Origin of the sequence: Micromonospora sp. BL1 (assembly GCF_003667485.1) — a bacterium.
GTDB classification, from domain to species: domain Bacteria; phylum Actinomycetota; class Actinomycetes; order Mycobacteriales; family Micromonosporaceae; genus Micromonospora; species Micromonospora tulbaghiae.
Genome location: NZ_RCVK01000400.1, coordinates 1 through 46,571 on the forward strand (window position 1 = coordinate 1; position 46,571 = coordinate 46,571).

General features: G+C 72.5%; 45 protein-coding genes, 1 tRNA gene and 1 pseudogene. 26 read left to right on the top strand and 21 right to left on the bottom strand.

Annotated elements, in window-relative coordinates; all coding sequences use genetic code 11:
- Positions 1-58 precede the first annotated feature (58 nt).
- On the bottom strand, positions 59-2,119 hold the full coding sequence (locus tag EAD96_RS29360; protein ID WP_013473512.1) for a SpoIIE family protein phosphatase: 2,061 nt from the start codon (positions 2,117-2,119) through the stop codon (positions 59-61).
- A 170-nt stretch (positions 2,120-2,289) separates the two neighbouring features.
- Here EAD96_RS29360 and EAD96_RS29365 point away from each other — a divergent pair, with 170 nt between their 5' ends.
- Both EAD96_RS29365 and EAD96_RS29370 read left to right on the top strand, forming a co-directional pair.
- Positions 2,290-6,654, top strand: coding sequence for a HAMP domain-containing protein (locus EAD96_RS29365; protein ID WP_013473513.1), 4,365 nt, complete (start codon positions 2,290-2,292; stop codon positions 6,652-6,654).
- The gene (locus EAD96_RS29370) at positions 6,651-7,208 is read left to right on the top strand and encodes a two-component system response regulator (protein WP_013473514.1); all 558 of its coding nucleotides are present in this window, start codon (positions 6,651-6,653) and stop codon (positions 7,206-7,208) included. The genes EAD96_RS29365 and EAD96_RS29370 overlap by 4 nt, the downstream gene beginning before the upstream one ends.
- A gap of 4 nt (positions 7,209-7,212) precedes the next feature.
- Here EAD96_RS29370 and EAD96_RS29375 read toward each other — a convergent pair whose 3' ends face one another.
- On the bottom strand, positions 7,213-7,716 hold the full coding sequence (locus EAD96_RS29375; protein ID WP_013473515.1) for a GbsR/MarR family transcriptional regulator: 504 nt from the start codon (positions 7,714-7,716) through the stop codon (positions 7,213-7,215).
- Positions 7,717-7,790: 74 nt separating this feature from the next.
- On the opposite strand from EAD96_RS29375, the gene EAD96_RS29380 reads away from it, so the two are divergent.
- Positions 7,791-8,753, top strand: a complete 963-nt coding sequence (locus tag EAD96_RS29380; protein ID WP_013473516.1) for an ABC transporter ATP-binding protein — start codon at positions 7,791-7,793, stop codon at positions 8,751-8,753.
- Positions 8,750-10,342 carry an ABC transporter permease gene (locus EAD96_RS29385; protein WP_121686523.1) on the top strand — a complete coding sequence of 531 codons (1,593 nt, stop codon included), beginning with the start codon at positions 8,750-8,752 and terminating at the stop codon, positions 10,340-10,342. The genes EAD96_RS29380 and EAD96_RS29385 overlap by 4 nt, the downstream gene beginning before the upstream one ends.
- 93 nt (positions 10,343-10,435) lie before the next feature.
- Here the strand turns inward: EAD96_RS29385 and EAD96_RS29390 are convergent, their stop codons facing one another.
- Positions 10,436-10,768, bottom strand: coding sequence for an STAS domain-containing protein (locus EAD96_RS29390; protein WP_013283540.1), 333 nt, complete (start codon positions 10,766-10,768; stop codon positions 10,436-10,438).
- Between the two features lie 145 nt (positions 10,769-10,913).
- Here EAD96_RS29390 and hemL point away from each other — a divergent pair, with 145 nt between their 5' ends.
- Genes hemL through ccsB form a run of 6 tightly spaced genes read left to right on the top strand, consistent with a single transcriptional unit; the run spans position 10,914 to position 16,904 of the window.
- Positions 10,914-12,251 (top strand): glutamate-1-semialdehyde 2,1-aminomutase, encoded by a 1,338-nt coding sequence (hemL, locus tag EAD96_RS29395; RefSeq protein ID WP_121686524.1) that lies wholly within the window; start codon positions 10,914-10,916, stop codon positions 12,249-12,251.
- Positions 12,252-12,255: 4 nt separating this feature from the next.
- The gene (locus tag EAD96_RS29400; RefSeq protein ID WP_116503393.1) at positions 12,256-12,903 is read left to right on the top strand and encodes a histidine phosphatase family protein; all 648 of its coding nucleotides are present in this window, start codon (positions 12,256-12,258) and stop codon (positions 12,901-12,903) included.
- Positions 12,903-13,478 carry a TlpA disulfide reductase family protein gene (locus EAD96_RS29405; RefSeq protein WP_121686525.1) on the top strand — a complete coding sequence of 192 codons (576 nt, stop codon included), beginning with the start codon at positions 12,903-12,905 and terminating at the stop codon, positions 13,476-13,478. Before EAD96_RS29400 ends, EAD96_RS29405 begins: the two co-directional genes overlap by 1 nt.
- Positions 13,478-14,314 carry a cytochrome c biogenesis CcdA family protein gene (locus EAD96_RS29410; protein WP_121686526.1) on the top strand — a complete coding sequence of 279 codons (837 nt, stop codon included), beginning with the start codon at positions 13,478-13,480 and terminating at the stop codon, positions 14,312-14,314. Before EAD96_RS29405 ends, EAD96_RS29410 begins: the two co-directional genes overlap by 1 nt.
- Positions 14,314-15,930: a cytochrome c biogenesis protein ResB gene (locus tag EAD96_RS29415; protein WP_121686527.1), complete on the top strand. Its 1,617-nt coding sequence runs from the start codon at positions 14,314-14,316 to the stop codon at positions 15,928-15,930. The genes EAD96_RS29410 and EAD96_RS29415 overlap by 1 nt, the downstream gene beginning before the upstream one ends.
- The gene (gene ccsB / locus EAD96_RS29420; RefSeq protein ID WP_121686528.1) at positions 15,930-16,904 is read left to right on the top strand and encodes a c-type cytochrome biogenesis protein CcsB; all 975 of its coding nucleotides are present in this window, start codon (positions 15,930-15,932) and stop codon (positions 16,902-16,904) included. The genes EAD96_RS29415 and ccsB overlap by 1 nt, the downstream gene beginning before the upstream one ends.
- Here ccsB and EAD96_RS29425 read toward each other — a convergent pair.
- Entirely contained in the window at positions 16,873-17,097 is a 225-nt protein-coding gene (locus tag EAD96_RS29425; protein ID WP_047891625.1) for a hypothetical protein, read from the bottom strand. The genes ccsB and EAD96_RS29425 overlap by 32 nt on opposite strands.
- Before the next feature lie 95 nt (positions 17,098-17,192).
- Between EAD96_RS29425 and EAD96_RS29430 the strand changes: the two genes are divergently transcribed.
- Entirely contained in the window at positions 17,193-18,674 is a 1,482-nt protein-coding gene (locus EAD96_RS29430; RefSeq protein ID WP_121686529.1) for an ATP-binding protein, read from the top strand.
- 9 nt (positions 18,675-18,683) lie between these two features.
- Here EAD96_RS29430 and EAD96_RS29435 read toward each other — a convergent pair whose 3' ends face one another.
- Entirely contained in the window at positions 18,684-19,154 is a 471-nt protein-coding gene (locus EAD96_RS29435; protein WP_121686530.1) for a MarR family winged helix-turn-helix transcriptional regulator, read from the bottom strand.
- 63 nt (positions 19,155-19,217) lie between these two features.
- On the opposite strand from EAD96_RS29435, the gene EAD96_RS29440 reads away from it, so the two are divergent.
- The 3 genes from EAD96_RS29440 to mqnP are packed head-to-tail and all read left to right on the top strand — an operon-like array spanning position 19,218 to position 22,185.
- A complete protein-coding gene (locus tag EAD96_RS29440) occupies positions 19,218-19,775 on the top strand; it encodes a carboxymuconolactone decarboxylase family protein (RefSeq protein ID WP_121686531.1) in 558 nt (185 codons plus the stop codon).
- 47 nt (positions 19,776-19,822) lie between these two features.
- Positions 19,823-21,280: a menaquinone biosynthesis decarboxylase gene (locus EAD96_RS29445; RefSeq protein WP_030273542.1), complete on the top strand. Its 1,458-nt coding sequence runs from the start codon at positions 19,823-19,825 to the stop codon at positions 21,278-21,280.
- Positions 21,280-22,185 carry a menaquinone biosynthesis prenyltransferase MqnP gene (gene mqnP, locus EAD96_RS29450; RefSeq protein WP_091414355.1) on the top strand — a complete coding sequence of 302 codons (906 nt, stop codon included), beginning with the start codon at positions 21,280-21,282 and terminating at the stop codon, positions 22,183-22,185. The genes EAD96_RS29445 and mqnP overlap by 1 nt, the downstream gene beginning before the upstream one ends.
- A 27-nt stretch (positions 22,186-22,212) precedes the next feature.
- Here mqnP and EAD96_RS29455 read toward each other — a convergent pair whose 3' ends face one another.
- Complete coding sequence (locus EAD96_RS29455; RefSeq protein ID WP_121686532.1) at positions 22,213-23,178, bottom strand: terpene synthase; 966 nt, start codon at positions 23,176-23,178, stop codon at positions 22,213-22,215.
- Positions 23,179-23,324: 146 nt separating this feature from the next.
- Between EAD96_RS29455 and EAD96_RS29460 the strand changes: the two genes are divergently transcribed.
- Positions 23,325-23,969 carry a UbiX family flavin prenyltransferase gene (locus EAD96_RS29460; RefSeq protein ID WP_047891631.1) on the top strand — a complete coding sequence of 215 codons (645 nt, stop codon included), beginning with the start codon at positions 23,325-23,327 and terminating at the stop codon, positions 23,967-23,969.
- 56 nt (positions 23,970-24,025) lie between these two features.
- Here the strand turns inward: EAD96_RS29460 and EAD96_RS29465 are convergent, their stop codons facing one another.
- A complete protein-coding gene (locus tag EAD96_RS29465; protein WP_013473529.1) occupies positions 24,026-24,292 on the bottom strand; it encodes a BldC family transcriptional regulator in 267 nt (88 codons plus the stop codon).
- 257 nt (positions 24,293-24,549) lie between these two features.
- Between EAD96_RS29465 and EAD96_RS29470 the strand changes: the two genes are divergently transcribed.
- From EAD96_RS29470 to EAD96_RS29480, 3 genes are read left to right on the top strand one after another with little or no spacing between them, the layout of a single operon-like run.
- Positions 24,550-25,008: an Lrp/AsnC family transcriptional regulator gene (locus EAD96_RS29470; RefSeq protein ID WP_120572118.1), complete on the top strand. Its 459-nt coding sequence runs from the start codon at positions 24,550-24,552 to the stop codon at positions 25,006-25,008.
- A gap of 42 nt (positions 25,009-25,050) precedes the next feature.
- Positions 25,051-25,893 (top strand): SDR family oxidoreductase, encoded by an 843-nt coding sequence (locus EAD96_RS29475; RefSeq protein ID WP_121686533.1) that lies wholly within the window; start codon positions 25,051-25,053, stop codon positions 25,891-25,893.
- A gap of 10 nt (positions 25,894-25,903) precedes the next feature.
- Positions 25,904-26,998 carry a PLP-dependent cysteine synthase family protein gene (locus tag EAD96_RS29480; RefSeq protein ID WP_120572116.1) on the top strand — a complete coding sequence of 365 codons (1,095 nt, stop codon included), beginning with the start codon at positions 25,904-25,906 and terminating at the stop codon, positions 26,996-26,998.
- 16 nt (positions 26,999-27,014) lie between these two features.
- Here EAD96_RS29480 and EAD96_RS29485 read toward each other — a convergent pair whose 3' ends face one another.
- On the bottom strand, positions 27,015-27,635 hold the full coding sequence (locus EAD96_RS29485; RefSeq protein WP_121686534.1) for a putative glycolipid-binding domain-containing protein: 621 nt from the start codon (positions 27,633-27,635) through the stop codon (positions 27,015-27,017).
- A 94-nt stretch (positions 27,636-27,729) separates the two neighbouring features.
- On the bottom strand, positions 27,730-27,945 hold the full coding sequence (locus tag EAD96_RS29490) for an AlpA family transcriptional regulator (RefSeq protein WP_036311366.1): 216 nt from the start codon (positions 27,943-27,945) through the stop codon (positions 27,730-27,732).
- Between the two features lie 188 nt (positions 27,946-28,133).
- On the opposite strand from EAD96_RS29490, the gene EAD96_RS29495 reads away from it, so the two are divergent.
- Complete coding sequence (locus EAD96_RS29495) at positions 28,134-28,385, top strand: flavin reductase (protein WP_091414371.1); 252 nt, start codon at positions 28,134-28,136, stop codon at positions 28,383-28,385.
- A 290-nt stretch (positions 28,386-28,675) separates the two neighbouring features.
- On the opposite strand, the gene EAD96_RS29500 is transcribed toward EAD96_RS29495, so the two are convergent.
- The 7 genes from EAD96_RS29500 to EAD96_RS29530 form a co-directional block, all read right to left on the bottom strand.
- Positions 28,676-30,565 (bottom strand): DEAD/DEAH box helicase, encoded by a 1,890-nt coding sequence (locus tag EAD96_RS29500; protein ID WP_121686535.1) that lies wholly within the window; start codon positions 30,563-30,565, stop codon positions 28,676-28,678.
- A gap of 190 nt (positions 30,566-30,755) precedes the next feature.
- Entirely contained in the window at positions 30,756-32,105 is a 1,350-nt protein-coding gene (locus EAD96_RS29505) for a serine/threonine-protein kinase (protein WP_233586224.1), read from the bottom strand.
- Between the two features lies 1 nt (position 32,106).
- Positions 32,107-33,615, bottom strand: coding sequence for a penicillin-binding protein 2 (locus tag EAD96_RS29510; RefSeq protein ID WP_121686536.1), 1,509 nt, complete (start codon positions 33,613-33,615; stop codon positions 32,107-32,109).
- A complete protein-coding gene (locus tag EAD96_RS29515; RefSeq protein ID WP_233586226.1) occupies positions 33,612-34,994 on the bottom strand; it encodes an FtsW/RodA/SpoVE family cell cycle protein in 1,383 nt (460 codons plus the stop codon). The genes EAD96_RS29510 and EAD96_RS29515 overlap by 4 nt, the downstream gene beginning before the upstream one ends.
- A gap of 139 nt (positions 34,995-35,133) precedes the next feature.
- Positions 35,134-36,576, bottom strand: coding sequence for a PP2C family serine/threonine-protein phosphatase (locus tag EAD96_RS29520; protein ID WP_120572428.1), 1,443 nt, complete (start codon positions 36,574-36,576; stop codon positions 35,134-35,136).
- The gene (locus EAD96_RS29525; RefSeq protein ID WP_013283305.1) at positions 36,573-37,058 is read right to left on the bottom strand and encodes an FHA domain-containing protein; all 486 of its coding nucleotides are present in this window, start codon (positions 37,056-37,058) and stop codon (positions 36,573-36,575) included. The genes EAD96_RS29520 and EAD96_RS29525 overlap by 4 nt, the downstream gene beginning before the upstream one ends.
- 6 nt (positions 37,059-37,064) lie before the next feature.
- Entirely contained in the window at positions 37,065-37,853 is a 789-nt protein-coding gene (locus EAD96_RS29530; protein ID WP_026267912.1) for a DUF3662 and FHA domain-containing protein, read from the bottom strand.
- 209 nt (positions 37,854-38,062) lie between these two features.
- On the opposite strand from EAD96_RS29530, the gene EAD96_RS29535 reads away from it, so the two are divergent.
- The 4 genes from EAD96_RS29535 (at position 38,063) to EAD96_RS29550 (ending at position 40,821) form a co-directional block, all read left to right on the top strand.
- A tRNA-Leu gene (locus tag EAD96_RS29535) sits at positions 38,063-38,148 on the top strand.
- A gap of 71 nt (positions 38,149-38,219) precedes the next feature.
- Positions 38,220-39,329 (top strand): NAD-dependent epimerase/dehydratase family protein, encoded by a 1,110-nt coding sequence (locus EAD96_RS29540; RefSeq protein WP_175438584.1) that lies wholly within the window; start codon positions 38,220-38,222, stop codon positions 39,327-39,329.
- A complete protein-coding gene (locus EAD96_RS29545) occupies positions 39,326-40,132 on the top strand; it encodes a WecB/TagA/CpsF family glycosyltransferase (protein WP_120574068.1) in 807 nt (268 codons plus the stop codon). The genes EAD96_RS29540 and EAD96_RS29545 overlap by 4 nt, the downstream gene beginning before the upstream one ends.
- An 86-nt stretch (positions 40,133-40,218) precedes the next feature.
- A complete protein-coding gene (locus EAD96_RS29550) occupies positions 40,219-40,821 on the top strand; it encodes a hypothetical protein (protein ID WP_121686538.1) in 603 nt (200 codons plus the stop codon).
- Here the strand turns inward: EAD96_RS29550 and EAD96_RS29555 are convergent.
- The 3 genes from EAD96_RS29555 to EAD96_RS29565 all read right to left on the bottom strand — a co-directional run bounded on the left by EAD96_RS29555 (position 40,789) and on the right by EAD96_RS29565 (position 42,409).
- Positions 40,789-41,187, bottom strand: a complete 399-nt coding sequence (locus tag EAD96_RS29555) for a hypothetical protein (protein WP_091413673.1) — start codon at positions 41,185-41,187, stop codon at positions 40,789-40,791. The genes EAD96_RS29550 and EAD96_RS29555 overlap by 33 nt on opposite strands.
- A gap of 149 nt (positions 41,188-41,336) precedes the next feature.
- Entirely contained in the window at positions 41,337-41,558 is a 222-nt protein-coding gene (locus EAD96_RS29560; RefSeq protein ID WP_013283299.1) for a DUF397 domain-containing protein, read from the bottom strand.
- Entirely contained in the window at positions 41,528-42,409 is an 882-nt protein-coding gene (locus EAD96_RS29565) for a helix-turn-helix transcriptional regulator (RefSeq protein WP_121686539.1), read from the bottom strand. Before EAD96_RS29565 ends, EAD96_RS29560 begins: the two co-directional genes overlap by 31 nt.
- A 733-nt stretch (positions 42,410-43,142) precedes the next feature.
- Here EAD96_RS29565 and EAD96_RS29570 point away from each other — a divergent pair.
- Together EAD96_RS29570 and EAD96_RS29575 are read left to right on the top strand one after the other, a co-directional pair.
- Positions 43,143-43,430, top strand: a complete 288-nt coding sequence (locus tag EAD96_RS29570) for a hypothetical protein (RefSeq protein WP_121686540.1) — start codon at positions 43,143-43,145, stop codon at positions 43,428-43,430.
- Positions 43,431-43,528: 98 nt separating this feature from the next.
- Complete coding sequence (locus tag EAD96_RS29575; protein WP_199733338.1) at positions 43,529-44,011, top strand: hypothetical protein; 483 nt, start codon at positions 43,529-43,531, stop codon at positions 44,009-44,011.
- A 13-nt stretch (positions 44,012-44,024) separates the two neighbouring features.
- Here the strand turns inward: EAD96_RS29575 and EAD96_RS29580 are convergent, their stop codons facing one another.
- Both EAD96_RS29580 and EAD96_RS29585 read right to left on the bottom strand, forming a co-directional pair.
- Entirely contained in the window at positions 44,025-45,044 is a 1,020-nt protein-coding gene (locus EAD96_RS29580; protein ID WP_121686541.1) for a PASTA domain-containing protein, read from the bottom strand.
- Between the two features lie 97 nt (positions 45,045-45,141).
- The gene (locus tag EAD96_RS29585) at positions 45,142-45,813 is read right to left on the bottom strand and encodes a PASTA domain-containing protein (protein ID WP_233586225.1); all 672 of its coding nucleotides are present in this window, start codon (positions 45,811-45,813) and stop codon (positions 45,142-45,144) included.
- Between the two features lie 103 nt (positions 45,814-45,916).
- Between EAD96_RS29585 and EAD96_RS29590 the strand changes: the two are divergent.
- Positions 45,917-46,571: pseudogene (locus tag EAD96_RS29590) on the top strand (hypothetical protein); the annotation flags it as partial.

Sequence of the window (46,571 nt, forward strand, 5' to 3'; positions counted from 1 at the left end):
GACGGGGTGCCTCGCCCGGGCGCCGCCTTCCCCGCCCGGGCGGGGAAGGCGGCGGGGGTTAGGGGGTGTCGTTCCGGAGGACCAGGATGGCTATGTCGTCGCGTGGGGGCTCGACCGAGAACGCGATGGTGGCGGCGCGCAGCCGGGCGGCCACCACGTCGGCCGAGTACCCGGCCAGCGGCGCCGCCGACTCGCGCAGCCGGTCGGTGCCGAACAGCTCCCGTCCGCGCCGCCGCTCGGTGACCCCGTCCGTGTAGAAGATCAGCGCGTCGCCGGGCTTGAGCGTCAGCTCGGCGGTCGGCGTGGTGATCGTGTCGAGCAGGCCCAGCGCCGTACCGCCGGCCCCGACGAACGTCGCGCCGCCACCGCCGTGCAGCAGCACCGGGCGGTCGTGGCCGGCCAGGTGCAGCGAGACGTCGAGCTGGTCGCCGTCGCCGGGTGCGACAGCCGCCAGCGCCAGCGTGCAGTAGCGCCCGCCGCCGCGCTCGACGAGCGTCTCGTTGAGTCGGCCGAGCACCTCGGGCAGCGGTTTGCCGTCGCCGACGAGCACCCGGATCACGTCCCGGACCAGCCCGGTCACGGCGGCGGCCTGTACGCCCTTGCCGGATACGTCGCCGACCACCACGAGCCAGCGGCCGTCCGGCAGCGGGAGCACGTCGTAGAAGTCGCCGCCGACTTCCGCGTCGTCGCCGGTCGGGACGTACTCGGCGGCGAAGCCGATGCCCTCGACCACCGGGAGGACCGGCGGCAGCAGCGACTGCTGGAGCGTCTGGGCGACCCGGCGGCGCTCGGCGTGGATGCGGGCGTTCTCGATGGCGAGGGCGGCGCGGCGGGCCACGTCCTCCAGCACCGACACCTCGTCCGGGTCGTGCCGCTGCCGCTGGTGCCGGCCCACGGCCAGGGTGCCGAGCCGCTGGCCACGGGCGATCAACGGTACGGCGAAGCCCTCCATCGGCCCGCCGAGCGGCACCTGGGCGGCGTTGCGGGACGCCTCGCGCAGCCGGGACTGGATCGAGTCGGGGCCGGTCTCCTGGAGGATCCGGTGCAGCTGCGGCAGCATCGCCTCGTCGGCGTGGCTGGACGCGGCGAGGCGCAGCCGGCCCCACTCGTCGGTGGTGTGCACGGCGCACCACTGGCCGAGCCGGGGCACCACGAGCTGCGGTACGAGCGCCATGGTCAGTTCGACGTCGAGCGACTGGGCGAGCAGTTCACTGGCCTCGGCCAGGAACGTCAGCCAGGTGGAGCGGCGTACGTCGGCGCGGCGCAGCCGGTCGTTCTCCAGGTGCAGCGACAGCCGTTCGGCGGCCAGTACGGCGAGTGGCCGGGCGTACGCCGAGGGCGCCGCGTCCAGCTCCAGCTCGCCGGAGTACGGGCGGTGCACCGCCAGCGGTACGCGCAGCAGCTCGTTGCCCTCGCGCGGCGGGCGGCCGTACCGGGCGAAGACCTGGGTGCCGAGTCCGTCGCCCCGGTCGAGCCGGACCGTGCCACCGGCGGCGCCGACCATCTCGGCGACCCGGGTCAGCAGTCCGGTGGCGAACTCGGGCAGTGGCTCGTCGGCGTACGAGTCGGGGGTGAGCTGCATCAACTCGCTCATGGCCGCGGCGCTCGGCGTACCGTCGCCGTTCCGGTCCGGTTCGGCGACGCGCAGCGGGCCGGCCGACGGCCGGGCGGACCCGCCGGGGCCGGGCCGGTCGAGGCGGAACCAGACGCCCTTGCCGGTGGGCAGGTACGTGGTGCCCCACCGGCTGGAGAAGTGGTCGACGAGCAGCAGGCCGCGCCCTCGGGCTGCGACCTCGGTGATGTCGGACGTGGTGTTGCGCACACCGACGATCAGCTCGTCGACCGGGCCGGAGGCGAAGTCGGTGACGGTCACGGTGAGGCCGTTGCGGTCGGTGTCGACCTCGATGTCCAGTTCGGTACGCGCGTGTTCGACGGCGTTGGTGGTCAGCTCGGTGGTGAGCAGCAGCGCCTCGTTCAGCAGTTCGGGCAGCCGCGCTTCGAGCAGCATGGTGCGCACCAGCGCGCGGGCCGCGGCGGGGGTGCGGCGGTCGGCGGGGAGGCGGACCCGGCGGACGCGCTCGTCCGCGCCGCCGCTGGCCGGCCCTGCCTCCGCTGACACCTTCGTATCCTCCACCGCGCCCACCCCGGGTGCCAAGCGTCCCGGCGAACCCACCACCCGGGTTGATACCGCACGTGACGCGCGATCACACGCGGTGACCTCGACGGATCGCGCGGCACAATGATGGGATGGCCCGTGTGACCGCACGAGCCCGAGCGGAGCGAGGAACGATGGCCACGGTGAATCAGTCGCTGACCGCGGACCCGTCCGCGTCCGACCACGAGGTGCTCCTCGGTGAACTGGTCGAGGCGTTGCGCCGGGTGGGGCGCGGTGATCTGCGGGTGCGCCTGCCCCGGCGGGCTGGTCTGCCCGGTGAGGTCGCCGACGCCTTCAACGACGTGGTGTCGTTGCAGGAACGGCAGCACCTGGACCTGCGGCGGATCAGCCGGATCGTCGGCCGCGACGGGCGGCTCACCGAACGCCTGGACGACGAGGGCCTGGACGGCTCGTGGGCGGAGGGGCAGCGGGCGGTCAACTCGCTCATCGACGACCTGGGCCGCCCGACGACCGAGATCGCCCGGGTCATCGTGGCGGTGGCCGACGGCGACCTGTCCCAGCACATGGCGCTGGAGATCGACGGTCGTCCGCTGCGCGGCGAGTACCTGCGTATCGGCCGGACCGTGAACACGATGGTGGACCAGCTCTCGTCGTTCGCCGACGAGGTGACCCGGGTGGCCCGCGAGGTGGGCACCGAGGGCAAGCTGGGCGGCCAGGCCGACGTGCGCGGGGTGGCCGGCACCTGGAAGGACCTCACCGACTCGGTGAACACCATGGCGTCGAACCTCACCGGGCAGGTGCGGTCGATCTCCCAGGTGGCGACGGCCGTCGCGAAGGGCGACCTGTCGCAGAAGATCACGGTCGGGGCGCGCGGCGAGGTGGCCGAGCTGGCCGACACGATGAACTCGCTCACCGACACGCTGCGGCTGTTCGCCGAGCAGGTGACCCGGGTGGCCCGCGAGGTGGGCACCGAGGGCAAGCTGGGCGGCCAGGCCGAGGTGCCGGGCGTGGCGGGCACCTGGAAGGACCTGACCGACAACGTCAACTCGATGGCGTCGAACCTGACCGCGCAGGTGCGAAACATCGCCCAGGTGTCGACCGCCGTCGCCAAGGGTGACCTGTCGCAGAAGATCACGGTGGCCGCCCAGGGCGAGATCCTGGAGCTGAAGGACACCGTGAACACGATGGTGGACCAGCTCTCGTCGTTCGCCGACGAGGTCACGCGCGTGGCGCGCGAGGTGGGCATCGAGGGCAAGCTGGGTGGCCAGGCGCAGGTGCGCGGCGTCTCCGGCACCTGGCGCGACCTCACCGAGAACGTCAACCAGCTCGCCGGCAACCTGACCAGCCAGGTCCGCAACATCTCCCAGGTTTCCACGGCCGTCGCCAAGGGCGACCTGGGTCAGAAGATCACAGTGGACGCGCAGGGCGAGATCCTGGAGCTGAAGAACACGGTCAACACGATGGTGGACCAGCTCTCGTCGTTCGCCGACGAGGTCACGCGCGTGGCGCGCGAGGTGGGTACCGAGGGCAAGCTGGGTGGTCAGGCCCAGGTCAAGGGCGTCTCGGGTACGTGGCGTGACCTGACCGACAACGTGAACTCGATGGCGTCGAACCTGACCAGCCAGGTGCGGAACATCGCGTCGGTCACCACCGCTGTGGCGAAGGGTGACCTGTCGCAGAAGATCACTGTGGACGCCCGGGGCGAGATCCTGGAGCTGAAGTCCACTGTCAACACGATGGTGGACCAGCTCTCGTCGTTCGCCGACGAGGTCACGCGCGTGGCGCGCGAGGTGGGTACCGAGGGCAAGCTGGGCGGCCAGGCGCAGGTGCGCGGTGTCGCCGGCACCTGGCGCGACCTGACCGACAACGTGAACTCGATGGCGTCGAACCTGACCGCGCAGGTGCGGAACATCGCGCAGGTGTCGACCGCCGTCGCCAAGGGTGACCTGTCGCAGAAGATCACAGTGGACGCCCGGGGCGAGATCCTGGAGCTGAAGTCCACCGTCAACACGATGGTCGACCAGTTGTCGTCGTTCGCCGACGAGGTCACGCGCGTGGCGCGCGAGGTGGGTACCGAGGGCAAGCTGGGTGGTCAGGCCCAGGTCAAGGGCGTCTCGGGTACGTGGCGCGACCTGACCGACAACGTGAACTCGATGGCGTCGAACCTGACCAGTCAGGTGCGGAACATCGCGTCGGTCACCACCGCCGTGGCGAACGGCGACCTGGGCCAGAAGATCACAGTCGACGCGCAGGGCGAGATCCTGGAGCTGAAGAACACAGTCAACACGATGGTGGACCAGCTCTCGTCGTTCGCCGACGAGGTCACCCGCGTGGCCCGTGAGGTGGGCACCGAGGGCAAGCTGGGTGGTCAGGCCCAGGTCAAGGGCGTCTCCGGTACGTGGCGCGACCTCACCGAGAACGTCAACCAGCTCGCCTCGACCCTGACCACGCAGCTGCGCGCCATCGCGCAGGTCTCCACGTCGGTGACCCGCGGCGACCTGACCCAGCGGATCAACGTGAAGGCGCAGGGCGAGGTCGCCGAGCTGAAGGACAACATCAACCAGATGATCGTCACCCTCCGGGAGACGACCAAGAAGAACGCCGAGCAGGGCTGGCTGGACTCGAACCTGGCCCGGATCGGCGGTCTGCTCCAGGGCCAGCGCGACCTGGGCGAGGTCTGCCGCATGATCATGCAGGAGGTGACCCCGCTGGTGGACGCGCAACTCGGCGCGTTCTTCCTGGCGGACAGCTCCGAGGGCAGCATGCGGCTGCGGCTCACCGCCTCCTACGGGTACGTGGCACGCGGCCACGACGTCACGTTCGGCCCGGGTGAGGGGCTGGTCGGGCAGGCCGCCCTGTCGCGCCGGACGATCCGGGTCAAGGCGCAGCCGGACGGGCGCCTCGTCGTACGGTCCGGGCTGGCCGACACGCCCCCGGCCGACCTGGTGGTGCTGCCGGTCCAGTTCGAGGGCGAGCTGCTCGGCGTGATCGAGTTCGCCGGCGTGGCCACGTTCTCCGAGCTGCACCTGGCGTTCCTGGAGCGGCTGGTGCTCACCATCGGCGTCGCGGTCAACACCATCCAGGCCAACCGGCGTACGGAGGAGCTGCTGGCGCAGTCGCAGCGGCTGGCGCACGAGATGCAGGACCAGTCGGCCGAGTTGCAGCGCACCAACGCGGAGCTGGAGGACAAGGCGAAGCTCCTGTCCGAGCAGAAGGCCAACATCGAGACGCAGAACCGGGAGATCGAGCTGGCCCGCCTCGGCCTGGAGGAGAAGGCGCAGCAGCTCACCCGCGCGTCGGCGTACAAGTCGGAGTTCCTGGCGAACATGAGCCACGAGCTGCGTACGCCGCTGAACTCGCTGCTCCTGCTGGCCCGGCTGCTCGCCGAGAACCCGGAGCGCAACCTCAGCGCGAAGCAGATCGAGTTCGCCCGGACCATCCACGGGGCCGGGTCCGACCTGCTGTCGCTGATCGACGACATCCTCGACCTGTCCAAGATCGAGGCGGGCCGGATGGACGTGGAGCCCACCGAGATCCAGTTCGCCGAGATCCGCGGTTACGTGGAGCAGGCGTTCGCGCCGCAGGCCGAGGAGAAGGGCCTGGACTTCCAGGTACGGGTGAGCCAAGACCTGCCGCCCGCGCTGGTCACCGACGCCCAGCGGTTGCAGCAGATCCTGCGCAACCTGCTGTCCAACGCGGTGAAGTTCACCGACAACGGCGCCGTGACGCTGCGCATCGGCCCGGCGGCGGAGAACGCCGTCTTCGACGTGCCGGCGCTGACCAACGCGCAGCGGGTGATCGCGTTCACCGTGATCGACACCGGCATCGGGATCTCCGACGACAAGCTGTCGCTGATCTTCGAGGCGTTCCAGCAGGCGGACGGCACCACCAGCCGGCGCTACGGCGGCACCGGCCTCGGGCTGTCCATCAGCCGTGACCTGGCCCGCCTGCTCGGTGGCACGATCACCGTCTCGTCCGCGCCCGGTCAGGGTTCGACGTTCACTCTCTTCGTACCCGATGTGCTGGCGCCGGACGCGGTGGTGGCGCCGGCGCCACCGTCGCCGAGCCGCGCGGGCCTGCCGTCTTCGCTGCTCATGCCGATGGAGCTGCCGCAGCCGCAGGAGACGCCCGCGACCCGGCGCCTGGACGGCGTGACAGTGCTGATCATCGACGACGACGTGCGGAACGTGTTCGCGCTGACGTCCGCGTTGGAACTGCACGGGATGACCGTGTTGTACTCGGACAACGGGGCGGACGGCGTCCGCCAGCTCGCCGAGCACCCGGAGGTGGACATCGTCCTGATGGACGCCATGATGCCGGACCAGGACGGGTACGAGACGACCGCGCAGATCCGCCGCAACCACCGGTTCGCGGACCTGCCGATCGTCTTCCTGACCGCCAAGGCGATGCCCGGCGACCGGGAGTCGGCGCTCGGCGCCGGCGGCAGCGACTACATCACCAAGCCGGTGGACCTGGACGAGCTGATCGAACTGATGGCGTCCTGGATCGGCCGGAGCCGAGGCGAGGAGAACGCGTGACGCAGACGGCCAAGGCCCTGCTGGTGGACGACCGGCGGGAGAACCTGATGGCGCTGGAGGCGATCCTCCAGGGTCTCCCGGTGCAGTCGGTCGCGGTGGAGAGCGGCGAGGCGGCGCTCAAACAGCTCCTGGTGGACGACTTCGCGGTGATCCTGCTGGACGCCCAGATGCCGGACATGGACGGCTTCGAGACGGCCACCCACATCAAGCGGCGTGAGCGCACCCGGCACGTACCGATCATCTTCCTGACCGCCGCGGACAAGGACGCGCAGCTCGCGCTGCGCGGCTACGCGGCCGGCGCGGTCGACTACCTGACCAAGCCGTTCGATCCGTGGGTGCTGCGGGCGAAGGTGACCGTCTTCGTCGACCTGTGGGTGAAGACGCGGCAGCTCGCCGCCCAGTCGGACCTGGTGCGGGAGCGGGATCTCCAGTGGCGGCACCTGACCGACGCGGTGGACGAGGCGACAGCGCTGCTGCGCGCCGACGACGACCCGTCGGCCCGGGACCGCGCGGTGGAGCTGCTGGAGCAGGCGCGCTGGGGCAACACCCGCTGACGGTTCAGCCGCCGGCCGGGCCGCCGTGCCCGGTCGCGGCCCGCCGGGCCCGCCAGCGGTCGCCGAGCGATTCCAGTTCCTCCTGTACGAAGAGGAAGAAGTCGCGCATCTCGGTGACCCGCTCGCCGGCCGGGGTGCTCCGGCCGTGCAGTGCGTCGACCCCGCCGGCGGCGATGTCGATGAAGTTCTTGTAGATCGTGGTCTTGGTGATCGTCGCCTCGTACCACGGGTTGTCGGGCATCCGGTAGCGGTCGCGCCGGGAGCCCTTGACCGGCTCGCGGACCAGCATGGCGAACTGGGTCAGGTAGCGCACCGCGCCGCTGACGGCCGCCGCGCTGACGCCGAGCCGCTCGGCGATCTCACCCGCGGTGAGCGGGTCGTCGGCGCTCATGACGGTGAACAGGACCCGGGCGGCCATCCGGGGGAAGCCCACGTCGGCGAAGGCCATCGCCATCCGCTCGACGAAGAGGTGGACCTCTTCCTCGTCGTGGTGGGGCGGCACGTTCATAGTCGGCTCCTCGACGCTCACCCCGTGACCCTACAGTCTTCACAAGTTTGTGAAACGAGCGTAGCTTCTGAAGTATGGAAACGGCAATCGATGTGTCCGGCCTGGTGAAGACCTTCGGCCGCACACGGGCTCTCGACGGGCTCGACCTGACCGTCCGCACCGGAGAGGTGCACGGCTTCCTGGGCCCGAACGGCTCCGGCAAGTCGACCACCATCCGGGTGCTGCTCGGCCTGCTGCGGGCGGACGCGGGGGCCGTCCGGCTGCTGGGCGGCGACCCCTGGCGGGACGCGGTGGCGCTGCACCGCCGCCTCGCTTATGTCCCCGGCGACGTCACGCTCTGGCCCAACCTCAGCGGCGGCGAGGTGATCGACCTGCTCGGCCGGCTGCGCGGCGGGCTCGACCCGAGACGCCGTGCCGAGCTGCTGGAGTCGTTCGAGCTGGACCCGCGCAAGAAGGGCCGCACCTACTCCAAGGGCAACCGGCAGAAGGTCGGCCTGGTCGCCGCGCTCGCCTCCGACGTCGAGCTGCTCATCCTCGACGAGCCGACCTCCGGGCTCGACCCGCTGATGGAGGAGGTCTTCCAGCACTGGGTCCGCCGGGCCCGGCAGGACGGGCGCACGGTGCTGCTCTCCAGCCACATCCTGGCCGAGGTGGAGGCGCTCTGCGACCGGGTGACGATCATCCGGGCCGGCCGGACGGTGGAGTCCGGCACGCTCGGCGACCTGCGCCACCTGCACCGCACCGCGATCGACGCCGAGGTCGCCGCGCCGCTGGACGGCCTGGCCGACCTGCCCGGCGTGCACGACCTGCGGGTGGACGGGCAGCGGGTCCGTTTCGACGTGGACACCGCGTCGCTCGACGCCGCGCTGCGCCGGCTCACCGAGCTGGGGGTACGCAGCCTGGTCAGCACGCCGCCCACGCTGGAGGAACTGTTCCTGCGGCACTACGAGACGGCGCCCGCCTCCGGCGCGGCCCCCGCCTCCGGCGTGGCGCGTTCCTCCGACGTGGCGCGTTCCGAGACGGCGGACCGGTCATGAGTGCGCTCACCGGCACCCGTCACCTGGTCCGGCTGATCCTGCGCCGGGACCGCCTCCTGCTGCCGCTGTGGGTGCTGATCCTCGCGGTGCTGCCGATGACGTACGCGGCCAGCTTCGCCGGGCTGTTCCCGACCGCCGCCGAGCGGGCCGCGTACCTGGAGGGCACCGCCCGCAACCCGTCGATCGTCGCGCTGCTCGGCCCGGCGTACGGCGACAGCGTCGGCGGGCTGACCGCCCAGCGCAGCGGCTTCCTGCTGCTCATCGTCGCGCTGGCGAGCCTGCTCACGGTCATCCGGCACACCCGCACCGAGGAGGAGGCCGGGCGGCGGGAACTGCTCGGCGGGAGCGTGCTCGGGCGGCACGCCGGGCTGACCGCCGCGCTGCTCGTCACGTACGCGGCCGGCCTGGTACTCGGGCTGCTCACCGCCGCCGGCCTGGTCTCGACCGGGCTGCCGGTGGGCGGATCGGTCGCGTACGGGCTGGTCACCGTGCTGACCGGCGTGGTCTTCGCGACGCTCGGCGGGCTGGCCGCCCAGCTCACCGAGACCGCCGGCGGGGCGCGGGGAATCGGCCTCGCCGGTCTCGGCGCCGCGTTCGGGCTGCGCCTGGCCGGGGACACCGCCGGCAACGACTGGCCGAGCTGGCTGTCCCCGCTGGGCTGGGGCGCCCGTGTCCGGCCGTACGAGGGGGAGCGGTGGTGGGTGCTGCTGCTGCCGCTTGCCGCCACGGTGCTGCTCGCCGCGCTCGCGTACCCGATCTCGGTCCGCCGCGACCTGGGCGCGGGCGTGCTGCCGCCCCGGCTCGGCCCGGCCACTGCGGGCGGCGCCCTGTCCGGTCCGTTCGGGCTGGCCTGGCGGCTGCACCGGGGGCAGATCCTCTGGTGGTCGGTCGGGTTCGGCCTGCTCGGGCTGATCCTCGGTGGTGCGGCCGAGGCGGCCGGCCGGTCGGTCGAGGGGAGCCCGCGGATGGAGGAGATCGTGGCCCGGCTCGGCGGGGCGTCCGGGATGGCCGACGCGTACCTGGGGGTCACGCTGAGCCTGGCCGGGCTGGCCGCGGCCGGGTACGGCATCCAGGCCGCGCTGCGGATGCGCGCCGAGGAGTCCGCCGGGCACGCCGAACCGGTGCTCGCCACCGGGACGCGGCGCTCGACCTGGCTGCTGTCGCACGTGGCGTTCGCGCTGCTCGGCCCGGTGGTGGTGCTCGCGGTGACCGGGCTGACGACCGGCCTGACGTACGGGTTGAGCACCGGTGACGTGCCCCGCCAACTGGGCCGGATGTTCGCCGCCGGCCTGGCCCAGGTGCCGGCCGCGTGGGTGCTGGCCGGGCTCGCCGTGCTGCTCTACGGCCTGCTGCCCCGGCTCGCGTCCGCCGCATGGGTGGTGCTGGCGGTCTGCGTGCTGCTCGGGCAGCTCGGCGCCGTGCTGGAGCTGGACCAGTGGCTGCTGGACGTGTCCCCGTTCACGCACACCCCGCAGGTGCTGCGCGACGCCTGGACCCCCACCCCGCTCTACGTGCTGACGGCCCTGGCGGTGACCCTGGCCACAGCCGGCCTGCTGACGTTCCGCCGCCGCGATCTCCCCGTCCTCTAACAGCGTTGATCTTGCACTTGTGGCCGCGACGAAAGGGGTGAATCACCCCGGTCGAGGGCCGCAAGTGCAAGATCGCGGGGGAGGGGGCCGAGGTCAGGGGGTGGCTTCGTTGCGGATCATCAGGGCGCTGCGGAGGCCGGTGATGTCCAGGACGCGGATCAGGAAGTCACCGACGTTGGTGAGCATCAGCAGGCACTGGGTGTGACTGGCCTTGCGGCTGAGCACCACGAGCGTGCCGAGGCCCTGCGAGTCGCAGAACGTGACCCCGGCCAGGTCGAGCACGATGCGCGGGGGCGGATCCGCCAGCACCTCGTTGACCACCGTCGAGAGCTGGGCGGCCGTGAGCATGTCGATCTCACCGGCCAGGCGAAGCACGGCTTCGTCACCCGTCCGGTGTACGGTGATGGACAGTTCGGCACGATCCACCCGGTCAGCCTATCGCGATCTCGACCGACGGGCCTGTCGAGCGGATCGCCGTCGGCCGTCGCGCCGCTCAGGCGGGTGAGCCTGGTTACGCCCGTCGCGGGGTGCCTGCCAGGCAGCACTCCGGCGCTGACACAATGGCCCCATCGTGACCGAGACCTTTTCCGCCGGATCCGGCCGCTACCCGGCCGACGCTCCGGCCTCCGAGGCCCTGTTCGACCGCGCCAAGGCCGTCGTGCCCGGCGGGGTCAACTCTCCCGTGCGCGCGTTCCGTGCCGTCGGCGGCACCCCGCGCTTCATGGTCCGGGGGGAGGGTCCGTGGCTCTTCGACGCCGACGGTCGTCGCTACGTCGACCTGGTCTGCTCCTGGGGCCCGCTGATCCTCGGCCACGCGCACCCGGCGGTGGTGGAGGCGCTGCGCGAGGCGGCGGCGCTCGGCACCAGCTTCGGCACGCCGACGCCGGGTGAGGTCGACCTGGCCGAGGAGATCATCGCGCGGACGCCGGTGGAGCAGGTCCGCCTGGTCAACTCCGGCACCGAGGCGACCATGTCGGCGATCCGGCTGGCCCGCGGCTTCACCGGCCGCTCCAAGATCATCAAGTTCTCCGGCTGCTACCACGGCCACTCGGACGCGCTGCTCGCCGCCGCCGGCTCCGGCGTGGCCACGTTCGGACTGCCCGACTCGCCCGGCGTGACCGGCGCGGCGGCCGGCGACACGATCGTGCTGCCGTACAACGACCTGCGCGCGGTCGAGGAGGCGTTCGCCGCCGAGGGGCAGCACATCGCCGCGATCATCACCGAGGCCGCCGCCGGCAACATGGGCGTGATCGCGCCCCGCGACGGCTTCAACTCCGAGCTGGCCCGGATCGCCCACGCGAACGGCGCGCTGCTCATCGTCGACGAGGTGATGACCGGGTTCCGGGTGTCCCGCGCCGGATGGCACGGCCTCGACCCCTCGGACGCGGACCTGTGGACGTACGGGAAGGTCATGGGCGGCGGCCTGCCCGCCGCGGCGTTCGGCGGACGCGCGGAGATCATGGCGAAGCTCGCCCCGGCCGGCCCGGTCTACCAGGCCGGCACGCTCTCCGGTAACCCGCTGGCCTGCGCGGCCGGGCTGGCCACGCTGCGGCTGGCCGACGACGCGCTCTACCGGCGGCTCGACGAGACCGCCGCCGCGCTGGGCAAGCTCACCACCGAGGCGCTGTCCGCGGCCGGCGTGCCGCACCGCCTCTCCACCGCGGGCAACATGTTCTCGGTCTTCTTCACCGACGCGGACGTGCACGACTACGACAGCGCCCGCACCCAGGTGGTGCCGGCGTTCAAGGCGTTCTTCCACGCGATGCTCGCCGCCGGCGTCTACCTGCCGCCGAGCGCGTTCGAGTCGTGGTTCGTCTCGGCCGCGATCGACGACACCGCGTGGGAGCAGATCGCCGCCGCCCTTCCGGTCGCGGCGCGGGCGGCGGCAGCGGCGGGAAGCGGGGGGTAACCAAATGGCGGAGACCGTGGTGCACGTGCTGCGGCACGGCGAGGTGTACAACCCGGACGGCATCCTCTACGGCCGCCTGCCCGGGTTCCGCCTCTCCGAGCTGGGCGTGCAGATGGCCAAGGCGGCGGCGCAGGCGCTCGCCGACCGGACCGTCGTGCACGTGGTGGCCAGCCCGCTGGAGCGCGCCCAGCAGACCGCCGAGCCGATCGCGGCGCAGTTCGGCCTCTCCGTCGGCGTCGACGAGCGGCTGATCGAGAGCGCGAACTGGTTCGAGGGCAAGAAGGTCTCGCCGGGTGACGGATCGTTCCGCGACCCGCGCAACTGGTGGGTGCTGCGCGACCCGGTGACCCCGTCCTGGGGCGAGGCGTACCGGGCCATCGCCGAGCGCATGTTCGCCGCGCTGCACGCCGCCCGCGTCGCCGCCGAGGGGCGGGAGGCGGTGCTCGTGTCGCACCAGCTCCCGATCTGGACGCTGCGCCGGCACGTCGAGCGCAAGCGCCTCTGGCACGACCCGCGCCGCCGCCAGTGCGGCCTGGCCAGCCTCACCTCGTTCCACTTCGACGGCGCCAAGATCGTCGGCATCGGGTACTCCGAGCCGGCGGCCCACCTCGTGTCGATCTCGCCGACCGCCCGGACGGCCAAGGGGGCCTGATGCTCACCCGGAGGCTCGCCGCCGCCCTGCTCGCCGCCGTGACCGCCGGTACGGCGCTGGTCGGCTGCTCCTCCGGCAGCCAGGAGAGCCGGTGCGCGGCCGACGGCTCCACCGTCACCTGCGCCCCCGACCAGCGGTCCAAGACGCCGAAGGTGAGCGGTGAGCTGCTCACCGGCGGCAGCTACGACGTCTCCCGCGACCGCGGGCAGGTCGTCGTGGTCAACTTCTGGGGTTCCTGGTGCGCGCCCTGCCGGGCCGAGGCGGACGACCTGGAGGCCACCTACCAGGCCACCAAGGGCTCCGGCGTGACGTTCCTCGGCATCAACGTGCAGGACAGCAAGGACAAGGCGATCGCCTTCGAGGAGGGCCGGGTCACGTACCCGAGCATCTTCGACCCGGCCAGCCGGCAGGCGCTCAACTTCGACATCCCGCCGAACACCACCCCGGCCACCGTCGTGCTCGACCGTGAGGGCCGGATCGCCGTGGTGATCCGCCGGGCCGTCACCCGTGACGAACTGCGGCCGATCGTCGAGGACATCGCCGCCGAGTCGCCGCCGCCGAACGGCTCCCGCTGATGGGCGAGACGTTCCGCCAGCTCGCCGAGTCCGGCCCGCTGCTACTCGCAGTCGGCGCGGCCGCCCTGGCCGGACTGGTCAGCTTCCTGTCGCCGTGCGTGCTCCCGCTGATGCCCGGCTACCTGTCGTACGTGACCGGCCTGGCCGGCACCGACCTGGAGGGCCGCCGCCCGGCCCCGCCGCAGTCACCGGACCCACCGCCGACCGGGGGCGGCGTCGCCGTGGCGGAACGGACGCAGGCCCGGACCACCGCCGCCGTCAAGGGCCGGGTACTCGCCGGCACGCTGCTGTTCATCGCGGGCTTCACCGTCGTGTTCGTCGCCACCGCGATCCTCTTCTCCGGCGTCGGCAAGCTCTTCTTCCGGTACGAGCGCACGCTGGAGATCGTCATCGGCGCGCTCGTGGTGGTGCTCGGCCTCGGCTATCTCGGGGTGATCCCCGGCATGCAGCGGGAGTTCCGCATCCGCTGGCTGCCCTCCGCCGGGCTGCTCGGGGCACCGGTGCTCGGCGCGGTCTTCGCGCTGAGCTGGCTGCCCTGCACCGGCCCGACGCTCGGCGCGGTGCTCGGCATGGCGGCCACCGAGGGCGGGACCGACCGGGCCGTGGTGCTCGCCGTGGCGTACTGCCTCGGGTTGGGGATACCGTTCGTCGTCTTCGGGCTGGGCTTCCAGCGCCTGCTCGGGGTGTTCCGCGCCGTCCGGCGCAACAGCCGCTGGGTGACCCGGATCGGCGGCGCGCTGCTGATCGCGATCGGCCTGGCGCTGATCACCGGTGGCTGGGTGAACGTGGTGATCTGGTTGCAGACGAACGTGGGCGTGGGCGAGGTGAGCATCTGATGACGACCGTCGACGACCGGCCGTCGACCCCCGCGCAGGCGCCCCGGCGGCGGGTCAACCCGGTGCTGGCCCTGCTGCGCAACTCGTGGCGGCAGCTCACCAGCATGCGTACCGCGCTGATCCTGCTGTTCCTGCTCGCCATCGCGGCCATCCCCGGCTCGGTGCTGCCCCAGCGCGGCGTCAACCCGGAACGCGTCAACCAGTGGTTCGTCGACCACCCCGACCTCGCGCCCCGGCTGAACCAGATCGGCGCGTTCGAGGTCTTCGGCTCGGTCTGGTTCTCCGCGATCTACCTGCTGCTGTTCACCTCGTTGATCGGCTGCATCCTGCCCCGCGCCCGCGACCACGTCCGCGCGCTGCGGATGAGGCCACCGGCCGCGCCGAGACGGTTCGACCGGCTGCCGCAGCACGCGGTGCTGGAGGTCCCGGCCGCCGCCGACCCCGAGGCGATCGCGGCGGTGCTGCGCCGCCGCCGGTGGCGGGTCACCGTGCGCGGCAACGAGGTCTCCGCCGAGAAGGGCTACCTCAAGGAGACCGGCAACCTGCTCTTCCACGTGTCGCTGGTCGCCGTCCTGCTCGGGGTGGCGCTCGGTTCCTGGTACGGATGGCACGGCAACCGCATCCTGGTGGCCGGCGAGGACAACGCGTTCTGCAACACCCGCCAGCAGTACGCCGAGGCGTCGCTCGGCCCGCGCGTGGACAGCTCCGACCTGCCCCCGTTCTGCCTGACGCTGGAGAAGTTCGAGGCCGACTACCTGCCGTCCGGGCTGGCCTCCCGCTACTGGGCCACGGTGACAGTGGACGAGCCGGGCGGCGCGGAACGGACCGCCGGGTTCTCGGTCAACTCGCCGCTGCGGCTCGGCTCGGCGAACGTCTACCTGCTCGGCAACGGCTACGCGCCGCTGCTGAAGTACACCGACAAGTACGGCCGCAGCCAGACCAGCGAGGCGCCGTTCCTGCGCACCGGCGACTCCAACGCGACCGAGGAGGGCGTGGCGATCTTCCCGGACGCCAACGTCGACCCGAAGACCGGCGCGCGGGCCCCGGACCAGCAGATCGCCTTCGACGGGCTCTATCTGCCGACCGCGCCGGAGAGCGCGCCGTACGTCTCGTCGCAGTACCCGGCCGAGCGGAACCCGGCGGTGAACCTGACCGCGTACCGGGGCAACCTCGGGCTGGACGCCGGCATCCCCGGCTCGGTCTACGCGCTGGACCGGCGGCAGATCGACGACGGCAAGCTCAAGGAGATCGGCACCAAGCTGCTGCGGCCGGGGGAGAAGTGGACCCTGGACGACGGCAGCACGCTGGAGTTCGTCGGCACCAAGCCGTACATCACGCTCGCGGTCCGGCATGCGCCCGGGCAGACGTTGCTGCTGGTGGCGAGCGGCACGCTGCTGCTGGGCCTGATGGGCTCGCTGTTCGCCCGGCGGCGCCGGGTCTGGTTCCGGGTTTCGCCCCCCGAGGGCGGATCTCCGACGAGCGGTAGTAGTTTGGTGGAGGCCGGTGGGCTGCCGCGCACCGAGCACCCTGGGTTCGCCGACGAGTTCGCGCAGCTCGTCGCCGCGGTGAGCGGCGACGCGCCGGACGCGCGGCGGGCGCGAGAAGGAGACGACTGATGTCCGCACTCTCCGACCAGCTGGTCGCGTTCGCGATCCTGGCGTACCTGATCGCGATGATCAGCCACGCGGTGGAGTTCGCGCTGGGCAACGCGCGGAAGGTGTCCGCGGCCGCGCCGGCGCGGGAGCTGGTCGGCGCGGGCGTCGGCGGAGCCGGCGGCACGGTCGACGAGCCGGCCGTCGCGGCGACGCCGCCGCGCCCGGACCGCACCGGCGCGCGGGCCGTGCTGGCCGGCCGGATCGCCGCCTGGCTCACCGTGCTGGCAGCCGCCGTGCACCTGGGCGCCGTGGTCACCCGGGGCCTCGCCGCCGACCGGATGCCCTGGGGCAACATGTACGAGTTCGTGCTGACCGGCACCTGGATCGGTGTGGCGGCCTGGCTCGTGGTGCTCTGGAAGCAGCCGTGGCTGCGCCGGCTCGGGCTGTTCCTGACGCTGGTCATGGTGCTGCTGCTGGCCTTCGCCGAGCTGAAGCTCTACGTGCCGATCGAGCCGCTGATGCCGGCGCTGCAGTCGTGGTGGTTCATCATCCACGTCTCGACGATCATCTTCGCCTCGGGCATCTTCCTGCTGGGCGTGGTGCCCGCCGCCGCGTACCTGATGCGGTCCGGCTGGGAGCAGGGGCGGCGCAGCTTCCCGTACACCCTGGCCCGCCGCCTCCCGGAGGCGGCCGGGCTGGAGCGGCTGACCTTCATGCTGCACGCCTTCTCGTTCCCGATCTTCACCTTCGCGGTGATCGCGGGGGCGATCTGGGCCGAGGCGGCCTGGGGTCGTGCCTGGGGCTGGGACCCGAAGGAGACCTGGGCGTTCATCTCCTGGGTGGTGTACGCGGGCTACCTGCACGCCCGGGCCACGCCGAGCGTGAAGCGCAACGTGGCGACCTGGATCTCCATCGTGGGCTTCCTGACCGTGATGATGAACCTGTTCGGCGTGAACTTTTTCTTCACCGGTCTGCACTCGTACGCCGGGGTGTAGTGGCCGGGCGCGCGGTCAGCACCTCGTCCACCCGGCGCGTGATCTGGTAGGCCACCTCGGGCAGGTCGGCCAGTTCGAGGCGGTCCGCCCGGAGCGCGAACTGGGCGTGCAGCTCGCGGGCCACCGCGTCGCGGATCTCGGCCTGGAGCGGGCTGAGGCCGTCGGGGTCACCCACCACGTATGCGTCATCCATCCGCCGATGATGAACCGCCGTCGGCGAAGCTGTCAGTGACGCAGAATGTAGGACTACACTTCTTAGAACTGTAGTTATAAGAAATGTGGTTCCGTATGCCGCTGCTCGGAAAACCCGCGGAGATCTTCGACCGGGACGTCGAGTGGGCCGAACTGGCCCGGTTCGTGGCCGACGACCGGCCCGGCGCGACGCTCGGCGTGGTCAGCGGCCGCCGGAGGCAGGGCAAGACCCTGCTGCTGTACCAACTGGCGCAGGCGAGCGGCGGCTTCTACTTCGGCGCGACCGAGGCGACGTCGACCGAATCGCTGCGCCGGTTGGGTGAGGCTCTGGGCGCGTACTCCGGGTCACCAGGCCCCGTCCACCTGCCGGACTGGGGTGCGGCTGTCGACGCGCTGCTCGCGCTCGGACGGGAGCGCCCCGTCACCGTCGTCCTCGACGAGTTCCCGTACCTGGTGCGCGCGGCCCGTGACCTGCCGTCGATCATCCAGCATGCGCTGACACCAGGGCGTCCGGAGCGGACCGGGTCCCGGGCGCGGTTGCTGCTGTGCGGCTCGGCGCTGTCCTTCATGGGAGGACTGCTCGCCGGGTCGGCGCCGCTGCGCGGGCGGGCCGGCCTGGAACTGCCGGTGCAGCCACTGGACTTCCGCGCTGCGGCGGCCTTCTGGCAGATCGACGACCCGCTGCTGGCGGTGCGCGTCTTCTCCGTCGTCGGAGGCACCCCCGCGTACCGCCGCGAGTACGTCCAGGACGACACCCCGGCCGGGCCGGACGACTTCGACGCGTGGATCGTGCGGACGGTCCTGAACCCGGCCCGGCCGCTGTTCCGTGAGGCCCGATACCTGCTGGCCGAGGATCCGGACCTGCGGGACACGGCGCTGTACCACTCGGTTCTCGCCGCCGTCGCGGAGGGCAACGCCAGCCGGGGCGGCATCGCCGGCTACATCGGGCGGAAGGCCACCGACCTCCAGCACCCGCTGACCGTGCTGGAGGACGCCGGGCTGCTGCTGCGTGAGCCCGACCCGCTGCGCAGCGGTCGCAGCAACTACCGGATCACCGAGCCGTTGATCACCTTCTACCAGGCCGTGATGCGCCCGGCGTGGACGGCGCTGGAGCAGCGGCGCGGCGCCGACGTCTGGCGTCGCTCACAGCGCCGCTACGCCAGCGCGGTGCTCGGACCCCGGTTCGAGGAGATCGTGCGGCAGTGGGCGCTGCGCTTCGCCGAACCCGAGCTTCTCGGTGGGCACGTCGCCCAGGTGAGCGCGGCGACGCTGACCGACCCGGACACCCGGACGCGTCACGAACTCGACCTGGTCGCGATGGGTGAGCCGCCGCCGGGCGACGGCCCTCACCCGCTCCTGGCGATCGGTGAGGTCAAGTGGGGTCGCCGGCTGGGCCGGACCGAACTCCAGCGGCTGGAGCGGATCCGGGCCCTGTTGGTACGGCGACCCGGCTTCGACGCGACCGGGGCGCGGCTGCTGCTGGCGGGCGGCCACGGCTTCGAGGACGACCTCGTCGAGGCCACGGCCGGGCGGCCGGACGTGGTCCTGGTCGACCCGGCTCTCCTCTACGGGCGCTGAGTGGCCGTCTCACCCACCGAACCAGCCGGGGACGTCGAGGCGGAACACGTCGGCGGGGACCATCCGGCGCAGGTCGTCCTCGATGGCGTCGACCCGGTCCGCGCCGAGCGTGGCCGCCCAGCGGTCGCGTAGTTCGTCGAAGACGACCGCCGAGCGGTGCAGCCCGTCGTGGCCCTTCGCGGTCATCCGGACCAGCTTGCGGCGGGCGTCGGCGGGGTCGTCCACGCGGTCCAGGTAGCCGAGCGCGACCAGCCGGTCCACCGTCTTGCCCGCTGCCTGCTTGGAGACGCCGAGGCGTTGCCCGAGGTCGGAGGCGGTGGTGCCGGCCGGGCCGACGGCCTGGAGGACGAAGCCGTGGGCGGGGCGCAGCTCGGGGTGCCCCTGGCGGGCCAGCTCGGCGTGCAGGTCGTCGATCAGCGCACGGAAGCCGGCGAGCAGGAGCAGCGGCAGCGCGAAGCCGGGGCGGTCAGGCGTTGCCATGTTCGACAACCACGTTTACTATTTCGTCAACCACGTTGACTATCTTACGAGAGGGGCCTTGTGATGTCCCGCTTCACCACGTACGAGCCGGAGACCGCGCCCGCCGCCGCCCGCCCGGTCATGGCCGGGGTACGCCGCTCGCTCGGCCACCTGCCCGCCGCCGTCGGCCTGATGGCCGGCTCGCCCGAACTGCTCAAGGGCTTCCTCGCCGCCAACGCCGCGTTCGAGGCGACCGACCTCGACCCGGTCGCCCGCGAGGTGGTCGTGCTGACGGTCGCCACCCGCAACGGCTGCCACCTCTGCGTGGCCATGCACACCGCGACGCTCGTCCGGCACGCCGCCGCGCCCGAGCTGATCGAGGCGCTGCGTGCCGGTACGGCGCTGCCCGACCCCCGGCTGGAGGCGCTGCGCCGCTTCACCGTCGCCGTCCTCGACCACCGGGGCGCGGTCCCCGACGCCGACCTGGACGCGCTGCTCGCCGCCGGATGGCAGCCCCGGCACGCGCTGGACGTGGTGCTCGGCGTCGGCACGTACACGATCTCCACGTTCGCCAACCGGCTCACCGAGGCGCCGCTCGACGAGCCGCTGGCCGCGTACGCCTGGACGCCCGCCCCCTGTTGACCGGGGGCGAGCCCGGCCCGAGGAAGGCGGTACGGGAGGATGGGGGCATGGCGGCTCGCTTCCCGTACACCGATCTGAAGGACTTCCTCGCGGCGCTGGAGCGTGCGGGCGAGCTGCGGCGGGTGAGCGCGCCGGTCGACCCCACGCTGGAGATCAGCGAGATCGTCACCCGCACCGTCCGGGCCGGCGGGCCCGCGCTGCTGTTCGAGCGCCCCACCCGCGGTGAGATGCCGGTGGCGATCAACCTGTTCGGCACCGAGAAGCGGATGGCGATGGCGCTCGGGGTGGAGCACCTCGACGAGATCGGCGAGCGCATCGGCGACATGCTCAAGCCGGAGCTGCCGCAGGGCTTCTCCGGGATGATGGGCGGCCTGGGCAAGGTCATGCAGCTCAAGTCGATGCCGCCGAAGAAGGTCAAGACCGCCCCCTGCCAGCAGGTGGTCTACCGGGGCGACGACGTCGACCTGAACCGGCTGCCCGGCCTGCAGGTGTGGCCCGGTGACGGCGGGATCTTCCACAACTTCGGGCTGACCCACACCAAGCACCCGGAGACCGGCAAGCGCAACCTCGGGCTCTACCGGCTCCAGCAGCACAGCCACAACACGATCGGCATGCACTGGCAGATCCACAAGAACTCCACCGCGCACCACGCGGTCGCCGAGCGGCTCGGCCAGCGGCTGCCGGTGGCGATCGCGATCGGCGCGGACCCGGTGGTGGCGTACTCGGCCAGCGCGCCGCTGCCGGCCGACATCGACGAGTACCTGTTCGCCGGGTTCCTCGCCGGTGAGCGGGTCGAGATGGTGGACTGCTTGACCGTCCCGCTGCAGGTGCCGGCGCACGCGCAGATCGTGCTGGAGGGCTACATCGAGCCGGGCGAGCGCCTGCCCGAAGGGCCGTTCGGCGACCACACCGGCTTCTACACGCCGGTCGAGCCGTTCCCGGTGATGCACATCGAGTGCATGACCATGCAGCGCGACCCGGTCTACCACTCGATCGTCACGTCCCAGCCGCCGCAGGAGGACCACGGCCTCGGCAAGGCCACCGAGCGGATCTTCGCGCCGCTGCTGCGCTTCCTCATCCCGGACATCGTCGACTACGACCTGCCCGCCGCCGGCGTCTTCCACAACTGCGCGATCGTGTCGATCCGCAAGCGCTACCCCAAGCACGCGCAGAAGGTCATGAACGCGATCTGGGGCGCGCACATGATGTCGCTGACCAAGCTGATCGTGATCGTCGACGAGGACTGCGACGTGCACGACTACAACGAGGTCGCGTTCCGCGCCTTCGGCAACGTCGACTACGCCCGCGACCTGATGGTCACCGAAGGCCCGGTCGACCACCTCGACCACGCGTCGTACCAGCAGTTCTGGGGTGGCAAGGCGGGCATCGACGCGACCCGCAAGCTGCCCGAGGAGGGCTACAGCCGGGGCTGGCCGGAGGAGATGCGCATGTCGCCCGAGGTCGTCTCGCTCGTCGACAAGCGCTGGAAGGAATACGGGATCTGATGACGGCGGCAGTCCAGGAACGGCCCGGCCGGGTCTCGTCCTTCCTCAAGCTCGTCGCCATCGAGCACTCGGTCTTCGCGCTGCCGTTCGCGTACCTGTCGGCGCTGACCGCCATGCAGCTCGACGGCGGCCGGGTGCGCTGGCTCGACCTGCTGCTGATCACCGTGGCGATGGTCGGCGCGCGGACGTTCGCCATGGCCGCGAACCGGATCCTCGACCGGCGGATCGACGCGCGGAACCCGCGTACCGCGAACCGGGAACTGGTCACCGGCGCGGTGAGCGTGCGGACGGCCTGGACCGGCGCGGCCGTCGCGCTCGTGGTGTTCCTGGCCGCCGCCGCCCTGCTCAACCCGCTCTGCCTGGTGCTCGCGCCGCTCGCCGTGGTGCCGCTCGTGGTCTACCCGTACGGCAAGCGGTTCACGAACTGGCCGCACGCCATCCTCGGGGTGGCCCAGGCGGTCGGCCCGGTCGGCGCCTGGCTGGCGGTCACCGGCACGCTCGACGGCTCCGGCCCGGCCTGGCTGCTCGGCGCCGCGGTCGGCCTCTGGATCGGCGGCTTCGACCTGATCTACGCCTGCCAGGACGCCGACGTGGACCGGGAGATCGGCGTGCACAGCGTCCCCGCCCGGTACGGGCTGCGCTTCGCGCTGCACGCCTCCACTGTCGCGCACGTGGTGACGTTCGCGCTGTTCATCTGGTTCGGTGCCTGGGTCGGCTTCGGCTGGCTGTGGTGGATCGGGCTGGCGCTGACCGCTGTCGCCTTCACCTACCAGCACATGGTGGTCAGCCCCACCGACCTGAGCAAGGTCAACCGGGCGTTCTTCACCGCCAACGGGTTCGTCGGCATCGCGTTGTTCGTCCTCGCGCTGCTCGACCTGGTGATCCGGCTCGGCCTGCGGCCGTAACGGCGACGACCGGGCGCCGCACCCCGGTCAGGACGCCGCGGCGACCGGGTAGCGGGCGCTCTCCAGCGTCCAGTCGACAGTGCCGCGCACGGCGGCGGCCAGCCCGTCGAGATGGATGGCGACCGCGTCGTCGAGCGTCGGACCGAACGACGGCGCCGCCGCCAGGAGCGCCGCGAACCGGTCCATCTCGGCCCGCCAGTGCGCGGCCACCAGGTCGACCGCCGCCGGCACCGGCACGCCCCGCTCGGCGGCCGTCGCCAGCACCAGGTTGTGCCCGCCGCCGGTGGCCCGGTCGCGCTCCAGCGAGGCGATGTCGTTGAACCAGGACAGCAGGTCGTTGGCGAGGCCGGCGAGCCGCCGCAGCGCCGGATGGTGGTAGACCGCGTCGGGCAGCGGACGCCCGGACGCGAACTCGATCAGCGGGTACGACACGTACGCCGCCGACGTGGCCCGGCGCAGCCGCAGGTACTCGGCGACGCCCGGTGGGCGGCCGGACGTGGTGGCGGTGGCCTCCCGGTACACCCCGTCGAGGTGGTCGGCGACCGCGTCGGCGAAACGCAGCCGCCACCGGGCCGGCATCCGGCGGCGCGGCTCCCGCCACGCCTGCACCAGCAGACGGCGCAGCGGGCCGGAGAAGCCCGGATGGCGGGCGCGCGGGCCCTCGCGCAGCAACGCGAGCGCGCCGTCACGCAGCGCCCGGATCTGCGGCGGGGTCAGCCCGTCCCGCCCGTCGCAGGCGTCGTCGACGAGGAAGAACCAGGTGAACACCGCGGTCAGCACCCGCAGGTCGGGCTCGGTGGCGTCCGGGTAGAGCCGCCCGGCGTACCGGGCGAAGCCGGCCCGCGCCAGCCGTCGGCGGGTGTCCGGGTCAGCCGGCAGGCCGAGCCGGTCGACGAGTTCCACCAGCCAGCCCTGCACGTCGTCGGCGTACGGGGAGAGGCGGGGCGGGATCGGGCAGTCGGAGCGGAGCGCCCGCAGCACCGCCGCCGTCATCACCGGCCCCTCCCGTGGAAGTGGATCGCCGGTCGAAGAATTTCATGTCGCGGGACGTTCCGTGAACCCTCTGGACATCCCGGGCGGGCCGACCGAAAGGGGGGTCGCCGCCCGGCCGCCTGCGGCGACCAGGCACGCTTGAGGGCATGCGCGAACCATGGGTGGTGGGTGTCTCCGGCGCGTCCGGGACACCGTACGCGGCGGCTGTCGTCCGGGGCCTGCTCGACGCCGGCCAGGCGGTGGACCTGATCGTCTCCCGGGCGGCCCGGCTGACGGTGCTGGACGAGACCGGCCGGCCCTTCCGGGACGCGCACTGGGCCGAGGACCTGGCCGCCTGGCTCGACCGCGACCTCACCGGCGCGGACCTGCGGCACTGGCCCGCCGGTGACCTGGCCGCGGGCCCGAGCAGCGGCTCCTACCCGGTACGCGGCATGGCGGTGGTGCCCGCGAGCACCGCCGCGTGCGCGGGCATCGCGATCGGGCTGTCGAAGGATCTGCTCCAGCGCGCCGCCGAGGTGAACCTCAAGGAGCGCCGCCCGGTCGTCGTGGTGCCCCGGGAGACGCCGGTGACCCGCAGTCACCTGGAACATCTCATCGCGCTGCACGACGCCGGCGCGGTGGTGCTGCCGGCCAGTCCGGGCTTCTACGGTGCCGGCGCGGCGGCGTCCGCCGGGCAGCTCGTGGACTTCGTGGCCGGGAAGGTGCTCGACGCGCTCGGTGTCGAGCACACGCTGTTCCGGCGGTGGTCCGGCGAGCTGGCCGCCGGTCGCCGTGAGGCGGATCCGGACTGACCGGCCCGGCTGCGACGTACGGGGCGCGGCCCTCGGCCGGACCGCGCCCCGCACGTTCAGTACATGCCGGCGTTCGCCGGTCCGGGGCCGGTGGAAGCGGTCGGGCCCATGTTGCGGGCCTTGCCCATGTCCTCCGCCTCGTCCAGCATGCCCTCCCCCTCGAGCAGGGCCCGCACCTCGGATTCCCGAAACCGGCGGTGCCCTCCTGGAGTCCGGATACTGCCGATCCGGCCGGCCGCTGCCCATCTGGTCACGGTCTTCGGGTCCACCCGAAACAGCGCAGCGACCTCACCCGGTGTCAGCAGGCGATCTCCAGTGTCCACAGCCCCCTCCTCGCGTCGACGAAGCCCCCGGCTGAACACACTGCCCCCGGCCGGTGCGAGCCCAGAGCCGTCATGAGGGACGTATGGCAATTACAGCACCGGCTACCGGACGTGTCCGCCAAACGCGAAAAACGCACACACTGGGAAGGATAGGAAATGGTACCGGCGGAGAACCCCCGTCATCGTACGTTTGTGAAGGGTTGATCCACGGGTACCGACAGTGTTCCGTGGTCGCCGAACGGATAGGGTCACTCTCCGTGGACACGATCGACCTGAGCCTCGTGGAGCTGTTGCGGGGCAACGCCCGTCTGTCGTACGCCGAGCTGGCCCGTCAGGTCGGCCTCTCCGCCCCGGCCGTGCACGAGCGGGTCGGCAAGCTGGAGTCCAGCGGCGTGATCCGGGCGTACCGGGCCGAGGTCGAGCCGGAGTCGATCGGGCTCGGCGTGACGGCGCTCATCGGCATCATCGAGGACTCCGACGCGGACACCGACGACGTGCTGGAGTCGTTCCGCCGCATCCCCGAGATCGAGTCCTGCTACTTCATGGCCGGCGTCGAGTCCTTCCTGCTGAAGGCGCGGGTCGGAACGATCGCCGAGCTGGAGCAGTTGATCGTCCGGCTGAACCGGACGGCGGGTGTGGCGTCCACCCGCACCAGCATCGCCCTGTCGACCAAGTGGGAGAACCGCCCGCAGCCGCTGGAAGCGCCCACCGCCTGACGCCTCTGGCCCCGGGCCGCCGGTTGCGGTTAACGTGCGCCGATGACGAGCTCGGGACGCGGTGCCGCAGTGGTGACCGGAGCGGCCGGCGGGCTGGGGCGGGCCATCGCCGCCGCGCTGCACGCCGACGGCTGGAACGTGCTGCTCACCGACACCGACGCCGGGGCCGCGTCGGCCGCCGCCGCGTCGCTGGGCGGCTGGTCCCGCCCGCTCGACGTACGCGACGAGTCCGCCTGCGCGGAGGTCGCCGCCGAGGCGGCGGCCGCGCCCGGTGGCCTGGGGCTCTGGGTGAACAACGCGGGCATCCTGGTGACCGGCCCGTCGTGGGGACACGACGCCCCGACCCGCCGCGCGGTGGTCGAGGTGAACGCGCTCGGCGCGATGAACGGCACGCTCGCCGCCGTCGCGGTGATGCGCGAACAGGGCCGCGGCCACGTGCTCAACGTCGTCTCGCTGGCCGGGCTGATCGCCGCGCCCGGCGAGACGGTGTACGCGGCCAGCAAGCACGCCCTGCTCGCGTTCAGCCTCGGCACCCTGAGCGACCTGCGGATGGCCGGCGTCCGGGGCGTACACGTGTCGTGCCTGTGCCCGGACGGGATCTGGACGCCGATGCTGCACGACAAGCTGGACGACCCGGGAGCGCTGGCGTCCTTCACCGGCGCGCTGCTCACGCCGGAGCGGGTGGCCGCGCGGGCCGTCCGGCTGGCCCGCCGGCCCCGGCCGGTGGTCAGCCTGCCGCGCTGGCGCGGCGCCCAGGTGCGGCTCCTGGACGCCTTCCCCCGGCTCGCCCTGGCCCTCACGCCGGTGATCCGGGCCACCGGACGGGCCGGTCAGCGGCGGCAGGCCCGCCGGGTCCGGGAAAACCCGAGCCCACCTCGCTTGTAACGTTGCCGACGTGACTCACTTCGACCGGTGCGACGAGGCCAGCCGGCGCTGGGTGACCGAGGCGATCGCCACTGTCGAGGCGGACGCCAACCGCTCCGCCGACACCCACCTGCTGCCGTTCCCGCTGCCCCGCGAGTGGGGGATCGACCTCTACCTCAAGGACGAGTCGGTGCACCCCACCGGCTCGCTGAAGCACCGGCTGGCCCGCTCGCTGTTCCTCTACGGGCTCTGCAACGGCTGGATCGGCCCGGACACCACGATCGTCGAGGCGTCGTCCGGCTCGACGGCCGTCTCCGAGGCGTACTTCGCCCGGATGCTCGGGCTGCCGTTCATCGCGGTCATGCCCGCCTCCACGTCGCCGGAGAAGATCGCCCAGATCGAGTTCCAGGGCGGGCGCTGCCACCTGGTGGACGACCCGTCCAAGGTCGTGGTGGAGGCGCGCTGGCTCGCCGAGGACAGCGGCGGCCGGTTCATGGACCAGTTCACCTACGCCGAGCGGGCCACCGACTGGCGGGGCAACAACAACATCGCCGAGTCGATCTACGCCCAGCTCGCGCTGGAACGGCACCCGGTGCCCGCCTGGATCGTGGTCGGCGCCGGCACCGGCGGCACCAGCGCCACCATCGGCCGGTACGCCCGGTACCGGCGGCTGCCCACCAAGCTCTGCGTGGTGGACCCGGAGAACTCCGCCTTCTACCCCGCCTGGCAGGCCGGCGACTGGTCGGTGCGCACCGACCGCGGCTCCCGGATCGAGGGCATCGGGCGGCCCACCGTCGAGGCGTCCTTCCTGCCCAGCGTGGTGGACCGGATGGTGCAGGTGCCGGACGCCGCGTCGCTCGCCGCGATGCGGGCCGGCTCGGCGGTGCTCGGCCGCCTCGTGGGCGGCTCCACCGGCACCAACCTGTGGGGCGCGTTCGGGCTGATCGCGCAGATGCGCGCGGCCGGGCGTACCGGCTCGGTGGTCACGCTGATCTGCGACCCGGGCGACAGGTACGGCGACACCTACTACTCCGACGAGTGGGTGGCCGCGCAGGGCCTCGACCTCGCGCCGCACCTCGCCACCATCGACCGGTTCCTGACCGACGGCACCTGGCCGGCGGCCTGAACCGGACCCCGGACGGTCAGAGCGGGTCGACCCGCTCGGCCAGCCCCGGGTAGCGCACCACGAAACCGTCCGGGTCGACCTCCAGGTCGGCGGCGAACGTGTCACTGGAATACCGGACCCGGCCCGGGCCCAGCGAGGTGTAGACCTGCTCGGCGGGCACCACGGCCAGGCCGGGCAGCAGCACCCAGGCCACCGTCACGGCGGTGGCCAGGTCGGCGGGCAGCCGGCCCAGCCCGATCCGGCGGATCGGCAGCGTGTTCGTCAGCGGGGAACCGCCCAGATCCACGTCGAGCGCCTCGGCGAGCCGGCTCGGGTCGTCGGTGCCCGGCAGGCCCGCCGGTGGGTGGCCCACCACGCTCAGCGCCGCGTCCAGGTCACCCTCCTCGCCGGTACGCACGCGCCACCCGTCCCGGCCCCGCTCCAGGCGTACGCTCCGCGACCAGCCGGCACCCTCGGACTCGACCTCCAGCCGGTTCGTCGACCAGTCCGGGCCGACGGTCAGGCGGTACCGGCACGTGTACGGGATCGGATCCACGGCGAGCGCCACACCCTGCGCGGTCAGCCCCTGACCGTCGTCGAGCACGACGTGCTCGGAGCCGGCGGTGTCGGTCCGGGCCCAGAAGAGCGACTTCGGCATGGTCCGGACGTTACGCGACCCGGCCGTCGGCGGCAGCGGATGCGCGAACGCCGCCGCCGGGAGTCAGGAGACGTACGGGTCATACCTCGTCGGGCTACTCGTCGTCGTCCGCCGGCCGGGGCGGCCGGTGCTCCCGGATGTACCGCTCGACGTCCCGCTTCAACCAGACCGCGCCGACCGACAGCTCTTGATACGGCGCGGGGAATGCGGGGTGCCGCCGGATCTCGCGGAATCTCGATCTGCCCACGCCGAGCATCTTCAAGATCTCACCGGCCGCGACAAGTTCGCCCGGTCCCGTCTCCTTGGTCACGACTTCGAAGGTAGGAGCGGTCCGACCCGACCACCGTTACGCGAACAAATAAACCCACCTACGTAGGCCCGTCAACGTTGACAGGGGGGCAACTGAGCGATCTGATGGATCAGGCCCCCCGCCCGGTGGCGAGTTTCGCGGCGGACGGGGGTGCCACCTGGACGCCGAACCTTGCCAGGAGGCCCCGAGTGACCCAGCGCCACGCTCCGCTGAAACCCCTCTGGGTCTGTACGGCAGACCTGCTCAACTGGCCGTGCGAGAACGCCAAGGCCGAGTTGGTCGCTGACTACGAGCACGACCGACGCCACCTCGCCGTCGATCTGGCCGCCCTGATGCGGCAGGCAACCGATGACCTGACCAGGCTCTACTCCGAGCCGCCGGACCCCGCCGAAATGCACATCCGGTTCCTGGGCTGGCTGCGGTCGGTGCGCAATGTCTGACCCGATCGGCACCGGGCTGCTCCTGGCCGCCGTCATCGCCCAGGCGTTCGGCTGCTGGGTCGCCTGGTCGTGGGGCCGGTCCGCTCGGCGCAGCCTCCGGCAGACCATCGACAAGGCCACCCCGACGCCACCGCCCGACTGGCGGCCTCGTCATCGCCTGTCGCTGTGGAATGAGCCGACCCGGCGATATCCCGTCCTCACACCGCGCAGCTGGAACGGGAGCCGACATCACCCCGGACGCACCGCCGCCGCCGAGCGGATGCTCGGCGGCGGCAGTGGGTGCGCTCAGATCAGTGGGTACGTGCCGGCGGGCGCCCGCCGAAGCCGCGCCTGTCGTCCCGCCCCCGCCCCTCGGCCCGGAAACCGCCGGCCCGGCGCTCGGCCGGACGCGCGTCGCCCCGGTCACCGAAACGCCGCTCGGCGTGCGGGCGGTCGTCCTGGCGCCGGTCGCCGAAGCCGCGCGAGCCGCTCGGCCGGTCGTCGTACCGCCGCTCGTCGCGGTCGTACCCGCGTCCGGCCGCCGGCCGCTGCCGGTCCCCGTACGGCCGCTCGGACCGCTCGCCGAAGCGCCGGTCGTCGTCGCGCGGGCCGCGGTCGTCGGACCGCTGCTCGCCGACGCTCCGGCCGTCGAACCGCCGGTCGCCGAAGCTGCGCTCGTCGCGACGCTCCGGCCGCCCGAAGCGGCGCTCACCGCCGCCGGACCGCTCGCCCGAGTAGCGCTCGCCGGCCGGCCGGTCGCCGAACCGGCGGTCACCGCCCCGGTCCGCGAACCGGTCACTCGACCGCTCGCCCGCGGGCCGGTCGCCGAAGCGGCGCTCGCCCCGGCCGTCGCGGTCGCCGAACCGGCGCTCGCCACGGTCGGAGAAGCCCCGGCCGCCACGGTCGAAGCCCCGGCCGTCCCGGTCGCCGAAGCGGCGCGAGCCGCCGCCGCGCCGCGGCTCCGGCTCTTCCCGGACCGGTACGCCGCTGGGCTCGCGCGCGCCGGTCAACTCGGCCAGCGCCTCGTCGCCCGCCCGGACCCGGGTCTCGGCCGGCTCGACGCCCGCCTTCTCCATCATGGCCAGCGTGGTGCGGCGCTGCTTCGGCAGCACCAGCGTCGCCACCGCGCCCGACTCGCCGGCCCGGGCCGTACGGCCGGCCCGGTGCAGGTAGTCCTTGGGGTCCTTCGGCGGGTCCACGTGCAGCACCAGCGAGACGCCGTCGACGTGGATGCCCCGGGCCGCCACGTCGGTCGCGACCAGCACGGGCGTCCGGCCCTCACGGAACTCGGCGAGCGTCTTGGTGCGCATGCGCTGGGTCTTGCCGCCGTGCAGCCCGCCGGCCCGCACACCGACGGCCGCGAGCTGCTCGACGAGCCGGTCCACGCCGAGCTGCGTACGGGCGAACAGCATGGTGCGGCCCTCACGGGCGGCGATGGACGCCGCGACCGCGAACTTGTCGTGCGGCGGGATCAGCAGCAGGTGGTGATCCATGGTGGACACGGCGGCGGTGGCCGGTGCGGTCGAGTGGGTGACCGGGTCGGTCATGAACCGCTTGACGAGCGTGTCGACGTCGTTGTCCAGAGTGGCCGAGAACAGCAGCCGCTGCGCGTCCGCCGGGGTCTTCGCCAGCAGCCGGGTGACCTCGGGCAGGAAGCCCATGTCGGCCATCTGGTCGGCCTCGTCCAGCACGGTGATCTCGACGTCGTCGAGACGGCACACGCCGCGCTCGATCAGGTCGCCGAGCCGTCCCGGGGTGGCCACGATGATCTCCACGCCGCGGCGCAGCGCGTCGATCTGCCGGTCGTACGGCACACCGCCGACGGCGGTCTTCAGGAACACGCCCACCGACTTGCCGAGCGGCACGAGGGCGTCGTTGACCTGCATGGCAAGTTCACGGGTGGGGACCAGGACCAGGGCGCGCGGGTGCAGCGGCCGGGCCCGGTTGCGGTCGGCGACCCGGGCGATGACCGGCAGGCCGAAGGCGAGCGTCTTGCCCGAGCCGGTCTGGCCCCGGCCGAGGACGTCGCGGCCCGCCAGCGAGTCGGGCAGCGTGGCCCGCTGGATCTCGAACGGGGTGGTGATGCCCTGCCGGGCGAGCGTCTCGACGAGCTGCCGGGGCAGGCCGAGCGAGGCGAAGTCGACGGTCTCGGGCGTCGGGTCGATGGACGGGGACGTGCTGGATTCAGCGAACGTGGTCAAGAAATACCTCTCGAGCGGGGCGCATCTTCGCGATGGCCCGCCGCGGCCTGTCACGCCGCCGAATCGCCCGCAAGATCGCCCATGGGCGCGCGCAGTCGGGCGCGCCGGGTCAATGATCAGAGACAAGTGTACGGCGCATCGACGACTCCGCCACGGCAACGCGAGACCGTAGTGGGCGGGCTCACCCCTGTCACTCGATGAGCATGGTCCCGGTCAGGCCGCTCAGCGCGTCGTTGGCCAGGAAGACCACGAGCAGGCTGATCGCGATGAGCATGATCAGCGCGACCGCCAGCACGATGACCACCTTGGTGTTGCCGCCCCGGGCCGCCGGGCTCTCCTCGGACCAGCCCTGGGCCAGGATGTGCCCGGTCAGCGATCCGGAGTTCTCCAGCGGGTTGCCCTGCGGGAACGACACGGTGGCGAAACCCGGCCCGTCGGTCCCGCCGTACGCGGCGGTGGCGAGATCCGGATCGGCGGGCTGCGGGCGTACCGGACGGGTCGTGTCGGCGTCGCGGCCGGGCGTGGCCGGCGGCGGCCAGGTCGGCAGCGCCGGGGCCGGCACCACGGGCGGCGGCGGTGCCGACACGGGTGCGGCGGCCCACGACGGCAGCGCACCGTCCGGCGGGCCGGCCGGTGGCGACAGGGGCGTGACCGGCGGCGCGACGGGCGCGGCCGGCGAGGCGGGTACGCCGGAGATCGGGTGCCCGGCGCGTGCCGCCTGGGAGAGCGCGAGCTTGGCCTGCCGGGCGATGCTCGCCAGCGCGGCGGCGCTCGGCCAGCGCGCGGCCGGGTCCTTCGCCATGGCCCGCTCCACGATCGCGCGAACCTGTGGTGGGATGTCGGGCGGAAGCGCCCGCGGAGCGTCCCGCACGTGCTTCATAGCGATTTCGAGGGGGTTGTCCCCCTCGAACGGGCGGCGGCCGGCCAGGCACTGGTACGCGACCACGCCCAGCGCGTAGACGTCCGAGGCGGGGGTGGCGACAGCGCCGGTGGCCTGCTCCGGCGAGATGTACGAGGCGGTACCGAGCACCGAGCCGGCGGCGGTGAGCTGGCCGACCAGGTCCGAGCGGGCGATGCCGAAGTCGGTGAGCACGAGCGTGCCGTTCGGCCGGACCAGCAGGTTGCCGGGCTTCACGTCGCGGTGCACGATGCCCTTCTCGTGCGCCGCGTGCAACGCGTCGGCGGCCTGCGCCAGCAGCGCCATCGTGCGGGCCGGGGTCAGCCGGCCGACGCGGCTGAGCGTGGCGGAGAGCGCATCGCCCTCGACGTACTCCATCACCAGGAACGCGATGTGCTGGTCGCTGCCGAAGTCGTAGACGTCGACCACGCCGGGGTGGTTGATGGTGGCCATGGTCCGGGCCTCGCCGCGGAACCGCTCGGCGAAGCCCGGTTCGTCCAGCAGCGCCGGGAGCAGGCTCTTGACCGCGACGGTACGGCCCAGCACCTGGTCGGTGCCGCGCCACACGTCGCCCATGCCACCGCTGGCGATCCGCTCGTCGAGGCGGTAGCGGTTGCCGAGCTTGACTCCCGGACCGAGCACGTCAGCGCCTCCCGGAGTCGGCGATCGCCGCCGCCATGATCCGGCCGGCGATGCGGGCTGCCTCGGCGCTGCCGCCGCTGCCCGCCTGCTCCAGCTCGACGCAGACCGCGGAGAGCGGCGTGCCGTCCTTGTCCAGCGCGAAGCCGATGAACCAGCCGTGGTCCGGGGTGTTCGGGCCGGACTGGGCGGTGCCGGTCTTGCCGCCGACCACGAAGCCGTCGATGGCAGCCCGGCGGCCGGTGCCCTCCTTCACCACGTTCTGCATCATGTCGCGCAGGTCGGCGGCGACCTGGCCGCTGATCGGGCGGCGCAGCTCGCGCGGCTGGGCGGCGTCGTAGACGGTGGTGCGGTCCGGCCCGAGCAGCTGCTTGACGAGGTAGGGACGCATCTGCTTGCCGTCCTTGTTGGCCACCGCGGCGGCGATCATCGCGCCCTGCAACGGGGTCATCCGCACGTTGTTCTGGCCGATCGACGACTGCGCCAGCGCGGCCTGGTCGGTGCTGCCGTCCGGGTTCTGCATGTCGCCGGTGCGGCTGGCGGCCACCGGCAGGCCGCCCTCACCGAGCTGGCCGACGGTGAGGTCCTCCTGCTCGAAGCCGAACTGCTTCGCCTTCTCCTTGACCTTGTCGGAGCCGAGGCGTACGCCGAGCTGGGCGAAGCCGGTGTTGCAGGACTCGGTCACCGCCTCGCGCAGCGTCACCTGCGACTCGGGGCAGATCGACGGCGCGGCGTTGCGGATCGGCTGACCGGCGCCGGGCGCGGTGTAGCTGGAACCGGCCGGGATGCGGGTCTGCTGCCCGACGCCGTTCTCCAGCGCCGCCGCGGCCATGATGATCTTGAAGGTGGAGCCCGGCGGCAGCGTCTCGGACAGCGCCCGGTTCGCCAGCGGCCGGTCCTTGTCCTTCTCCAGCGCGTTGTACGCCCGGTCCGCCTCGGTGCTGTTGTGACTCGCCAGCGGGTTCGGGTCGAAGCTCGGCATGGAGACCAGCGCCTGCACCGCGCCGGTACGCGGGTCGATCGCGATGGCCGCGCCCTTGGTCGCGCCGACCTGGTTGTCGTTGAGCTGCTTGTACGCCGTCTGCTGGGCACCCTTGGAGAGCGTCAGCAGCACGTTGCCGCCGCCGGTCTCGTCACCGGTGAACATGTCCTTGATCCGGCTGGCGATGAGCGCGTCGCTGGTGCCGGCCAGGAAGTCGTTCTCCACCCGCTCGATGCCGCTCGCGCCGCCGTTGACCGGCTTCCAGCCGAGCACGTGCGCGTACATCGCCCCGCCCGGGTAGGTGCGCTGGTACTTCAGCTCACCGCCGGTCTCCTTGCTGACCGCGTACGCGGTGCCGCCGACCTCGATGTTGCCGCGCTTGCGGTCGTACTCGGCGACCTGAACCCGGCCGTTGTAGTCGCTGTTGCGGTACTCGTCGGCCTTGTAGGCCTGGATCCAGTTCAGGTTCGCGAACAGCAGCCCGAACAGGACGATCACGACAACGCCGACGCGGCGCAGGGGGGCGTTCACGGCCGGATCACCTCCGTCTGGGCGCCGTGCAACTGCTCGGGCGGACCGCCTGCGGGCCGGGCGGCCGGACCACGGCCGCCGGTCACCGGGCGGCGGGCGCCGTCGGAGACCCGCAGCAGCACCGCGATCAGCAGCCAGTTCGCCATCAGCGACGAGCCACCGGCGGACAGGAACGGGGTGGTCTGACCGGTCAGCGGGATGAGCTTGCTGATGCCGCCGACGATGACGAAGACCTGCAGGCCGAGCGTGAACGCCAGACCACCGGCGAGCAGCTTGCCGAACGAGTCCCGCACCGCCAGCGCGGCCCGCAGGCCCCGCTCCACGATCAGCAGGTAGATCACGAGCAGCGCGGAGAGACCGAACAGGCCGATCTCCTCACCGATGCCGGCGAAGATGAAGTCGGTCTGCACCTCGGGCAGCAGTGCCGGCTGGCCGCCGCCCGGCCCGGCCCCGAACAGGCCGCCGGTGCCGAGCGTGAGCAGCCCCTGCACCAGCTGGTAACCCCTGTCGTACGGCTCGGCGAACGGGTCCAGCCAGATCTGCGCCCGGTCGTAGAAGTTCGCGAACGGGCCGCCCACGGTGCTGCCCAGCACGTACGCCAGGTAGGCGCCGCCGAAGAACAGGATCAGACCGATGAGCAGCCAGCTCACCCGCTCGGTGGCGATGTAGAGCGTCACCACGAACATGCCGAAGTAGAGCAGCGACGTGCCCAGGTCCTTCTCGAAGATCAGGACCAGGAGGCTGACCAGCCACACCACGAGCACCGGGCCGAGGTCGCGCCCCCGCGGGAAGTCGATGCCCAGCACCCGCCGGCTCGCGAGCGAGAGCACCTCGCGCTTGCGCACCAGGTAGTAGGCGAAGAACGTCAGCAGGGTCAGCTTGGCGAACTCACCCGGCTGGATCTGCCCCAGGCCGGGCACGATGATCCAGAGCTTGGCGCCGTTGATCTCGGAGAACCGCGACGGCAGCAACGCCGGGATCATCACCAGCACGATGCCGGCCAGGCCCAGGGTGTACGCGTACCGGGACAGCGAGCGGTGGTCGCGCAGGATCGCCAGCAGAGCGGCGGCGAGCACCACCGCGGCGAGCGTCCAGGCGAGCTGCCGGCCGCCGGTGCCGGCGAAGACGGCCAGGTCCTCCCGCTCGGCGGGCGTGGCCTTGGCCAGGTCGTACCGCCGCAGGAAGCCGACCCCGATGCCGTTGAGCAGCGCCACCGCGGGCAGCAGCGCCGGATCGGCGTACGGCGCCAGCCAGCGGATCACCAGGTGCAGGCCGAGGAAGACCAGCCCCAGTGCGGCGGCCGGGATCCAGAAGTCGGGCGTGATCGTGTCCAGCGCCTTCGCCTCGACCATCGCCGCGTACGCCGCCACGAGCACCATGGCGAGCAGGAGCAGGGACAGCTCGGCGTTACGCCGGGACCGGGCCAGGCGTACGCCGGACTGCTCGCCCGTCGAAGCGGGCGAGGCGGCCGGTACGGCGGCTGCGGTCACGGATACGTCCTCGGGATCGAGCCGGCACTCACTCCGGCGACCGGCAACCCGCCGGGTCGGCCGGCGGAACGGTGTCGGAGGGTACGGCGTCGGGCGTGATGGTCGACGTCGGCGACGGCGCGCCGGAGGTCGGTGAGCCGGCAGGCGGCGCGGACGGTGTGGGGCTGCCGCTGGCCTGCGGGTTCAGCGCGCCCGTCGTCGTCACCGGGGTCGGGCTGGTCACACCGGGCGACGGGTCGGGCGGGCAGAGCGGCTTGAGGTTCGGGTTCGCCGGGTCCTCGCTCGTCAGCTCCGCCAGCCGGCGCTCCGCGTCCGGCTCGTTGCGGGCCTGGATGCCCTGCTTCACCCGTTCCTGGGCGGCCAGGGTGAGGTCGTCGAGCCGGGCCTCGCTGCGCTCGTGCACGTTCGACAGGTCCAGCCCGGCGACCTGGCCGGGCACCCCACGGAAGACCGCGAGCTGGCCGTCGTCGGTGGCGCCGACGTAGTACTGCCGCTGGGTGTACGTCCATCCGCCGAACGCGCCACCGCCGACGATCACCGCGAGCGCCAGCACCATGGCGGCGGTACGCAGCGGCCGGCGACGACGCCGCTCGGGCTCGTCGTCGCGGTTGTCCACCGGCTCCTCGGGCGCGGGCGGCCGGGGGGCGGACAGCGCCGAGGCGCGGGCCGCCGGGGTGGAGTCGTCGGCCGAGGTCGCCATGCCCCGGTCGCGGGCGGCGGCGCCGCCGACGATCGGGGACGCCTCGACGATGTCCTGGTCGGTGGCGTCGGCGATGATCACGGTGATGTTGTCCGGGCCGCCGCCGCGCAGCGCGAGCTGCACCAGGCGTTCCACGCACCGCTGCGGGTCGGGGTACTCCCGCATGGTGTCCGCGATGGTCTCCGCGCTGACCACGCCGGAGAGCCCGTCGGAGCAGATCAGGTAGCGGTCGCCGGGCAGCACCTGGCGGACGCTGTACTCCGGGTCGATGTCGCGGCCGTCGAGCGCCCGGGTGAGCAGCGAGCGCTGGGGGTGGCTGCTCGCCTCCTCCGCGCTGATCCGGCCCTCGTCGACGAGCATCTGGACGTACGTGTCGTCCTTGGTGATCTGCGCGAACTCGCCGTTGCGCAGGAGATAGGCCCGCGAGTCACCGATGTGGACCATGCCGAGCTTGCTGCCGGAGAAGAGGGTCGCGGTGAGCGTCGTGCCCATCCCCTCCAGCTGCGGGTTGGCGTCCACGGTGTCGCGGAGCTGCTGGTTGGCGGTGCCCACGGCGGAGCGGAGCGCGTCGACCAGGGCGTCACCGGGGACGTCCTCGTCGAGTGGCGCCATGGCACCGATGACGATGTTGCTGGCGACGTCACCGGCGGCCATGCCGCCCATGCCGTCGGCCACGGCGAGCAGCCGCGGTCCGGCGTAGACGGAATCCTGGTTGCCGTCTCGGATCAGACCGCGGTCGCTGTGGGCCGCGTAGCGCAGGGTCAGAGTCATGGCCGTAATTCGAGGGAAGTGCGGCCGATCCGGATCGGCACGCCGAGGGGGACGGGGGTTGGTCCGGTGACCTTAGCGCGATCGAGATAGGTGCCGTTAGTCGATCCGAGGTCCTCGACGTACCACTGCCCGTCGCGGGGCACCAGCCGGGCGTGTCGCGCCGAGGCGTAGTCGTCGGTGATCACCAGGGTCGAGTCCTCCGCGCGGCCGATGGTGATCTGGGCCTCCCCGAGCGTGATCCGGGTGCCGGCGAGCTGACCGGCGGTGACCACCAGCTGGTGGGCGGCCCGGCCGCGCTTGGCCTTCGCCGGCTTCCCCGGCTGCCCGGTCGACGCGCCGATCCCCCGCGGCGCGGCCACGAGCCGGCCCGACCGGGCGCCGGCGAAGAGATCCCGGCGGATCACGCCGACCACCGTGAACACGAAGATCCACAGCAGGATCAGGAACCCGAACCGGGCGACGGTGATGACGAGTTCCGGCAACGCGGATCAGCCGTCCACGCGGAAGGTCAGCGTCGTGGTGCCGAGCTGGATCATGTCGCCGGGGTTGAGGGCTACCGCCGAGACCCGCTGGCCGTTGACCATCGTGCCGTTGGTGGAGCCCAGGTCGGTCAGCACCACCTGGCCGCCGTCGAAGTCCAGCCGGGCGTGGCGCCGGGAGATGCCGACGTCGGGCAGGCGCAGGTTGGCCTGGTCGCCGCGGCCGATCACGGTCGAGCCCATCTGGAGCGGGTAGGTGCGGCCGTCGCCGGAGACCAGGCGGACGTTGCGGCCGCCGCCGTGACCGGGCGGAGGGCCGTAGCCGCCACCCTGGTCGTACGCCGGGTAGGCCGGGCCGGCGTCGTAGCCGCCGGGCGCGGAGACCGGGGCGACGTCCCCACCGGTGTAGACCTCGGCGGTGACCCGGAACATGCCGGTGTCCAGGCCCTCACCGCGTTCGACCTCGACGATCACGTCGCCGTAGACCGTCCACGCCTGCTCGCCGATGAACTCGGCCTGCGACTGGGCCAGCTCCTGGGCCAGCGCCGCAGCGTACGGCGCCAGCCGACTGTGGTCGTAGGGCGAGAGATCGATCACGTAGCGGTTGGGCACAAGGGTGCGCCCACCGGCCAGGATCGCCTTGTGCGCCTCGGCCTCCCGCTGCATGGCGTTGAGGATCTCCACGGGGTGGACCACCCCTTTGAAGACCTTGGCGAAGGCCCCCTCGACCAGGCCTTCCAGACGCTTCTCGAAGCGTTGCAGCACGCTCACCGGCTCCTCCTCGGGTCCCGAGGCAATGATGGTATCCGGACACCGCCTCCGCAGCTCACACGCCGCTCGGCCGGCTGCCGTCGGCCTGTTCGTGACCAGGCCCGCGGACGTGCTAAAGTTTCGCCCGCCACGAGCGGTGATCGTTCGTGGCGTGGCCAGTGGACAGCGTAATATGTCCCGGCACCCGCCGCAGATGGCGGGCGCGGGATGCGATATGGTGTTCCGGGTCGTGCCACGGGGATGTGGCGGAATGGCAGACGCGCACGGTTCAGGTCCGTGTGTCCGAAAGGACGTGGGGGTTCAACTCCCCCCATCCCCACCAGAGCAAGGGCTCCGCACATCGCGGGGCCCTTGCTTCGTATCGGGGCGTTCCGGACGTCACGCTATGCTCCGATGGTTTCCCTGCCTCCCACGGACCAGGAGTGGCGTGTGACTGTCGCGTTGGTGACCGGTTCCGGCGGTCTGATCGGCTCCGAGGCGGCCCGGCACTTCGCCGGACTGGGTCTCGACGTGGTCGGCATCGACAACGACATGCGGCGGTACTTCTTCGGCGAGGACGGCTCCACAGCCTGGAGCCTGGACCGGCTCGCCGCCGACCTCGGCTCCGCGTACACCCACCACGCCGTCGACATCCGCGACCGCGACGGGCTGGAGCAGGTCTTCAAGCGGTACGGCAAGGACATCGCCGTGGTGATCCACAGCGCCGCCCAGCCGAGCCACGACTGGGCCGCCAAGGAGCCGTTCACCGACTTCGACGTGAACGCCGGCGGCACGCTGAACGTGCTGGAGAACACCCGCCGGCACGCGATCGACGCGCCGTTCATCCACTGTTCCACCAACAAGGTGTACGGCGACCGGCCCAACTCGCTCCCGCTGATCGAGCTGGAGACCCGCTACGAGCTGCCCGAGGACCACCGCTGGTACGACGGCATCACCGAGGACATGTCGATCGACGAGTCGCTGCACTCGATCTTCGGCGCCTCGAAGGTCGCCTCCGACGTGATGGTCCAGGAGTACGGCCGCTACTTCGACATGAGGACCGCCTGCTTCCGGGGCGGGACGCTCACCGGGCCGGCGCACTCCGCCGCCGAGCTGCACGGTTTCCTGGCGTACCTGATGCGGTGCGTGATGGAGGGCCGGACGTACAACCTCTTCGGCTACAAGGGGAAGATGGTCCGGGACGCGATCCACTCGCACGACGTGCTGACCGCGTTCGAGGCGTTCTTCCGCGAGCCGCGCTCCGCCCAGGTCTACAACCTCGGCGGCGGCCGGCACTCGAACACCTCGCACATCGAGGCGTTCCGGATCGCCCAGGAGATCACCGGCCGCGAGGCCCGGATCAACTACGTCGAGCAGGCCCGCACCGGCGACCACCAGTGGTACGTCAGCAGCATGGCCCGGTTCGAGGAGCACTACCCCTCCTGGAAGATCACGTACGACGTGCCGATGATCCTGCGCGAGATCTACGAGGCCAACGTCGACAAGTGGGTGCCGAAGGCATGACCACCGGGACCAAGCGCAACGTGCTCGGCGTCGGGGTCGACGCCACCGACTACGCCCGGGCCACCGAGGCCGTGGTGGCGGCCGCGCACGAGCGCCGCCCGCTGGCGCTCACCGCGCTCGCCGTGCACGGCGTGATGACCGGCGTGCTCGACCCGGCGCACAACGCCCGGCTCAACTCGTTCGACGTGGTCACCCCGGACGGGCAGCCGGTGCGCTGGGCGCTCAACCTGCTGCACGGCGCCGGGCTCACCGACCGTGTCTACGGGCCGGAGCTGACCCTACGGGTGCTCGCCCGGTTCGCCGAGGAAGGGCTGCCCGTCTACCTCTACGGCTCCACCGAGGAGACGCTGTCCCGGCTCGTCCCGGCGCTGGAGCGCAAGTTCCCCGCGCTGAAGATCGCCGGAGTCGAGCCGTCCAAGTTCCGTGCCGTCGCGCCGGGCGAGGACGCCGAGATCGCCGACCGGATCCGGGCCAGCGGTGCCCGCCTCGTCCTGGTCGGGCTGGGCTGCCCGCGCCAGGAGGTCTTCGCGTACGCCATGCGCCCGCTGCTGGACATGCCGCTGATGGCCGTCGGCGCGGCCTTCGACTACCACGCCGGCCTGCTGCGCAACCCGCCACCGTGGATGCAGCGCGCCGGGCTGGAGTGGTTCTGGCGGCTCGGCCTGGAGCCCAAGCGCCTGTGGCGCCGGTACGTCATCCTCAACCCGGCCTACCTGGCCCGGCTCGCGGCCCAGAAGACCGGCCTGTGGAAGGCCACACCGCCCGCGCCGGCCACCGGGCGTCCCGCCACGTTCGACGTCTGACCCCCACCCCTACGGGCAGGGGTACGGGACGAACCGGGGTGCCGTCCCGGATTCGGCGGACGCCGGAACGGGCAAGGCTAGGGGGCATGGATGACCGTCTCGCCCTGCTGCTTCCCGTCGCCGCCGTCTGGCTCGCCGCCGGACTGGTCGCGGAGGCCCTGCCCGGCATCGACCGCGCCCGGGCGCTGCGCCGGCGTACCGGATGGTTGTCCGCCCTGGTCCTGACCGGCCTCGCGCTCACCGCGGCGGTCCTCGCCGCGGGCCTGCAGAGCGCCGGCGACACCACAGTGGACCGGGCCGCCGCCGCACTCGGCGTCGCGGCGGTGCCGGCGGCGGTGGTGGCGGTCTGCACGGTACGGCGGGTCCGGCGGCTGCGGTCCGGCGCGGGCGCGTTCGCGGCGGCGCCGGGAACGCCCGCCCCGCACGGGTTGCGCGCGGCGGCGGCGCACCCGCTGATCGCGCTGCCGCTCCAGGCGACGGCGATCGCGGTGCTGGTGGCGGTGCTGCCGGCGGTCGGCGTCGATCTGTTCGCCGCGCCGGGCGTCGCCGGACCGGTGATCACCGTCGGGGTGCTCGGCGTGTGCGCGATCGGCGTGCGCCACGCGCTTCGGCACAACCGGCTCGTCGAGCGGGCGATGCCGGCCGCCGAGGCGGTGTCAGCGCGACCGGCTCGCGCCCTGCACGTATAGCAGTTCCAGGATCGCGCGGGTCGCCTCGAACCAGCGGTCCAGCCAGCCGGGCGGAGGCACGCTGCCCTTCGGCGGCAGCTCCATCAGCAGGCCACGCAGCAGCGGGTGGTCCACCAGGGACTCCTGCTGCTCGACCGGCCAGCCGCTCGGCGGGAAGGACGGCTCGGTCAGCGGGTTGGGGTCCAGCGACGGCAGCGACAACGGTGCCGCGGCCTGCTCGGGGACGCCACCCTCGCGGGTGTCCTCGCCGTCACCGGAGACCACCTCGGTGAGGACGGTGTCCCGGCGGGCACCCCGGTACTTGCCACCGAAACGCTCGGGCTTGCCCGGGCCGCTGGTGAGGTTCTCTGAACCGATCGTCGTCATCCGTCTCGCCTGCCTTGTTCGGTTGCCGATCCGTGCGGTTCAACGAGGCGGATCGGAACTGGCGACGGGTGCCCGGCGCCGCGCGGGCACCCGGACGCGAATGGTCCCGCCCGGCGGCGCTGCCGGGCGGGACCACATCTCGGTGCCGGTCAGCTCCGGCCGAACACGCCGTTCCGGGCGCGGGCGACGAAGGCGTGCCAGTCGCCCGGAGCGAAGACCAGAGCCGGGCCGGTCTTGTCCTTCGAGTCCCGCACTCCGACCGCCCCGGTCACGTACGCGACCTCGACGCAGTTGTCGCAGTTCGGCCCGCTCTTCGAGCTCTTGAACCACGTCGCCTGCGTCAGGTCCACGGGGAACTCCTTGGTCGCCATTTCCACAGTGGCTCCTCTGCCAGTTTCGCGATGTGTGCGATGGACTCCTCCGGGCGCATGGCTGCTGCTCGAATGTGATCGAAGATGAAGCTGTACTTCTGCAGTTCGTCACTCTTCTCCAGGAAGAGCCCACCCGTGGCGTTCTCCGCGTACACGACATCGGGATCACTCGGCTCGGGGAAGCTGAGGATCGTGAAGGTCCCGTCCATGCCGGCGTGCGCTCCCACCTCGAAGGGCAGGACCTGCACTGTCACGTTCGGCAGTTCGGCCACCTCCACCAACCGCTTGAGCTGGCCACGCATCACCACGTCGCCGCCAACCGGCCGGCTCAGCACCGCCTCATCGAGCACCACCCACAGATCGACCGGATCGTCCTGCGTCAACAACGACTGACGGCCCAGACGGACACGCACCCGAGTGTCGACCTGTTCGTCGGTGAAGTCCGGCCGGGCCGCCCGGATCATCGCACCGGCGTACTCCTCCGTCTCCAGCAGACCCGGCACCACCTGCTGCTCGTACGTGCGGATGGAGCTGGCCGCGGCCTCCAGGCCGACGTACGCGCCGACGAGCACCGTGCTGTACGGATGCCACCAGCCCTTCTGCCGGGCCTCCCGGGCGATCTGCACCAGCTCGTCGCTCTCCGCGCCGACCACCCCGTAGATGCGGAGCATGTCGCGTACGTCGCGCGGGGTCGCCGTGGTGTGGCCGGTCTCGATCCGGGAGATCTTGGACGCCGAGCACTCCAACTGCTCGGCGACGACTTCGATGGTGATGCCCGCCGCCTCCCGCTGCCGGCGGAGTTCCGCCCCCAGCCGGCGTCGCCGGATGGTGGGGCTGCGCCGTTCGCTCACGGAGTCTCCTCAGTTCGCGACTGCGGGGCTCGCAGGACCGGCTCACTCCTCGCGCTCACGGTGCCACCTCAGTTCGCGACTGCGGGGCTCGCAGGACCGGCTCACTCCTCGCGCTCACGGTGCCGTCCATCGGCTTGCGGGAACACGCTTCACAGTCACCCGGCTACCTCCGGTCGGTCGCGCCCCGGTTCGGCTCCCACCGCGGGCGCGACCGGCGGGCGGCGGGTGTGCGTTCGCGGCAGGGGTGGTGCCGGTCGTCGACCGGCCGCGACGGGCGAAACCGGCGTCCAGTGTGCCGCTCCGATACCTGACGCTTCAAGTTTCGGTGTTTGCGTGTCCGACTCACCTATCAGCAAAACTCGACGTGCAACTTGCATGTCGCACGTCCCTGATGCAGTCTGTCCGTATGGCACGGGTTACTCACCGTCTTCGCTTGATCTCCGGGAGTGGTGACACCACGATCCGTGGGACGGCCGGAGGGGAGCCGTCCCGCGCCGTGAGACCTGCCCCGGAATGAAGACCCCGTCGCTGCACGCCAGCTTGGCTGCGGCGGCGGGAGCGGTAACCGGGAGCAGCCGGGTGATGGTCGGGTGGCGGTCCGCCACCGCGGGTACGGCCCGACCAGCACCGACCCACCGACCGCCGGTCCACGAGGCAGACCCCCCGTCACCGGACCGCACCGACCCCCGTTCAGCCTCGCCGGTCCCGCCGGCCGACCTTCCCAGGAGCCCATGTGCTTCCCCGCTCCGGTGACGTACTGCACGTGACACGCGCGGCGAGTGTCCAGTTCCTCCGACCGATCATGTTCCGGGTGATCCGGGTGCTCGACTGGCCGACCTACGACGGTTGGCTCTGGCTCGACGGCTACGAGTTGAACGCGGCGGGGGACGCGGTCAACCGGAGGTCGATCTTCGTACACCAGGAGGGGTTGCGGCAGCTCCAGGCCGCGCCGGCTCCGCGTCAGCACACGGTGCGGACGGCCCGCCGCCCGGCGGTCCGGACCCCGGTCCGGGTCGGCTGACCTCACGATTCCCGGTCGGGAGGGCGTGCCGTCGCCATAGAATCGGTACGCCCACCCCGGCATGTTCCACCCCGCGCGCCATGGACCCTGAACCTGGGATGGTCATGGTCAACTTGCCCGCCGCGCGCCGGCACCACCGGTCCCGTATCGGCTATGCCCTCGGGCTCTTCCTCTTCCTCGTCACCGCGACCGCCCTCGCGCTCGCGGTACGTCATCCCGCCTTCTCCGCCACCCAGCAGCTCGCCGAGCCCGTACCGGCCCCGGAGATCACCGTGGCCGGCGAGGAAGGCCGGTCGGGGTCCGACGCGGCCGGGTCCGACAACGCCGGGTCCGGTCCGGCCGACTCCGATGCCGCCGACTCCGACGAGCCGGACGACGAGGGCGGCTGGGCCGACGCCGACCCGGCGGAGGACGAGGACGAACCGGCCTCGGGTGCCGGGGGCGGCGAGGGCGCGCTCGCCGAACGGCCCACCGACACGACCGACAACCTCAGCCGGTCGCTGTTCTACTCCGGGCTGCTCGGGCTCGCCATCTCGCTGGCCGGGCTGGGTCTGGTCGGCACCCGCAGACGCCAGTGGTGAAGTCAGGGGCGCGTCAGGGCGTGGTGGTCGTCGCCGGAGCCGATCCGGGAGTGCTCGGCCCGCTCGTCGGCGGCGCGGGTACGGCCACCACGATGGTGACCCGGTCGTCCTCGCCCACCGGGTAACCGGCCTCCGGATCGGTGGAGATCACCGTGCCGGCGGGGCGGTCCGACGCCCGCCGCTGCACCCGGTAGTCCAGGTCCAGCCGGTCGAGCGCCGCCCGGGCAGCCGCCTCCGGCAGCCCCACCAGCGGCGGCATCGGCACCTCGACCGGTGCGGTCGTGGCCGGGGGCGTACTCGGCGGTGAGCTACTCGGCGCGGCACTGGTCGGCGCGGCGGTCGTCGGGGCGGCGCTCGTCTGCGCCGAGATGCTCGGCACCGCCGGGCCCGGATCGGAGTTCCGGTCGGCGGCACGCAGCGCCAGCCACACCCCCACCCCGATCAACCCGAGCAGGAGCAGTGCCAGGATGCCGAGCAGGATCGGCATCCACCAGCGGCGCCCGGCCTGCTCGTCGCCGTACCACTCGGCCCCGGGCTCGGGATAGCCCGCCGGCCGTGGTGGCGGCACCCCGGCCCGGCCGGACCAGGCGCCCACCGGTTCCTGCGGGGCGGTGGCGTCGAGCGGACGGCGCGGACCGCCCTGCCCGGCGGGGCCGCCCGGTCCTGCCGCCCCGCCCGGTCCTGCCGGTGCGCCGGGCAACGGGCGGGTGGCGTCGCCCGCGTTCCGTGGCATGGCGCGGGTCGCCTCCACGTCTTCCCCGGCTGCATTCCGCGGCATCGCCCGCGTGGCGTCCACGTCCTCGCCGGCTGCGCCCCGGGGCATGGCGCGGGTGGCGTCCGCGTCCTCCCCGGCCGCGTTCCGCGGCATCGCCCGGGTGGCGTCCGCGTCCGGCTCGGGAGGCGACGCTCGGGACGGGTCGGCGTCTGCACCGGCCGCGTCGCGAGGCATCGCGCGGGTCGCGTCGGCGTCCGGGGGCAGCGCCCGGGTCGCGTCCGCGTCGCCGGCGGGTGGTTCCTGACGGTCGTCGCTCATGGCACGTCCTTTCCCCACCGGGACGGGGCGCAGGGCCCTCGATCGTCCACCGTAACGGTCCCCGGCGACACCGGCTGGGATCAGCGCGCCGCGCCCGTCAGGGAGTCGGCGACGGGGAGACAGTCGGCGGCGTGGACGCCTTGTCGCCGCAGGTGAGCGTCACCTGGTCGTTCCACCGGGCGGTGCCACCGGCCGCCGGCTCCTGCGCCGTGACCGGACCCTGGCGTCCGGTGGCGTACCGGGGATAGAGCCCCGCCTCCACCAGGTCGTCGGCCGCGTCGGAGCAGGACAGCGTGCTCACGTCGGGCACGGTGACGGCCGGCGCCGGCCCGGAGACCCACACGGTGACAGTGGTGCCGCGCTTCACCGGCGTGCCGGGAGCCGGTGAGGTGCGCTCCACGGTGCGTCCGGCGCCCGTACCGAACACCAGGCGCCAGCCGAGCCGGCGCTCGCGCAGGTCCCGGCGGGCCTGCTCGAAGTCCACGCCCACCACCTCGGGCACCGTGAGCCCGGCCGGGGCGCTGCTGCGCGTACCGTTCGGCCGGGCGGTGGCGGTCGGCGGCGCTGTGGTCGCGGAGGCCGATGTGGACGCGGCGCCGACCGGTGCGGTGTCGCCGGGTGCGGCCGGGCGCTCCGGCTCACCGGCGAGGATCCACCCGACGCTGGCACCGATCACCGCCAGCAGGATCACGGCCACGCCACCGCCGAGGAGCATCCTGCCCCGCCCCGGCCCGCCGCCGTCGGCTACCGGTTCCCGCTCGTCCGTCATGCTCCCCGCCCCGATCATCGACGACCGTATCCGTTGCTGCGGAACGGTCACGGCCTGTCGTCACGACTCGCCGCGCCGACCTCGGGACGTTACGCTCCCCGGCATGGTCAGACGGGGCTGGGGAGGATCGACAGCCGCCGCGCTCGGCGTCGCCGCCGGCGCGGGCGCCGCGCAGCTCGGTTTCGGGTACGGGCTGGGCATCATCAACTGGGCGCCGGCCGGCGCGGTACGGGCCGAGGCGGCCTGGGTGGCGAGCCTCGCCTGGGCGACCTGGATCGCGGCGACATCGGTCATCGTCGGTGCGGTCTGCGCCCAGCGCCTGCGCGGGAGCGACGACGAGCCGCGGGGCACACTGCCCCGGCTCGGCCTGGCGCTCGCCGCGGGTGCCGGCGCGATCGTCACCGTGCTGCTGGTGGCGGTTCCGGCGCGGGCGGCACGGGTGCCGGACGTCGCCGCCCCGCAGGTCGTCGCCGCCGCGTACGCGGGTGCGGGGCTGCTGCTCGGTGTGCTGCTCGCCGTCTGGGCGCTGCACACCCGGGCCGCCGCCACGAACCTGATCGCCACCACCGGCTGGCTCTGGCTGCTCGCCGTGGTGTCGGTGGTCGACGGGGTGGTCGCCGGCCGTGGCCTGACCACCGCCCAGCTCGGCATCTGGCAGATCAGCGCGGACCGTGGCGCGTTCTGGATCCGCGACTACTTCTACTGGCCCGGTGCGCTCCTGTCGGTACTCTCCGCCCTGGTGATCGGCCTGGTGGCGG

Excerpts from the sequence above, each read along its gene's own strand:
- EAD96_RS29365 (WP_013473513.1), top strand. The coding sequence starts at position 2,290 with ATGGCCACGGTGAATCAGTCGCTGACCGCGGACCCGTCCGCGTCCGAC.
- EAD96_RS29375 (WP_013473515.1), bottom strand. The coding sequence starts at position 7,716 with ATGAACGTGCCGCCCCACCACGACGAGGAAGAGGTCCACCTCTTCGTC.
- EAD96_RS29380 (WP_013473516.1), top strand. The coding sequence starts at position 7,791 with ATGGAAACGGCAATCGATGTGTCCGGCCTGGTGAAGACCTTCGGCCGC.
- EAD96_RS29385 (WP_121686523.1), top strand. The coding sequence starts at position 8,750 with ATGAGTGCGCTCACCGGCACCCGTCACCTGGTCCGGCTGATCCTGCGC.
- EAD96_RS29400 (WP_116503393.1), top strand. The coding sequence starts at position 12,256 with ATGGCGGAGACCGTGGTGCACGTGCTGCGGCACGGCGAGGTGTACAAC.
- EAD96_RS29405 (WP_121686525.1), top strand. The coding sequence starts at position 12,903 with ATGCTCACCCGGAGGCTCGCCGCCGCCCTGCTCGCCGCCGTGACCGCC.
- EAD96_RS29410 (WP_121686526.1), top strand. The coding sequence starts at position 13,478 with ATGGGCGAGACGTTCCGCCAGCTCGCCGAGTCCGGCCCGCTGCTACTC.
- EAD96_RS29415 (WP_121686527.1), top strand. The coding sequence starts at position 14,314 with ATGACGACCGTCGACGACCGGCCGTCGACCCCCGCGCAGGCGCCCCGG.
- ccsB (WP_121686528.1), top strand. The coding sequence starts at position 15,930 with ATGTCCGCACTCTCCGACCAGCTGGTCGCGTTCGCGATCCTGGCGTAC.
- EAD96_RS29425 (WP_047891625.1), bottom strand. The coding sequence starts at position 17,097 with ATGGATGACGCATACGTGGTGGGTGACCCCGACGGCCTCAGCCCGCTC.
- EAD96_RS29430 (WP_121686529.1), top strand. The coding sequence starts at position 17,193 with ATGCCGCTGCTCGGAAAACCCGCGGAGATCTTCGACCGGGACGTCGAG.
- EAD96_RS29435 (WP_121686530.1), bottom strand. The coding sequence starts at position 19,154 with ATGGCAACGCCTGACCGCCCCGGCTTCGCGCTGCCGCTGCTCCTGCTC.
- EAD96_RS29440 (WP_121686531.1), top strand. The coding sequence starts at position 19,218 with ATGTCCCGCTTCACCACGTACGAGCCGGAGACCGCGCCCGCCGCCGCC.
- EAD96_RS29445 (WP_030273542.1), top strand. The coding sequence starts at position 19,823 with ATGGCGGCTCGCTTCCCGTACACCGATCTGAAGGACTTCCTCGCGGCG.
- mqnP (WP_091414355.1), top strand. The coding sequence starts at position 21,280 with ATGACGGCGGCAGTCCAGGAACGGCCCGGCCGGGTCTCGTCCTTCCTC.
- EAD96_RS29455 (WP_121686532.1), bottom strand. The coding sequence starts at position 23,178 with ATGACGGCGGCGGTGCTGCGGGCGCTCCGCTCCGACTGCCCGATCCCG.
- EAD96_RS29460 (WP_047891631.1), top strand. The coding sequence starts at position 23,325 with ATGCGCGAACCATGGGTGGTGGGTGTCTCCGGCGCGTCCGGGACACCG.
- EAD96_RS29475 (WP_121686533.1), top strand. The coding sequence starts at position 25,051 with ATGACGAGCTCGGGACGCGGTGCCGCAGTGGTGACCGGAGCGGCCGGC.
- EAD96_RS29485 (WP_121686534.1), bottom strand. The coding sequence starts at position 27,635 with ATGCCGAAGTCGCTCTTCTGGGCCCGGACCGACACCGCCGGCTCCGAG.
- EAD96_RS29515 (WP_233586226.1), bottom strand. The coding sequence starts at position 34,994 with ATGGTGCTCGTGGCGGCGTACGCGGCGATGGTCGAGGCGAAGGCGCTG.
- EAD96_RS29520 (WP_120572428.1), bottom strand. The coding sequence starts at position 36,576 with ATGACTCTGACCCTGCGCTACGCGGCCCACAGCGACCGCGGTCTGATC.
- EAD96_RS29540 (WP_175438584.1), top strand. The coding sequence starts at position 38,220 with ATGGTTTCCCTGCCTCCCACGGACCAGGAGTGGCGTGTGACTGTCGCG.
- EAD96_RS29545 (WP_120574068.1), top strand. The coding sequence starts at position 39,326 with ATGACCACCGGGACCAAGCGCAACGTGCTCGGCGTCGGGGTCGACGCC.
- EAD96_RS29550 (WP_121686538.1), top strand. The coding sequence starts at position 40,219 with ATGGATGACCGTCTCGCCCTGCTGCTTCCCGTCGCCGCCGTCTGGCTC.
- EAD96_RS29555 (WP_091413673.1), bottom strand. The coding sequence starts at position 41,187 with ATGACGACGATCGGTTCAGAGAACCTCACCAGCGGCCCGGGCAAGCCC.
- EAD96_RS29560 (WP_013283299.1), bottom strand. The coding sequence starts at position 41,558 with ATGGCGACCAAGGAGTTCCCCGTGGACCTGACGCAGGCGACGTGGTTC.
- EAD96_RS29575 (WP_199733338.1), top strand. The coding sequence starts at position 43,529 with ATGGTCATGGTCAACTTGCCCGCCGCGCGCCGGCACCACCGGTCCCGT.
- EAD96_RS29580 (WP_121686541.1), bottom strand. The coding sequence starts at position 45,044 with ATGAGCGACGACCGTCAGGAACCACCCGCCGGCGACGCGGACGCGACC.
- EAD96_RS29585 (WP_233586225.1), bottom strand. The coding sequence starts at position 45,813 with ATGACGGACGAGCGGGAACCGGTAGCCGACGGCGGCGGGCCGGGGCGG.